This window comes from Rhizobium sp. 768_B6_N1_8 (assembly GCF_051811225.1).
Taxonomy (GTDB): Bacteria; Pseudomonadota; Alphaproteobacteria; order Rhizobiales; family Rhizobiaceae; genus Rhizobium.
In genome coordinates this window covers 449,486-506,866 of the sequence record NZ_JBPWPV010000001.1, presented here as the reverse complement: position 1 = coordinate 506,866, position 57,381 = coordinate 449,486, and the positions used below count along the sequence as shown (strand labels likewise).

The window sequence follows — 57,381 nt, the reverse complement described above, 5'->3', positions numbered from 1 at the left end:
GCCGAACAGACGCTGATAGGGGGTTGCGCCGGACAGGGCCTCGGCGGACTTGCCCTCTGCAAGGCGCGCGAGAAGCCAGTCGGTAGCCTCTGCCAGATCGGCAAGTGCTGTCTCCAGCCTGTTGGCCGTCGTGCCGAAACCGTCGAGATTTGAACTGTGGACAGCCTCGGCGATCGCCTTCAGCTCGGCAATGAAGCCCCTGACCTGCTTGCCATCAGACAAAGGCAGCTTGCGGGTGACGAGATCAATTGCCTGAATGCCGTTCGTGCCTTCATAGATCGGGGCGATGCGGGCATCACGCAAATAGCGAGCGGCACCTGTCTCCTCGATGAAGCCCATGCCACCGTGCACCTGGATGCCGAGGGAGGCGACATCGACGCCGGCATCCGTCGCGAAGGACTTGGCAATCGGCGTAAGCAGCGCAGCGCGCTCCTGCCAGTGTTCGCGTCGCTCATTGGCGCGATGCGCCATATCGATCGCATGGGCGCAAGCATAGGCGATGGCGCGTGAGCCCTGCGTCAGGGCCTTCATGGTGAGCAGCGTGCGCGTGACATCGGGATGGTCGATGATCGGGCTCATGCCGGAGCCGCTCCAGCCAGGGGCCTTGCCCTGCGTGCGCTCCTTGGCATAGGCGATCGCCTTCTGCGTCGCCGCTTCACAGATCGCCACACCCTGCATGCCGACGGCAAGTCGGGCATTGTTCATCATCGTGAACATGCAGGCGAGGCCCTTGTTCTCCTCGCCGATCAACCAGCCGATCGCACCCTTCTCTTCGCCGAACTTGCCGTCGCCATAGACCATGGTGCAGGTGGGCGAGCCGTGAATGCCGAGCTTATGTTCGAGCGAATGGCAGTGAAGATCGTTGCGGGCGCCGAGCGAGCCGTCATCATTGACAAGGAATTTCGGCACGAGGAAAAGCGAGATGCCGCGAGTGCCGGCCGGCGCATCCGGCAGGCGCGCCAACACGAGATGGATGATGTTGTCGGCCGCGTCATGCTCGCCCCAGGTGATGAAGATCTTCTGGCCGAAGATGCGGTAGCTACCATCCTCACGGCGCTCGGCGCGCGCCTTCAGTACGCCGAGATCGGAGCCGGCATGAGGTTCCGTGAGGTTCATCGTGCCGGTCCATTCACCGGACACCATGCGCGCCAGATATTTTTCCTTGAGAGCGGCACTACCATGCACGTTCAGCGCCTCGACGGCACCCATGGTGAGCGTCGGGCAGAGTGCGAAAGCCATTGAGCCGGAGTTCCACATTTCGAGGGCCGCGACATTCAGCATGTGCGGCAAAGCCTGGCCACCGAAGTCCTCCGGCGCGGTCAGGCCGTTCCAGCCGCCTGCGGCCCAATTGCGGTAGAGGTCGCGCCAGCCTTCCGGCGTCTTCACCTCACCGTCGGCAAGCCGGGTGCCCTGGCGGTCTCCGATATCGGCGAGAGGGGCGATTTCCTCCGTGGCAAATCGTCCCGCCTCGGCAAGAATGGCATCGACGAGATCCTCGCCAAGATCGCCGAGAAGACCGTCGTCGATCGCCTCAGCCATGCCGGCGACATGCTTCAGCGTGAACGCGATTTCCTCGACAGGCGCCTTATACATCTTATTTTCCTCCGCATTCAGCTCACGCACGGCAGAGCCGGCGCACAAGCGCCTCCATTCGAAGAGCTAATTGATTTTTACGTAAACGTCAATTTGGTTTCCGTCGATAACCTTGATCGAGAGCGCCTTTTCGCTTGTGCACTTGCACAAACAGACGTCATGGAGAATCTCTAAGCGTGTCGCGATCTTTTCAGATCCGCTGCCACGCTTCAGGCCTTTGTTTTGACGCATGTCGTTATCGCAAAACCGCTACACAGTTTTGCGCGACATGCTTTAGTAGGATTGATCGCTTTCGCGAGAGGATCGGCAATAATGGATACCTTGCCCGTCAACATACCCGGCCTCGTATGGGCCTACCGTTTCTCGCCGGAAAGCAAGAAGGCCGCGCGACTGCAAAACAGCGCGACGGCCGCAGAGCTGACCGTGGACGACGGTTTTTATTGGCTGCATCTCAACCTCGCCGATGCCCGCGTGCCCGCTCTGCTCGACACGCTCGGCGTGATGGATGACGCCAAGTCGGCGCTGACCACGCGCGACACGCACGCGGTCCTGACTGTCGACGAACAGATGCTCTACGGCACGCTGGTGGACTGCCAGCGCGAATTCGATCAGGACACGGCCGATCTCGGCTGGCTGCATTTCGCCATCTCCGACCGTTTCATCATCACCACGCGCCTGCAGCCGCTGAGAAGCGTGGAGCGGACACGTGTGATGATCGAGAAGAATCCCGGCAAGTTCGCCCGTCCCGTCGACCTCTTCGAACTGCTTGTGACCGAGTTCCAGCGCACGCTGATCTCCGTCGTCATGGAGCTCACCGAGGAGCTCAACCTGATCGAGGACTTCGTCTACGACAACGCGCCGCGTGACGAACGCCGCAGGCTTGCTCCCGTCCGCCGCACGATCGTGCGCCTGCATCGCCACCTGCGCACGGTCCTTGCGCTGATGCGGCGAGCGGCAGCCTCCGACGAAGACGAAATGCCCTTCGGTTTCGACGATATTGCCGGGCGACTGACGAGCCGGTTGGAGACAGTCGACCACGATGTCTACGCGCTGCAGGACCGGGCAAGGCTGCTGCACGAAGAAATCGACTCCAAGCTTTCATCGGAGACGAACCGCCACCTCTACATCCTGTCGATCATGACGGCCTTCCTATTGCCGCCGACACTGGTGACCGGCTTCTTCGGCATGAACACGGCCAACCTACCCTTTGCCGTCGGAGACTACGGTACGGAATATGCCGTGGGGCTCATCCTCGCCTCCATCGCCTTGGCCTGGTGGCTCTTGAAGCGGGTGGATATTCTCTGAACGAAAACGCCCGGCTCGATGGCCGGGCGTTCAATCTCGATCTCTGGTTTCGCCTCAGTAGTAGGGCGAGTAGCACTGCTGGCGCGGACCGTTATAGGGCTGGAACGTATTGTCGTAGGCCCTGTAGGAACGGTAGCGGTTTTCGCACCAGGCGACATGGCTCGGATTGATGCCCGAGGGAGCCGGCGCGGGCGCATAGTAGCGCGGCTGCGCCGCGATAGCGCCGCCGATGACGGCACCGGCGCCAAAGGCTGCCAGCGGATACCAGTAGCCGTCATAGTGGCGGTAGCCCGGACGATAATAGGAATAACCGCGATAGCCGCTGTACCAGCCAGAACGATATGCGGGGCGGTAGCCCGGATAGTAGCCGTGGCGGTAGCCAGGACGATAGTAACGGCGATATTGGACGTTTTCGACAGGCGAAGATTTTTCCACCTGCGGGGCGGTCGGCATCTGGATTGCCTGCGACGGCACGAAGCTCGTCACAACGACGGCGGCGGCCATAACCGCAGTCGCGACCTTCTTACTCAGCCCAAACATTGCGTGTCTCCGATCAAGAGCAAAAAAGCCTGCCGGACAACGGACAAAACGGAAAATTGTTCCCGAAAGACCCGAAAACGGCATCCACACTCCATTTTTACCGGAGGCGAAATGAACCGGACATTAACCGGTGGCGATCGCCCTCAGGCAACGACCGAGAGCTTGGCCTGATCGCCCTGCAAACGGTTGATCATGAAGTTCGAATACCATTCGAGGAACTGCATGACACCGCCCTCGTGGACCTGCGAATAAGGACCGGGCTCATAGGCCGGCGAACGGATGCCGAAGGCGTTCTCTTCGACGATGCGGCGGTCCTGATCGTTGGTCTCGGTCCAGACGTGCGTCAGCTCCTCGAGGTTATAATCGACACCTTCGACAGCATCCTTGTGAACGATCCATTTCGTCGTCACCGCCGTCTCGTTGGCGCTGAGCGGCAGTACGCGGAAGGAGATGGCGTGGTCGCCGAGCAGATGGTTCCAGGTCGTCGGGTAGTGGAAGAGCAGCATCGTGCCGATGTGGCTGATCTTCACGTCGTCGGAGAGCGGGCGCTTGACGGCGGGCCTGCCGGACATCGTGTAGCTTTCGGCATCCTCGATCAGCGGCATGCGGGCGGTGCGGAACTGTCCATCCGGCGAGATCTGGAACTTGCTCGGCAGACCGGCGGCCTCGCAGCGCGCCCAGTGGCCGGCAATCTCGGGATCGTCGGCGCCGCCATCAGTGCCGGTCACGCTCGGCGCTTCCGGATAGGTGCGGCAGAGCTCAGGATGGTTTGCGGCACAATGATAGCACTCGCGATTGTTTTCCCAGACCAGCTTCCAGTTGCCCTTCTCGATGATGGTGCTCTGGAAGGCGATCTTGGCCTCGCCGATGTGATGGGGCGCCATATAGGGCTCGACCTTGTCGCGCACGGTCTGGAAGTCCGGCGCGACATTGGCGAGGCAGATGAAGACGTAACCGGCGACGATTTCGCAATGGACCGGTTTCAGCCCGTAGCCGCTCTTGTCGAAATCATCGCCCATGTGGCGCGCGAAGGCGAGCTTGCCGTCGAGATCGTAGGTCCACTGATGATAGGGGCAGACGAGGCGTACCGACGAGCCGTGCTCCTTGGTGCAGACGCGTGAGCCGCGATGGCGACAGCTATTGTGGAAGGCGCGAATGACATTGTCGCGTCCGCGCACGATGACGACAGGATACTCGCCGATCTGGACGGTAAAGTAGGCGCCTGGCTTCGGCAGTTCGCAATCATGGCCGATGAATAGCCAGTCGCGATAGTAGATCATCTCCATATCCAGACGGAAATAATCCTCGTCAATGTAGAAGGGCTGTTCGAGACTGAAACCCTCGCGGCGGCTCTTGAGCTGGCGCAAAACGTTGCTGCGAATATCCATCTGCCTATCCTCGTGCATGTGGCTGCTACTCTTTTCGAGCACGGCAGCGGAAGCGCGCCCGCTTCCTTCTCCCTCCGGAGAACTGGTCATGGTGTTATTTAAGCACCGAGCATGCCGGTCGCTTGGTTGTAAAGCGACATCCGCTTCGAAATTGACGACAGGGAGCCGGGTGGTCCTCAGAAACATTCACTCGCCTTTGATTATCGTCAATTGCGACATTTCGTGACCCGTCAGACATAAGTAAATCCAATGTGGCTGGCGAGGCACTGTCGCATTTGCGACATACCGCTCGCAAACCCAGCTCTCGCGCCTTCTTCGCGCTATTTTAACAGCGTGTTAAGCACGAAATCCTATCCTTGCCGACGACCCACACAGCGAAGACTGCGAAAGCCATGGCCAAACTTCGATATTTCGACACGCGGGAAGAAATCAAGCCTACAGAACCACGGCTTTTCGCCAAGCACTCTGAATTCCTGCGCACCGGCCGCATCAGCCGCCGTCGCGAAGACTGGCTCCCGGACGAGCGCCGCTATCTCACCCATGAGGAAGTGGCTGAAAAGACCGCACGCAAGCTGCAGGCCGCCGGCGAAAAGACCCACCAGAACATCAATGGCTTCCACCGCGCGATCCAGTTTCCGAAGATGATCTTCCACCGGACGCTGGCGGATAGCCCGCATCTCGGCTACTGCCACGTCACGGCCGCACGCACCAAATTCGCTCGCTACGACGAAGTGGCATGGGCCTTCTACATCGCCAACTTCTATTCCGACATCGGCGACAACGACAATTTCTTCGACAATATCGCGGTGCAGAATTCCCGGATGTATTTCGCCGTGGCGATCAAGCCGGGTGAAAGCACGCCGGAGAGGATGGTGGTCGACCGCTCGGTGCGGGGCAACGGCCTGCTCTTCCGCACCAACGATCCGCAGATCGCCATCCGCAACATCCTCCTGCTCGGCGCCCGCAACGAGCAGCTTCGCCAGATCATCCGCCAACTGTAGGTTCGCCGGCAGTTGATCTGCAAGCTTCGGGCGGGATTGATCGCGCCGCAAGGAAAGCCTAATGACTGCCGCAGTAAAACCGGGCAGGACATGGCAAGAATAATCGACATCAAGGCGGACAGGCAGACGGCACTCGAAGCCGGCTGCGCGGCGCTCGGCGAAGGCTTTGCGATCGCCATTCCGACCGAGACCGTCTACGGCCTTGCCGCCGACGCCACCAATCCGGCGGCGATCACCCGCATCTATGAGACCAAGGGGCGGCCACGCTTCAATCCGCTGATCTGCCACATGGCGGATCTTGCGATGGCAGAGACCTATGCCGAATTCGATCCGATCTCCCGCGGTTTGGCAGAAGCCTTCTGGCCTGGCCCGCTGACGCTGGTACTGCCCCTGAGGACCGGCACCGCGATCCATGCGCTGGCGACCGCCGGCCTCGACAGCGTCGGCGTCCGCATACCGAAAGGTTTTACCGGCGATCTGATCCGGGCCTTCGGGCGGCCGCTTGCGGCTCCGAGCGCCAATACATCCGGCAAGGTGAGCGCCACAAGCGCTGCCCATGTCGAGGCTGATCTGGGGGCAAAGATACCTCTCATCCTTGACGCAGGCGCGAGTACCGTTGGCGTGGAATCGACGATCGTGAAGGTCGAAAACGGCGAACTGCGACTGCTGCGGCCCGGCGGACTGCCGGCCAAGGAGATCGAGCGGGTGGCAGGCAAGCGTTTGCTGCGTTCGAAGAAGGCAACCGCAGCGATCGAAGCGCCGGGCATGCTCGCTTCACATTACGCGCCGGGCGCGGCCGTCCGGCTCGAAGCCACGGCACTGGAACCCGGTGAAGCTTTGATTGCCTTCGGTCCAAACAGGGTGGCAGGCGCCGAGCAAGCGGCGATGGCGCTGAATCTCAGCCCGCGCGGCGATCTCTCGGAAGCGGCCGCCAATCTTTTCGACTACATGAAGAAGGCTGATGCCAGCGGCGCGGCCGTGATCGCCTTTTCGCCGATCCCTGACGAAGGGCTTGGAGAGGCAATCAACGACCGGCTGCGGCGAGCGGCAGCACCGCGCGAGTGAAGAAGAGGGACCGGGCTCCATGAGCAGCACAAGCATTTCTCCAGAGAACATCGAACGTTTCACCGCCATCGTCGGCGAGAAATATGCGCTGCACAGTGAAGCTGATCTCGCGCCGCACCTCATCGAAAACCGCGGTCTCTATCACGGCTCCTCCCCTCTCCTGCTGAAACCCGGTACGGTCGAGGAAGTCTCCGCAATCATGAAGCTTGCCACCGAAACCGGTACGGCCATCGTACCGCAGACCGGCAATACCGGCCTCGTCGGCGGGCAGACGCCGCGCGCGGGCAAGGCCGATGTCATCCTTTCGCTCGAACGCATGAACAAGATCCGCGATGTTGATCCGGTCGCAAACGTGCTGGTCGCCGACGGCGGCGCGATCCTGGCCGAGGTGCAGAAAGCGGCCGAGGCGCACGGCCGCCTGTTTCCGCTCTCGCTTGGCTCGGAGGGCTCCTGCCGCATCGGCGGCAACCTTTCCACCAATGCCGGCGGCACGGCGGTTCTCGCTTATGGCAACATGCGCCAGCTCTGCCTCGGCCTCGAAGTCGTGCTGCCGACCGGCGAGATCTGGGACGGACTGCGCCGCCTGAAGAAAGACAATACCGGCTATGACCTGCGCGATCTCTTCATCGGCGCGGAAGGCACGCTCGGGATCATTACCGGCGCGGTCCTGAAACTCTTCCCGCAGCCGCTCGGCCATCAGGTGGCCTTTGCTGGGCTATCCTCGGTCGAGGATGCGCTTGCCTTCTTCAACCTCGCTTCCAGCCTCTGCGGCGCCTCGCTCACCGGCTTTGAGCTGATGCCGCGCTTCGGTGTCGAGATCACCGCGCGCAATATCGATGGCGTGCGCGATCCGCTGGAGACGCCGCATGACTGGTATGTGCTGATCGACATCTCCACCTCCGATTCCGCCGAAACGGCCGAGCGGATGATGAATGCCGTTCTGGAGCAGGGTTTCGAAGCGGGACTTGTTCAGGATGCGGCAATCGCCTCCTCGGTCGCGCAGCAGAAGGCGCTCTGGCACATGCGCGAGAGCATGTCGGACGCCCAGAAGCCGGAGGGCGGCTCGATCAAGCACGATGTTTCCGTGCCGGTTTCGAAGATACCGCACTTCATGAACGAAGCTGCAGAGGCGGTGATGGCGGCAATGCCCGGCGCGCGCATCTGCGCCTTCGGCCACATGGGCGACGGCAACATCCATTACAACATCTCGCAGCCGGTTGGTGCCGACAAGGATGCCTTCATCGCCCGCTGGCACGAGATGAACCATATCGTGCACGGGCTGGTGCTTGCCAATGGCGGTTCGATTTCCGCCGAGCATGGCATCGGTCAGCTGAAGCGTGATGAGCTCGCGTCGATTCGGCCGGAAATCGAGATGGAACTGATGCGCCGCATCAAGCGCGCCTTCGATCCGGCCGACATCATGAACCCGGACAAGGTGGTGAGCCTCTAGAACCTTTCCTAGGCTCCAGGAGGCTCACACCATTATTAAAGCAACGATGACGCCTGGCCGGTGCCGCCGGTCAGTAGCTGAAGCGCCGGCGACTGCTGCGTGTTGTTCTTGATGTCGTACATGGCTGTGAAGCGCTTGACCAGCTTGTCAACCTTCTTGGGATCCTGCAGGTCCTCTAGCTTTACGAAACGGCCGAGGAGATCGACCTGCTTGGCGACATCCATCGACGAAATCTGCGCCGGCAGGCTATAGGTCGTCTGGACGACCTGATAGAGCGCCTTGTCGCCGAGGATCTGGTAGAGCGAGGTGACGTCACCGGCTTTGCGCTTGAAATAGAGTGCCAGGCGAACGCCATCATTCTTTTCGCCCTCCTGGGTTTCCAGGGTCATCTGCACATACTGCTGCTGCGTATTCGCCTCGGCCTGCTTGTCCTGGATCGTACCCATCTTGGCGCGTGTCAGGTTGCCGTCCTTGTCGAAATTGAAGGAGGCGACGATCTCCTTGAAGCGCGCGTCAGCCGTGGTGTTGAGATAGCTCTTCTTGTCATCGGGATCGGAGGTGAAGATCTTCTTCAGCGTATCCTTGTCGTATTTCTTCGGATCGAGGCCATTTGCTTTCAGCACGAGATCCGTCAGGCGCTTGTCGGCCAGGAAATCGTCGAGCGAGGTTATGCCTGGAATGGTCTTGCCGAAATAATCCACTTCCTTGGTGGCATCCTTGGAAGCGCGGTCCTTTGCGGGGCCGTCTTTCATGAGCATGGTCACGTGCGACTTATAATCGGTCGCATATTTCGCCAAGGTGGCGGCAGACAGAGCCGACAGGGGCTCGGCAGCCTTGCCATCGGAACCGAAATTGAAAGCGCGCACCATCTTGGTGATACGGTCGTCCTTGAAGGATGCGACATATCCCTTCGGATCATAGGGGTCGCTGACCAGCAGCTTGCGCATGGTGGAGCGCGACACGTCGTTCGTCGTCAGGCCGTAAGCCTGCAGCGACATCTGATAAAGATCCGGATAGGAGTCGTTGCCGAGGAGCGTATCGGCGGTGGCATTGGTTTTCATGAAATCATTGATGCTCTTTACGCCCTTGGCGTCGTCCATTCGCGACTTGTAGTTCGCGATGATGCGGTCAATGAGATCGTCGCCCTGACTGTTGACGCGAGCGCCGTAATTGTCTGACGTGTTCGTCGTCTGCTCGCCAGTCTGGGCGGTGGTCGAAGTCGGCAGCGATCCATCCGAGCCGAAATTGAAAGCGGCGTTGAGATCGCCCTGGCCGACGGAAGCAGCATGGGCCGGATCGGTGAGGATATTCTTTAGCTCGGCGTTGCTCGTGTCGTAGGCTAGGCCGTAAGCCATTTTCAGATAGTCCGTCAGGGACGAGTCAGCGAGCAGCTGATCGACATCATTGACGTCGCCCATCCGGTCCAGAACGCCTTGTTCCCGCGCGTTAGCCGCCGAATTCACAGAAGCCATCTGTGCGGAGGTCTGCGCCCAACCGGGAGTGACAGTGCCGTCCGCCGCGAAATTGAACGCCGCCTTCACATTGGCATAGGGTCCGGTGTCGCTCTGATCGGTGAGAATGTTGCGCAAATCGGTATCCGAAACGCTCGTCGGAATACTGAAGGCATAACGGATGTAGCTGTTGAGCTTCTGGTCGCCCAGCAACTGATCGACGCTGGTGATCGAAGACATAGTGCTGCCGTAATAGGTGGCAGCGTCGTCTGCCTTCTTAGTCATCGCGGCCACCTGGCCGGCGCTCTGCGACAGGGTGTTTTGGGCGACCGTGCCGTCCTGGTGGAAATTGAAGAGCTTATAGACGTCGCTATAGCCCTGGGCAGCCGCGACCGTTGGATCGGTCAGAATGCTGCGAAGCGTGGTGTCGCTGATGTCGTTGCCGATCTGCATGCTGGAGCGCAAGAAGCTCACGGCTCTGCCGTCGGCTAGGAATACGTCGACCGCCGCGGTCGCGCCGTTGTTGGAAAGGTCGCTGAGCTTGACCTGATAATACGAAGAGTTGTTCGCAACGAGCTGATTGATGCCCTGAAGCTGGAGAGTATTTTGGGCGCCGACAACACTGCCATCCGGCTGCGTCTGGAAGGTGACCGAGCCATCCGCGTTGAAATTGAAGGCATCATGGATGTTCTGATGGCCTGCGGTAGCGGCATAGGCGGAATCCGTGAGGATGTTCTTCAGTTCGGCATTGCTGAAATCCTGACCGAGACCGTAGGCATCCTTAATATAGGAGGCCAGCATCTTGTCCGAAAGTAGTTCGTCGACGTTGTCGATCGGGCTGACGCCACCCGGCGGCTTCATCATGTTCGAGAAGTAGCTCGAGACGTTCGACGCGGCATTCACTATGCCCGTCAATTGATCGTAGGACTGTGCGCGCTCGGTCGGAGAGACCGTACCGTCGGATTTGAAATTGAAGGCCTCGTAGGCATCTCCCAAATCGACCGAACGGGCATAGGCAGGATCGGTCAGGACGTTTTTCAGCTGCGTAAAGCCCGGATCCATGCCGAATGCGGCACGAACATAATCTGCAAGCCGCTTGTCGTTGACCAATTGATCGACATTGGTGATCGTGCCGATCTTGGACAGATAGTAGCTCTTGTTGAGGTCGGACATCACCTGGCTGGTATAGTACACATCGCTCGCCGTGCCGTCGCGGTCGACGATCTGCGGCGCAGTCTTGATGTTATACTGTTCGATGACGTTGTTCTTCTGCGTCGCGGTCTGGGCGGCGCCACCGACTACGGGGGCGCGGAAGGCGTATAGCTCCGCGACCGTGTCGGTCTGGCCGGAATTCTGCGCCGAACCATTGACCGAACCATCGGCGTTGAAGTTGAAATAAGAACGAAGTTCCTTGTATTTGTCGCCGACATAGTTGAGCGATGGATTGGGGTTGTTGAGTGGAGCGTCGCCGCCAAGTGTGGCCGGATCGCTTGTCAGCACCATCTTGATGAAAGCGTTATCGGCCGTTGCCGGATCGATGCCGACGGACTGCAGCGCCACCGTGCGCAGGCGCGGATCGGCTAGAAGGTCGTCGACCGACTGCACCGAACCGATATTGTTGCGGAAATACTGGGTGTCGCCGTTGTCAGGCTTGAAGTTGAATTGCTGCGCGAGCGCATAGAGCTTGTCACCGATATATGTCTTGGTCGGATCGTAAGCCGGATCGCTCGGATCAGGCGCATTGCCGCCAAGCTTGCTGATGTCAGTGGTCAGGACATTGGCGATGTAGTCCTTCGACATGTATGTCGGGTCGATGCCGACGCTCTTCAACGCGTAGTTCAGCAGGCGGGAATTGCCGACGAAGTCCTGGACGGTCTTCACGCCATCCATCTGCGCGCTGTAATATTTCGTTTCGGTGGCAGTCTGTTGTGCCGCGTCGGCAAAGGACTGCTTGTAGAGGCCGATCAGATCGTCTTCCTGCGCGTCCGTTTGAATATCCTTGGGCGGCGCATTGAAGTTGAAGGCGGCGGCGAATTCCTTGTAGCGCGTGTCGGAAAGCTTGTTGGCGAAACTGTTCGCATCCGTGAGATTGCTCTCCAGAACCTTCTTCATGAAGGCCTTGGCATAGATCATGTCATCAAGACCATAGGCTTTCATGGCGTAGCTGTAGAGCTTGTAGTCGCCAAGGAAGTCGTCGACGTCCTTCACCTTGTTGATGTTGTCGGCGTAATACTGGGCGTCTTTTTTGACCTGCGTCTGATTGGCGACGCGGTCCAGACTCTTAGGCATATCACGAGACAGAATGACGTATGCCAGGGATGCCGTGATCATAAATGCGCCCTTTTCAGCAAAGTCTTTAAAGAATGACGGACCATTGGTGCGAACATTTTGCCACGCAAAGCTTACCCGAGACTTACCTGAAGCTGTCCCGCTTTAAGACACGGGCGCGTTCACCATCCGGAAACCCTGCCATATTCAGTTTTGCTAACCATTCCGGGAGGCAGGATTTCTTTAACCGCAATTTTTAAGCTGTACGGAACGGGGGCCGCCTATTGTCAGACCACAGAGGACGAAAAGTCCCGAGGAGAAGACCGGAAACCGGCTCTCAGGTAAGACAAGGGTAGAAATGAAATGAAGAATACCGTTCTGAAGCCCGTCTGGGCTGGCACGACATTGCGTCTTGATCCGTCTCGCTTTCCGCAGCAGGTAAGCTACGCCATCCACGACCATGCCAGTGACGTCAGCATAACGATCGACGAACGCGGCGCGGTCCTGCGCAAGATTCTCCCCTCCAGCGGCCTGCCGCTCTCCATCGCCTTGCCGCGGCGCGTCTTCAAAGGCGTTGCAGCCCGCGCCATCGACCACGGCAATGGTGAAGTCACCGTGACGCTCGAGTTGCATCACGAAGATCCGGAACTCTGCATTCCGCTGCTCGTCGCCCACGATCTCGGCGATATCGCGGCCGACTGGCGCAGCTGGTCGGAAGCCTTCGGCATTCCCATGCTGATGGTGGAAGCCGACGGTGTCGCCCGCCCTCTCGAAGAACATCTTGGCGGACTGCGCACCAGCGAAATGAAGCCGCGCCGTCGTCACTCCTATTTCGCAAACCGCCGCCCGCGCTTCCTCGTGCGCCGCACGACCGGCAAGCTCGGCGTCATCATGAAGATCGAAGGCAAGGAAATCATCGCCCGCAGCTGAGCGATACGTTCTGAGCCGATTTCAAAACCCGGCCATCGTGCCGGGTTTTTCATTTCGGGGTCATTTTTCACTTCAGATCAGGGAATGGCAAAAAGCAGCGAGACGAACAGGCCGAGAAAGATGATCAATCCGACTCGGGTGTTCGATTTGAAGAGCGCGAGGCACTGGGCGCCGTCGTTGATATCGAGCGTCCTGATCTGCCAGGCGAACATTCCGGCGGCAATCAACAGACCGACAAAAGCCAGAAGGCCGACACCAGCAAGCGCAAAGGACAGGAACATCAGCACCAGCGTCAGTCCGTAGAGGCCGACAAGCGCCAGACGCGTGCGCTCGCCGAACAGGCGCGCGGTGGAGCGAACGCCGATCAGCTCGTCATCCTCCTTGTCCTGATGGGCATAAATCGTGTCGTAGCCGATCGTCCAGACGACCGAGGCTAGATAAAGCAGGAAGGCAGAGAAGGAGAGGCTGCCGAAAATCCCTGCCCAGCCCATGAGCGCGCCCCAGGAAAAGGCAAGACCGAGGAAGAATTGCGGCCAGTCGGTAAAGCGCTTGGCGAAGGGATAGAGGGCGACGACCCCGAGCGACAGCACGCCGAGAAGCACGGCAAACCAGTTGAACTGCAATAGCACGAACAGGCCGACCAGCGCCTGTAGCCCGATGAATATCTTTGCCTGCCGGCGCGTCACACGACCCGAGGGCAGTGGACGAGAGCGAGTGCGCGCCACCTGCATGTCGATCTCGTGGTCGACAAGGTCATTATAGGTGCAGCCTGCGCCGCGCATGGCGACAGAGCCGATAAAATACAGGAACAGATGGTAGAGCAGCAGGGCGCCGGAGAAGACGCGCGGCTCGATAGCCGCATTGGCGGCAAGGGTCGCCGACCAGAAGCACGGCCACATGAGGAGTTGCCAGCCGATCGGCCGGTCCCAGCGCGCAAGCTGCGCATAGGGCCACAGCCAGGGCGGCAGGATGCGATAAACCCAATTATCCGAGGGCGCATCGGCAACGCGCCCGTTGAGACCGTCAATCTGTTGCATACGGTCATCTAGCGATGGGCAGGACCCATGGTCAAGACTCCATCGCCGGCGAGCTTCGCCATCTGCGGCTCGATGGAATCCGCTTCGTCCTGCAAGGCTCCTGCTCTGAGGAACGAAGGAAGGTTCATCGGATCACCGGCCAGCCGGCGTATCTATCGCTGACGCGCGGCCAGGGCACGCCTCACATCTTCCTCGGCCCCGTCCAGCAAAGAAACCAGGGCCTTGCTCGCGCCGGCGGAATCGCGATTTGCCATACTCTCCACGACCTGCTGATGCAGCGGCAGCGAATGGCTCTGGCCCTGCGGATTGTCGTCGGAAAGCCGGAAACTGATCACCAGCGCAGTCTCGATCAGCGCCGCCAACGAACCGATCAATTCATTGCCGGACATGCGTAGGATCGCCTGATGGAAAGCAAGATCCGGCACGGCAAAACGCGCTCCGTCATCGCCCGCCCGCTCCATCTCGGCGAGCAGACCACGCAAATGCTCGATCTCTGCCGCGGTGGCGCGTTCGGCCGCCAGCGCACCGGCGGTCGGCTCGATCGCACGGCGCAACTCGAAAAGCGAACGGGCGTCCTCGGCGGTGGTCCTGCCGCCGTAGCGCCACAGGAGCACATCCGGATCGAGAAAATTCCAGTCCCTGCGCGGACGCACGCGGGTGCCGATTTTCGGACGCGATTCCACCATGCCCTTGCCGGCCAGAACCTTGATCACTTCACGCAATACGGTGCGGCTTACCCCATGCGCGGCACTCCAGTCATCCGCATTCGGCAACGGATCGCCGGGCAAAAGATCACCGCGCACGATGCTCTGGCCGATCTCATTGAGCACCCTCGTGTGAAGGCTGCTGCCGACCATCCCCTCCATGCGCAACGGCGCCGCGAGAGCCAGACGGGCTTTCGCATTCTTCCTATTCTTCATACTATTCATACTATTCATACTATTGTCATATCGCTCCCCTATTACCGCTCTCATAGAACAGTCTCTTTAGTGACGTCAACTCGCAATACATGAATAAACTTGGATAAACGTGTTTAAGTAGAATCAGAGTCCCAGAAATGGAAGATTTATGATGGATTTACTGACAAAATTTCGAGCTTAGATCCCGATTTTATTCTATATTTCTGTGTCTATATTTTCAACATTTGAAAATGACGCGATTTATAACTCGAATATCGCAAATGTATAATCGCATTTTCGATCGGTTCGACTACGCGCGCTGAACCAGCACGCACCCCACTCTCCATGAAAGCATCACGACCGACCGGCCTTCGCGGCCTGTCAGCGGATCACTGCGCTTTCATCACGCCGCCTTCACCGCCGCCGCCTGCCATCAGGTCGGCGGCCCCTCTCGGCTGCGATCAAGCAGCCTTTGCCCTACGAAAAGGAAACTTGAAATGCCATTCATGACCAGAGGTCCCTCAACCAGGGCGCCCATGGCGCAAGCGGCAAGACCGCTCGTCCTGACCGCTCTCCTCTGCGCGACGGCCATGCCTGCTTATGCCGTCGAGCCCTGGATCATGGTCGAGAAGTTTACATTCACCGACGATCCCATCACCTATCGCGGCCAGGGCGTGACGACGGACGGCAAGAACTGGTACTTTTCCGGCACGAACGCGCTGGACAAGGCGGACGGCAACTTCAACACGATAACGCGCGACAACAGCGCGATCGATCCGGCCCTGGCAAACCCGTTTGCCGGTGCGCCCAGAGGCCTCAATCATATCGGCGACATCGATTACGCCGACGGATACCTCTACATCTCGCTGGATACCAGCACCCGCGATCCGATCACTGGCGAGAAATACAACACGCCGGTCTTTGCGATCTATAACGCGAGCGACATGACCTATACGGGCAAGTATTTCGCCCTGACCCCTCCGCATGGCAAGCATGACGTCGCGAGCTGGGTGGCCGTGGATGCCAAGAAGGGCCTCCTCTATGGCATGGCCTATGACAACTCCACGGAGATCGCGGTCTACAATCTCTCCGACGGCTCCTTCAAGCAGTACATTCCCCTTTCGAGGACGATCGACCAGGCACAGGGCGGCAAGATCCTTGATGGCTGGATGTATTTCTCCACCGAAAGCGATACAAAATCGCTCTATCGCGCCAATCTGACGACAGGCGAAGTGGAAGAGATCGGCCAACTCGACACTCCCGGCGACCAGGAAGTCGAGGGCCTCTCCTTCGGCTGGACCAAGGATGGCTGGTCGCTTTATGTCATCAACCGCGAACAGCCCGATCCGCTGATCGACGAGTCCATCGGCTTCTATCGTTATCTGCGGCCCTACGGCAATGCGCTCTCCGGCGAGATCCATTCCAGCGTCAAGGGCGCCTTCATCCAGGACAGCCTCTATCTCGACGATGCGGTCGGCCAGCGCCTCCGCTCGGCGTTCAGCGCAGTGGGCACGCCCATGTCGGAGGTCACCTCCTATGACGAGAACGGTTTGACAGGCGCTATCAGCGACACCGAAGGCCTCGCCATCTGGAGCCAGGCGATCGGCGCCAAGAGCACGACCGAGGGAGCGGGCTACGCGGCCGATTTCGATCACTCGACCGGTGGCATCGTCTTCGGCGTCGATGCGGCGGTCGGGACATGGCGCTTCGGCGCAATGGCCGGCTACAGCAATACCAGTTTTGATGTCGATGCCCGCACCTCATCCGGCTCGAGCGATAACGTCCATCTCGGTATCTATGGCGGCACGCAATGGGGTGCGCTGGGCTTCCGCACCGGCGTCTTCTATACCTCGCACGATATCAGCACTAAGCGCCATGTCGTCTTCCCAGCCTTCAACGAGACCCTGTCGGCCGACTACGACGCCCGCACCACCCAGGCCTTCGCGGAACTGGCCTACCGGATGGATTTTGAAGATACCGCTTTCGAGCCCTTCGCCAACCTCGCCTATGCTCGCCTGAAGAGCGATGCCTTCTCGGAAGAAGGCGGCACGATCGCAGCGCTGTCAACCGGATCGTCCAGCATGGACACCGCTTTCACCACGTTCGGCATTCGCGCCTCCACCGATATCGATCTGCAGGATACCAAGGCGACCGTGCGCGGCATGCTTGGCTGGCGGCACGCCTATGGCGATGTCACGCCGAGCTCCAAACTCGCCTTCAATACCGGCGCAAGCTTCGATTCCGTCGGCGCCCCGATTGCCGAGAATGCACTGACCATGGAAGCCGGCCTGGATTTCAACCTGGCGAAAAACGCAACGATCGGCGCATCCTACGCCGGTCAGATTGCGGGCGATACCCAGGACCATGCGGTCAAGATCAATTTCAACGTGAGCTTCTGAACCGGGCCTGAAGTCCGCCGCAGGTCCGGGTTCTGAACACCGTTGAAAAAAGACGCCGCAGCGCTTCCGGGGTGCCTGCGGCGTCTTCCGTTTGATACAGTCGGGCGGCACGTTCGTGCGCGGCCCACCAGCCTTTACGACATTCTTTTCCGGAGTTCCCGATGAGCCGAGATGCCAGCGACAATCTTGTGACCTACGCCAGCTATCCGAGCCTCCAAGCCAGAAGCGTGTTCATCACCGGGGGTGCAAGCGGCATCGGCGAAAGCCTGGTGCGGCACTTTTGTGCCCAGGGCAGCCGGGTCGCCTTCGTCGATATCGCCGAGGAGAGCGGCCGCGAGCTTGTCGCTGCGATAGATGCCGATGGTCATGCCGCACCGCTCTTCATTCCCTGCGATCTGCGCGATATCGAGGCGCTGAAGCACGCGATCGGTGAAGCGGTTGCGCAGAACGGCCCGCTTCAGGTTCTCTGCAACAATGCCGGCAATGACGACCGGCACCAGACGGAGGACGTAACCGTCGCCTATTGGGATGACCGCATGGCGATCAACCTGCGTCATCAGTTCTTCGCCGCACAAGCCGCCCGACCCTTCATGAAGGCGCTCGGCGGCGGCTCGATCATCAATTTCGGCTCGATCACCTGGATGGTCGGCGATCCGGACTGCCCTGCCTATGTGACGGCGAAAGCGGCAATCTGGGGCATGACGCGGGCGCTCGCCCGCGAATTCGGCCCCGAGCGAATCCGTGTCAATTGCATGGTGCCCGGCTGGGTGATGACCGAACGGCAGATGAGCCTCTGGCTGAATGAGGCAGGCGAGCGGCAGATCGCCGAGCGTCAGTGCCTGCCGGACAGACTGCAGCCTTCCGACATCGCCCGCATGGCGCTGTTTCTCGCAGCCGACGACAGCGCCATGTGCACAAGTCAGCAGTTCATCGTCGACGGCGGCTGGGTGTGATTTGGACCCGTTCGGGCGGCTGGATCAGTTCAGCGTGAAATTGAACTTGTAGCTCGCAGACAAGCCGATCAGGAACTGGTTCTTCGAACCTTTCTCGCGCACAAGGCTGCTGTCAGCGGCCGGACCGGCAAGGCGCTTATATTCCGCGAAGGCGCTCGTCGACAGGTTCTCAGTCGCGTTCCAAGTGAGTGCGGTGCCGGCACCATAGGACTGGATGCCGCCCGAGGGATCATAAGGCTTCAGCCCGCTTGCGGCTGACTGCGCTTCGTTGACGCCGTAATAGGAATGGAAGTAGCCGCTCGTCGCAAAGGTGGCACGCGGGCCGCCGGAGAGCTGCAGATCGGGCGCGATATCGGTGAAGGCGTCAAGCGCCACGTCGGCCACGAGACCGTCATGGGAGCGGATACCCTGGCGGACTTCGGCGCGGGCGCGCAGCCAGTCGGTCGGATAAACCTCGGCAAAACCACCGATTTCCGCACCCCATTTGACCTTCTTCAGGCCGTGCAGATCGCTGTCGTCGTCTTGGTCACGCTCAGGCACATAGCGACCGACGATACCGGCGCGGAAGCCGCTGTTATCGACGAGCGCGAAGGATGGATTGTCGTTGCGCGAGGAAAAGCGCGGACCGGCGCCCTGACGACCGACCGAAATCAGCGGGCTGAACTTGAATTCGTTGCTTGAGGCGCCTTCGAATTTCGGCGCGGAAAAGCCTGATACGCCGACTTTCAGATACCAGTCGCCGGACCACCAATGGCCGCCTTCCTGGGCGGAGGCGGTGCCGAAAGAGGAAAGAGCAATAGCTAAAGAGATCGATACGACAGATCGATTAAACACATCCGCACTCCAGGAAACGCAATACAAGAACGGCCGCGGACGGCGGCGATCGGTACATTTATAGCGAGGGTGTTACCTCTATCTTAACCAAGGCGGAAAGATCGAAGGGATGGGAAATTACTTCTGGTTCCAGCGGCGGATGACCGGTTCGGTCAAATCGTGCTCATAGCCGAGAACGCTGATGCTCGTCGTATCCAGAATGAAACGGGAGCCGTCTTCCGGGGGCAGGCCGAGCCAGCGGGCGCCGAGCACACGCAGGAAATGCGAGCTCGAAAAGATCAGGACCGGGGCATTGGCCTGCCGCAATTCGGCAATGATGCGATCGGCACGAGCGCCGATATCGGCGGCGGCTTCACCATCCGGACAGCCGTCGCGGAAGAGCCGCCAGCCGGGACGTTTCGACAGGATTTCCTTGGTGGTGATGCCTTCGTAGGCACCGTAATCCCATTCGGCGAGATCGGGCTTGATGACGGCGCCCTCGCCGAAACCTGCGAGTGCGCATGTGTTGCGCGCCCGCTGCGAGGGGCTGGACCAGACAGCGGAGACGGAAAGACCTGCGAGCCGCGGAGCGAGCGCGCGGGCCGCAGCCTCGCCATTGGCGGTGAGCGGAATATCGCTGCGGCCAGTGTGCTGGCCGGATAGCGACCATGCCGTCTCGCCGTGGCGTACAAGAGTGATTTCGGGAAATGCGCTCATATCCGTCTCTCCAAAAAAAGAAAAAAGCGCGGGCCAGGCCGCGCTTTCAATATCAGAAGGTAAACTTTTCCAATGGCGGACGCGTCGACTCGAATTCCCTAAGCTTCGCCTCGTTCTCCGGAATATAATTCCGGTTATCGGGCGTCGCGAACTGGTTCTTGGTGATCTGGATCTGCTCGATGAAGAGTTCATCCCAGCGGAAGCCCATTTCGGAGCCGGCCAGATAGAATTCCCACATACGGAAGAACTTCTCGTCGTAAAGCGCCACGGCTTCGGCCTTGCGGGCAACGAAGCGCTCGCGCCAGTGGCGCAGCGTATAGGCGTAATGCAGCGGGAGCACTTCGACGTCGCGCGTCAGCAGTCCCGCCTTTTCGAGCGGCACCAGTGTTTCGGCGATCGAGGGAATGTAGCCCTGCGGGAAGATGTACTTCTCGATGAAGGCGTTGGTGGCGAAGCTCGGCTTCGGACGCGCGATCGAATGCAGCAGCATGATGCCGTTGTCATCCAGGAGCTCGTGCACCTTCTTGAAAAAGTTGCCGTAATTGCCGATGCCGACATGTTCGAACATGCCGACCGAGACAATGCGGTCGAACTTCCTGCCGTTCATGTAACGATAATCCTGCAGCTCGAAGCGGACGCGATCGGCAAGACCGCGTTTCTCTGCCCGTTCGCGGGAAATCTTCAGCTGCTCTTCGCTGAGCGTAATGCCAGTGACATCGAGGCCGGGCGTCGATTCCGCCAGATACATGGCCATGCCGCCCCAGCCGGAGCCGATCTCCAGCACGCGCTGGTTCGGCTGCGGCATGAGCTTTGCCGCGATGTGGCGCTTCTTGGCGACCTGCGCTTCTTCCAGACTGATACCGGGCGGATCAAAATAGGCGCAGGAATATTGCCAGTCCTCGTCGAGGAAGAGTTCGAAGAGCTTTTCGGAGAGGTCGTAATGGTGGGCGACATTACGCTTGTTGTGGTTGATCGGCATGCGGCTCTTGAGTTGCTGCATGGCAATGCGGCCGATCAGCAGGGCTGCCATCTTGAAATCGAAGATTTCGTTGGTGGTGTTCTGCTTCACCAAAGCGAGGAAGTCGTAGATGTTGCCCTGTTCGAGAATGAACCGGCCTTCCATATACATTTCGCCGAGCTTCAGCGTCGGATCGCGACGGATCGCATCCTCGGCTTCCTGATCGGCAAGACGAACGGCAACCAGTTCCCCGGTGCCGTCACCAATCGTGTGGGTCTCGCCATTGGCAAGAGTAAGGGCCAAAGAACCCTTTCGGACAATTTTTTGGACAATCGATAAGAATGCCGACGCCATGGACGCCTCGCAAATGTGACAGGATGGTCACATCAACTTAATAGCTCTCTTCTGCCTTACAAGCGCCGGATTTAGCACTCCGCAGATTCAATTGCCAAAGTGTGACATTTTTGCCATTTCGGGGCCTAAGCCCTTATTTTCGCTTCATGGCTTCGGCCAGCGCCGCACCGAAGGCGCCCTGGCTCTGCGGCTTTGCCGGCGTGGGCTTACGATCCTGCTGCGGGCGCTGGCCGGTATTGCCACGCGACTCACCACGCGGAGAGCCGGCCGGAACGCCGTCATCCTTGCGCATAGAAAGGCCGATGCGCTTACGCTTCACATCCACCTCGACAACGCGCACCTTGACGACGTCGCCGGCCTTCACAATTTCGTGAGGATCCTTGATGAAACGGTCGGCAAGCTGGGAGACGTGGACCAGACCATCCTGATGCACGCCGATATCGACGAAGGCGCCGAAGGCCGCGACATTGGTGACGGTGCCTTCCAGCACCATACCTGGCTTCAGGTCACTGATTTCATCGACGCCTTCCGCAAAAGTCGCAGTCTTGAAGCTAGGGCGCGGGTCGCGTCCGGGCTTATCCAACTCGGCGATGATATCCTTGACTGTCGGCAGGCCGAACTTCTCGTCGATGAACTTGCGCGGGTCGAGCGCCTTCAGGGTGGCGCTGTCGCCCATCAGTGAGCGCAGATCACGGCCGCAGGCGGCGACGATCTTCTTTGCCACGCCATAGGCTTCCGGATGCACGGAAGACGCATCGAGCGGCTCCTTACCGTCAGGGATGCGCAGGAAGCCCGCGGCCTGTTCGAAGGTGCGCTGGCCAAGGCGGGCAACCTTCAACAGGTCCTTGCGGCTTTCGAAAGCGCCATTCTGGTCTCGGTGCAGCACGATCGCATCGGCAATCGAACGACCAAGGCCGGACACGCGCGACAGAAGCGGCGCGGACGCCGTATTGAGATCGACGCCGACGGCATTCACGGCATCTTCCACGACCGCGTCGAGCGAGCGGGAGAGCTTCGTCTGATCGACATCGTGCTGATACTGGCCGACGCCGATCGACTTCGGCTCGATCTTGACGAGTTCGGCGAGCGGGTCCTGCAGGCGCCGCGCGATGGAGACGGCGCCGCGGAGCGAAACGTCGAGCTGCGGGAATTCGGCGGCCGCGGTTTCGGAAGCTGAATAGACGGAGGCACCGGCTTCAGAGACGATGACCTTGGTGGGCTTTGGCGCAGGAAGTGCGGCCAGCATATCGGCCACGAGCTTTTCCGTCTCGCGGCTGCCCGTGCCGTTGCCGATCGCGATCAGTTCGACATTGTGCTTGCGGATGAGGGAGGCAAGCTCTGCCTGCGTGCCGCGCACGTCATTCTTTGGCGGGAAAGGATAGACGGTCGTCGTATCGAGCAGCTTGCCGGTACCATCGGTGATCGCAACCTTGACGCCGGTGCGGATGCCCGGATCGAGGCCCATCGTGGCCCGCGAGCCGGCGGGGGCTGCCAAAAGCAGATCCTTGAGGTTGCGGGCAAAGACATGGATCGCCTCTTCTTCCGCCCTTTCGCGCAGTTCGCGCATCAGGTCGAGCGAGAGCGACATGGAGAGCTTCACGCGCCAGGTCCAGCTTACGGCATCCATCAGCCAGCGATCGCCGGGGCGGGTTGCACCGATTTCGTAGGCGGTCGCGATCATGCGCTCGACCGGCTTGTTCGGCGAGGCGACCTCGGCATCGGCCTCGATCGTCAGCGTCAGCACTTCCTCGTTCCAGCCGCGCAGCATGGCAAGCGCGCGGTGGCCGGGGGCGGTTGCCCAGCGTTCGGAATGATCGAAATAATCGGAGAACTTTTCGCCGGTCGCCTGCTTGCCGTCTACGACCTTGGCCTTCAGAAGGGCGGCATTGCGCATATGGGCGCGCAGCCTGCCGAGCAGATCGGCATTTTCGGCAAAACCTTCGGCGACGATATCGCGGGCCCCTTCGAGGGCCGTCTTCACGTCAGGCACATCGGCCGTGATATAGGCCTCCGCCAGCGCGGCCGGATCCTTGCCACGATCGGCGAGGATCGCTTCGGCAAGCGGGCCAAGGCCGCGCTCGCGGGCAATCTCGGCGCGGGTGCGGCGCTTCGGCTTGTAGGGCAGGTAGAGGTCTTCCAGCTCGGCCTTGGTGGCGGCCCTCGAGAGCTTCGCCATCAGTTCGTCACTCATCTTGCCCTGGCTGGTGACGGATTCGACGATCGTATCGCGGCGGGCTTCAAGCTCGCGCAGATAGACAAGCCGCTCGGCCAGCGTACGCAGCTGCGTATCATCCAGCCCACCCGTCACTTCCTTGCGGTAGCGGGCGATGAACGGCACCGTTGCACCCTCGTCCAGCAGCTCGATCGCCGCCTTGGCCTGATCGGGCCGGGCGTTGATTTCGGCGGAGATACTTGCTGCGAGCGAACGAAGGTCAGCGGCCATGAGATTTCCTGCAGTTTATTAGGGTTGGCGGACCATAGCGGCGAAAAGCAGCAAGGCAATGCCTACCGCCGCTTTCCACAGCGGAAGGGAACGCTCCTGTGGGTTTAAGCCATATATCTGAGGCGCAATTGAGCCTTTCGCCTCCTGTTTTTGCGGTTGTGCAGATGCGGCATTCTTTGGTAGCAGAGGCGACCATTTTTGATTGCCCCTGCCCTGCAGGCGCCAGGAAAAGAGTACCATGCCGAACCTGCTTCTCGAACTTCGCTCCGAAGAGATCCCCGCCCGCATGCAGCGCAAGGCCGCCGGTGACCTCAAGAAGCTCCTTACCGATGCCCTGGTGGAAGCAGGACTGACCTATGAGGGTGCGCGCGAATACTGGACGCCGCGTCGCCTGACGCTCGACATTCACGGGCTGACGGCCCGCTCCGCCGATATCCGCGAGGAGCGCAAGGGGCCGCGCACCGACGCCAACGAAAAGGCGATCGAGGGCTTCCTGCGCGGCGCCGGCCTTTCTTCAGTTTCCGAGGCACAGGTCGTCAGCGATCCGAAGAAGGGCGATTTCTACGTCGCCGTCATCTCCAAGCCCGGCCGTGGCGCCGAGGAGATCATCGCCGAAGTGATGCCCGGCATTATCAAGGATTTCCCCTGGCCGAAGTCGATGCGCTGGGGCAAGGCCTCCTCGCAGCCTGGCTCGCTGCGCTGGGTTCGTCCGCTGCAGTCGATCGTTTGCACCTTCGGGACCGAGCATGAAGAAACGGTCGTCATCCCCTTCGAGATCGACGGCCTCGTTGCCTCCAACGTGACCTACGGCCATCGCTTCCACGCGCCCGAGGCCATCACCGTCAAGCGCTTCGACGATTACGTCGCGAGCCTCGAAAAGGCGAAGGTCATTCTCGATGCTGAGCGGCGCAAGGACATCATCCTGCATGATGCCCGCGACATCGCCTTTGCGAGCGGGCTGGAACTGGTCGAGGACGAGGGCCTGCTGGAAGAAGTCTCCGGTCTCGTCGAATGGCCGCAGGTGCTGATGGGTTCCTTTGAGGAGGACTACCTTTCGATCCCCTCCGAGATCATCCGCCTGACCATCAAGACCAACCAGAAATGCTTCGTCACCCGCAAACAGGGTGAAGAGACGCTTTCGAACAAGTTCATTCTCGTGTCTAACATCCAGGCGAAGGATGGCGGCAAGGAAATCGTTCACGGCAACGGCAAGGTCGTACGTGCGCGCCTGTCGGACGCGCTGCATTTCTGGAAGCGCGATCAGGGCAACCTGCCGGACCTCGAGACGCTGGAAGCTTCCGCAAAGAAATTCGGCCTCGACCTCGCCAAGCCGCTCGACCAGCGCATGGCCAAGCTCGATGCTCTCAACGTGACCTTCCATGCCAAGCTCGGCACGCAGGGCGATCGCGTCGAACGCATCCGGGCGATGGCCGCCAAAATCGCCATGCCCGTCGGCGCCGATTACAAGGTGGTGGACCGCGCCGCGGTTCTCTGCAAGGCGGACCTGCGTACCGAAGCCGTTGGCGAATTCCCGGAACTGCAGGGCGTCATGGGCCGAAAATATGCGGCACTGCAGGGCGAAGACGCCTCCGTTTCGACCGCGATCGAAGACCATTACAAGCCGCAGGGTCCGTCTGACCGTGTGCCCGACGACAAGGTGGCGATCACGGTGGCGCTTGCCGACAAGCTCGATACGCTCATCGGTTTCTGGGCAATAGACGAGAAGCCGACCGGCTCGAAGGATCCATTTGCGCTTCGCCGTGCGGCACTCGGCATCATCCGCATCCTGCTCGAAAAGCGCGCCCGCGTGACGCTCTTGCCGCGCATCACCTCGCATATGCAGCGCATCGATACGGATATTGGCGCCAGCGTCGATACCGACGACCTAACGCGGCAGTTCGATCTGCTCTCCTTCTTCCACGACCGCCTGAAGGTCTATCTGCGCGAACAGGGTGCTCGACACGACCTCATCGATGCCGTGCTGACACCTGAATCCGACGACCTCTTGATGGTCGCCCGCCGCGTCGAGGCGCTGACGGCCTTCATCACCTCGGAAGACGGCATCAACCTGCTTGCCGGCACCAAGCGCGCCACGCAACTTCTGGCCGCCGAGGAAAAGAAGGGCACGGTTGTCGCCGACGGCGTTTCCGAGGCATTGCTGAAGCTTGATGCCGAGAAAGAACTGTTTGCCGCCATCACCAAGGCTTCGTCGGAAGCTGCCGGCGCGGTTGCGCATGAAGACTTTCGCTCGGCGATGGAAGCGCTGTCGAAGCTGCGGGCTCCCGTTGACCGCTTCTTCACCGATGTGCTGGTCAATGACGAGGATGCCGCGATCCGCGCCAACCGCCTCGCGTTGCTGCGGATGATCCGCGCGGCGACGGGGACAGTCGCGGACTTTTCGAAGATCACCGGCTAAACGGCCGACAAGTGAAAATGGGGCCGAATGGCCCCATTTTGCTTTTCTGCCTCATCGTCCCTTTTGCATCTTGGCGATGGTAAGCGTTTCGCCTGCGCGGCCATAACCGCCGTCGATGACCTCATCGACGAGGACCATGGTATAGGGGCGAACGCCCTCCCCGAAAAAGTCGACGAACATGGCCGTCGTTCTGAGGATGATGTCCTCCTTCTGCTCTGCGGTCAGAATACCCTGGGGAAACTTGTAGTTTGCGAATGGCATGATGTGCTTCTGCCTGGTTTACGTTGTGACCCGGCAAGCCTAGCGGCATCGGCAACATGCTTGAAATTGATATGAAGTATATGCATTCATCCACGCAATGGATTTGCATGGTATCGATCTCAACCTGCTCGTTGCCTTCGACGCGCTCATGAAGGAACGGAGCGTGACGAAGGCCGGCATTCGCATCGGCCGCACGCAACCTGCCGTGAGCGCTGCTCTGGCGCGGTTGCGCAGCCTTCTCAAGGATGAGCTTTTGGTGCGGGGACCGCAGGGCCTGCAGCCGACACCAAGAGCGCTTGATCTCGCCGAGCCATTGTCGCGTGCTCTTGCCGATATCCAGCGCACACTCGATTTCACCCAGGCATTCGATCCTGCGACCTGCCGCCTTCACGATCGGCCTCTCCGACCATCCGACTTTCGCGCTGCTGCCGCAACTCGTTGCGCATCTTGTCAAGGCGGCTCCGGATGCGACATTGCAGGTCCGGAATTTCAGCGCCCGCGACGACGCCATCGATCTCTTGGATGCCGGAGAGGTCGATGTGACGGTTGGGGTGCCGGCAACGAAAACGGGACGTATTCTGACCCAGCCTCTGTTTGAGGAGCGTTTCGTCTGCATCGTCAGGAAGGATCATCCAGCTACACGACGCACGCTCGATCTCGACGCCTTTCTGGCTCTCCCGCACCTGCTCGTCTCGCCGGAAAACGAGCGTTTCGGCCATGTCGACGCGGCGCTGGCAAAGACAGGGCTTCAGCGGCGGCTCGCGCTCACGCTTCCCAATATGTATGCCGCGCCGCTCTTGATTGCCCGTTCCGACATGATCGCCACCTTGATGGCCGGCGTCGTGGAGGCCTCCGGCCATGCGGACGAACTTGCCCTGTTGGAGCCGCCGCCGCTCATGCTGGAGCCCATCCCCTTCGTCATGTCCTGGCATCGGCGCAACGATGCACATCCGGCGCAGCGCTGGTTCCGGAATTGCATTGCCGAGGTTGCACCTGATGTCAGGCGATGACGTCCGCATGAATCTCCATTAAACCTCATCCCATGGTGTCCAAGATCCTCGTCAGTGCCTGTCTCATGGGCCACGCCGTCCGATATGACGGACGCGCGAAGCAGCTCGTCCATCCGGCAATCGAGCGCTGGATGCAGGAAGGCCTGATCGTGACGATCTGTCCGGAAATGTCGGCCGGCATGCCGGTGCCACGGCCACCCGCCGAAATCGGCGATGCGGCTGATGGCGAGGATGTGCTGGCAGGAACTGCCCGCGTCGTGGAGTTGACCGGTGGCGACGTGACCGATGAATTCCTACGGGCGGCGGAAAATGCCGTGCGGCTTGCGACCGATAACGGCTGCCGTTATGCGCTGCTGATAGACGGCAGTCCGTCCTGCGGTTCCGGCTTCATCTATGACGGCTCCTTCTCGGGCAACCGGCGGGCCGGCAACGGCGTTACCGCGGCAGCGCTGAAACAGGCAGGCATCGAAGTCTTTTCCGACCACGAGATCGATCGGCTCATCCAACGCATCGGCCCCAACAGCACGGCCGCCGGGAGTACCGGCGGCCGCTAATTTCCTTCGTGATGAAATTGCTTTTAGTCACCCCGGCTTATGCGGCGCGGCGACCCTGATGCATGGCAGGAGCTGCGGCAGCATTGCCGACGCGGAAGCCACGGATGAGACCGAGCAGTTCATCGGTGTCGGCAGCCAGCGTTTCGGCCGATGCCGTGGTCTCTTCGGCCATGGCGGCGTTCTGCTGGGTGGCGGCGTCGAGCTGGTTCATCGAGGACGAGATCGAACGCAGCGTCGTATCCTGTTCGGAGGCGCTGTGGGCGATCTTGGCGACGATCTCGTTGGCAGCCTTGATCTGGTCGGAGATGCGCTTCAGCGCTTCGCCTGCCTCGCCGACGAGGCGGACACCATGGTCGACCTGGCTGGAGGAGCGGGCGATCTGATCCTTGATCTCCTTGGCGGCAGCAGCCGAGCGCTGGGCCAGTTCACGCACTTCCTGGGCGACGACGGCAAAACCCTTGCCGCTTTCGCCGGCACGGGCTGCCTCGACACCGGCGTTGAGCGCCAGCAGGTTCGTCTGGAAGGCGATCTCGTCGATGACGCCGATGATCTTGGTGATCTCCGACGAGGACTTTTCGATGCCGCTCATGGCTTCGATCGCCTGGGTGACGATCGCATCGCTATGGGTGGCTTCGGTCGAGACCGAGTGAACCCGCTTGCTGGCTTCATGGGCACCATCGGCCGTCTGGCGGACGGCAACGGTCAGCTCATCGAGAGCAGCCGAGGTTTCTTCCAGGCTTGCGGCCTGACGCTCGGTGCGCTGCGAAAGCTCGTTGGAGGCGCGACGGATCTCTTCCTTGGCGACACCGATATCACCGCCCTTGGCGCTGACCTGGGCCATCGCGGCCTCGAGATGCGAGAGCGCATCGTTGAAGTTGTCGCGCAGGGCCGCATATTTCTGGCCGATGTCGGCGCAACGCACCGTCAGGTCGCCGTGGGCGATCTGCTCCAGCGCCTGACCGATGGTGCTGACGACACGGGCCTGCAGCGAGGCTTCATCCTGCTGATGGCGCAGGTTGCTTTCGCGCTCGCTTTCGAGAGCCAGCTGCTGGGCAGCCTCGCGATCGGACATCGCGTGACGTTCCCTGATCTTTTCCTGCAGCGACTGCGTCGCCTTCGCCATCATGCCGACTTCGTTGTTCATGCCGGTATGCGGGATCTTCAGGGAAACATCTTCCTCGGCAACCGCCTGCAGAGCGTTGTGCACGTCCTTCAGAGGGTTCGAAATACCGCGGATGACCAGATAGGCGGCGACAATGGCAAAGAAGAACAGGACGATGCTGCCAGACAGCGCGGACAGAATCTTGTCGTTCACCTGAGCATCGAGATCGTCCATGTAGACGCCGGTGACGACGACGACCTTCCAAGGATCGAAGGCCAGTGCATAGGCCGTCTTGCGATAATCGCCAACGGGCTGGCCCGGTTTGGCTGTGGAATAATATTCGACGAGACCACCGCCCTGCTGCCCGACCTTGACCAGCTCTTCGCGATAGAGCTTGCCCTTGCTGTCCGGTTGCCCCTTGTTGGTCTGGCCGATTTTCGAGGCGTCATAGTGGAACATCATCTGGATGTCGTAGCTATAGCCGAAGAAATAACCATCAGGGTCGTATTTCATGGCGTTGAGCGTGGTGTAGGCCTGCTTCTGGGCGTCTTCCAGCTTCATTTCGCCTGAAGTCACCTTTGCCTGATAGAGCTTGAGAACGGAGACCGCAGACTGGACCTCCGAACGCAGCATGTCATAGCGTTCCTTGTAGATCGCATTGACCGAGGAGCGGACCTGAAGGGTGGTTGCGATCGCAAACGCTACCATCAGGCCGATGACCAGCAAGATAAGCTGCTTCGATATTTTCAAATTTTTCATGATGCCTCGCAACGGGAATGAGTGGCTGCATTCCGGTGCGGTTTTCTACCGCCTGTGCGAGCGCGCCAGATAAAGGCAACGCATCTACCGCTGCTAAAGGAACATGCTGCGACCGGTTAGTTACGATTGGCATTCATCCTATAATAAAGCTTTAATTTTATTAGATTTTGGACAAAATTTCCCTACAAATCTGGGGGGCACCGAAAGCAAAACCGCCGGATCTTCATCCGGCGGCCGCTAATATTTTGGTGATGAAATTGCTTTTAGTCACCCCGGCTTATGCGGCGCGGCGACCCTGATGCATGGCAGGAGCTGCGGCAGCATTGCCGACGCGGAAGCCACGGATGAGACCGAGCAGTTCATCGGTGTCGGCAGCCAGCGTTTCGGCCGATGCCGTGGTCTCTTCGGCCATGGCGGCGTTCTGCTGGGTGGCGGCGTCGAGCTGGTTCATCGAGGACGAGATCGAACGCAGCGTCGTATCCTGTTCGGAGGCGCTGTGGGCGATCTTGGCGACGATCTCGTTGGCAGCCTTGATCTGGTCGGAGATGCGCTTCAGCGCTTCGCCTGCCTCGCCGACGAGGCGGACACCATGGTCGACCTGGCTGGAGGAGCGGGCGATCTGATCCTTGATCTCCTTGGCGGCAGCAGCCGAGCGCTGGGCCAGTTCACGCACTTCCTGGGCGACGACGGCAAAACCCTTGCCGCTTTCGCCGGCACGGGCTGCCTCGACACCGGCGTTGAGCGCCAGCAGGTTCGTCTGGAAGGCGATCTCGTCGATGACGCCGATGATCTTGGTGATCTCCGACGAGGACTTTTCGATGCCGCTCATGGCTTCGATCGCCTGGGTGACGATCGCATCGCTATGGGTGGCTTCGGTCGAGACCGAGTGAACCCGCTTGCTGGCTTCATGGGCACCATCGGCCGTCTGGCGGACGGCAACGGTCAGCTCATCGAGAGCAGCCGAGGTTTCTTCCAGGCTTGCGGCCTGACGCTCGGTGCGCTGCGAAAGCTCGTTGGAGGCGCGACGGATCTCTTCCTTGGCGACACCGATATCACCGCCCTTGGCGCTGACCTGGGCCATCGCGGCCTCGAGATGCGAGAGCGCATCGTTGAAGTTGTCGCGCAGGGCCGCATATTTCTGGCCGATGTCGGCGCAACGCACCGTCAGGTCGCCGTGGGCGATCTGCTCCAGCGCCTGACCGATGGTGCTGACGACACGGGCCTGCAGCGAGGCTTCATCCTGCTGATGGCGCAGGTTGCTTTCGCGCTCGCTTTCGAGAGCCAGCTGCTGGGCAGCCTCGCGATCGGACATCGCGTGACGTTCCCTGATCTTTTCCTGCAGCGACTGCGTCGCCTTCGCCATCATGCCGACTTCGTTGTTCATGCCGGTATGCGGGATCTTCAGGGAAACATCTTCCTCGGCAACCGCCTGCAGAGCGTTGTGCACGTCCTTCAGAGGGCTGGAGATGCCACGGATGAAATAGGCCGCAACGGCGATGCCGCCGACAAAGACGATCAGCGAGGCGGTTAGCGCCTTCCAGATCGTCGCATTGACCTTCTGCTGGAGGTCATCGAGATAGACGCCGGTACCGACGACGATCTTCCAGGGTTCGAAGGCCTTGGAATAGGCGCCCTTGAGGAAGACCTGGTCTTCCGGCTGGCCGGGCTTGCCCCAGTAGTAGAAGGTGCGGCCGCCGCCGGCCTTGCCGTGGTCGACCAGCGCCTGGCTGAATTTCGTGCCCGCCTTGTCGACCTGACCGCTCATGTCCTTACCGATATTGGTCGGATTCGGATGGAAGAGCTGGACGACGTTGTAGTCCATGCCGAAGAGATATCCTGATGGCTGGAAGGTCACGCGCTTCAGGATGTCGAAGGCTTCGGCCTGGGCAGCCTCATGCGTCATCTGGCCGGCCTTCTCGCGTTCGTAGAAGGTGTTGAGGACGGAGATGCCTGATTCGACCTGCGTGCGCAGCATGTCGAAACGCTCATCATAGATCGCCTGCTCGGATGTACGGATTTCAAAATAGGTTGCGACTGCAAATGCAGCCATCAAAACACCGACCAGCGCAAAAAGCTGATGAGCAATCTTGAGTTTCTTCATGATTGGCCTCACAGAAAAGGTGAAATGCAGTATCCCGGATCGGTCAACTCCCGACCTGCGCGCGAGAAATCGCGCGCTCAGCTAGCGCAATCATGCGTCCTCCGGCCCTCGTAAGTAAAATTAATGTGAATGATTAAATTATCTTTTAACAAAGGCAGGACTTCTACTCGGGCGGACTAGTAAAATTGATGGGTGTCTTCTTGCAGACTTGTATAGGTTGCGGCCCACTCATGAATACAATCAGGTAAATTAGAATATACTTATCTTGAATAGACAAAACGCACCCTGCTTCTCTTCAGAGTGCGTTCGCGACGATCGAAACTTTGATCCGAGTGGCAAAGAGATCCGATTAGAAACGGAGCTCAAACGCGGCCACGTCGAGAGATGTGGTTCCACCCATGCCAGCCGCTACCGGCTTCGCCTCACCGCCGACCACGGCTGCCGTCGCCTCATTGTCGATACCCTCGCTGGGCACCGGTGGAGCCAGCGCAAGCATCTGCTCGGGTGTTGCCTTGCTCACGAAGAGGACGGGGGAACCACCCATCCAGTTTTCGGTGCGATAGATCTTTTTTTCTCCATCGACATCACGGACCTCGGCATGCTGGAAAGCGCCGGGACGCAGTTCCGGCACCAAATAATCCTTTTTGGAAGCTTCCGTCTGCAGCGGCGGGCAATGGTCGCAGGTCTCGGTGATGATGCTGCCGGTTTCCCTCGGCTTGCTCGGCCCGACCACTTCGATCGAGGCGGCCATGGCGGAACCAGCCGCCAGCAGAAATACTGCACTGAGGAAAATCTGACGCATCAACACCACTCCGTCTCACATTAGGAGCCAGATTAGCGCAGCTTTGTTTCCATCCCGTCAGAAGAAAGGGTAAAAATTTAGCGAAACGGGCCGTTGTCTGCCCGGTACTTATGCTTTCTCGCGTTCCACCGCACGCCAGCCGATATCGCGGCGGCAGAAGCCGTTTTCCCATTTCACGCCGTCGAGCAGGGCATAGGCGCGGTCCTTTGCCTCACCGACCGTGCGGCCCGTCGCCGTCACGTTCAGGACGCGGCCGCCGGTTGCCACCAGAGCACCATCCTTCAGCGATGTGCCGGCATGAAACACCTTCTCACCCTCGCCGGCCGCCGGCAGCGCAAGGATCGGGGTATTCTTCTCATAGGAGCCGGGATAGCCTTTCGAGGCCATGACGACGGTCAGCGCAGGGTCGTCGGTCCATTCAGCCTCGACCTGGTCCAGCGTGCCATGGGCACAGGCAAGCAGCAGCGGCAGGAGATCGCTCTTAAGCCGCATCATCAGCACCTGGCATTCCGGATCACCGAAGCGGACATTGTATTCGATGAGTTCCGGCCCCTTGGCGGTCATCATCAGGCCTGCGAAGAAGACACCGCTGAAGGGATGACCACTTTCGGCCATGCCGTGAATGGTCGGCTCGATGATCTCCTTCATCGTACGCTCGATCATCTCGGCCGTCATGACGGGTGCGGGCGAATAGGCACCCATGCCGCCGGTATTGGGACCGATATCGCCCTCGCCGACACGCTTGTGGTCCTGCGCGGTTGCGAGAGGAAGGGCGGTCTTTCCATCGCAGAGGCAGAAGAAGCTTGCTTCCTCGCCATCGAGATAGGCTTCGACGACGACTTCGGCTCCGGCCTCGCCGAACGCGCCTTCGAAACAATCGTCCACCGCGGCCAGTGCCTCGTCCAGTGTCATGGCAACCGTGACACCCTTGCCGGCAGCAAGACCATCGGCCTTCACGACGATCGGCGCGCCCTGCTCACGGATATAGGCTTTGGCCTTCGGAGCGTTGTTGAAACGCTGATAGGCGCCGGTCGGGATGTTGTAGCGTGCGCAGATATCCTTGGTGAAACCCTTGGAACCCTCGAGTTGGGCCGCCGCCGCAGACGGGCCGAAGACCGCATAGCCTGCGGCACGCAGCGCATCGGCGATGCCGGCAACCAACGGGGCTTCCGGTCCGACGACGATGAAATCGATCGCCTTTTGCCGGCAGAAGGCGACGACCGCATCGTGGTCGTCGACATCAAGCGCGGCCAGTGTCGCATGTTCTGCGATGCCGGGATTGCCAGGCGCGGCATAGAATTCCGTCATCAGCGGCGATTGCGCCAGTTTCCAGGCGAGTGCGTGTTCGCGTCCGCCCGATCCGATCAACAGAACCTTCATGCCTGATCCCTTTCCTGCTGGTCTGGCCTGTGGGCCTGGCCTTTTGTGTCTGGCGGTTAAGCGGGAAGGCCCGAAAGGTCAAGCGCGAAAGCTCACCAGCCCCCGCCTCCGCCGCCTCCGCCACCTCCGCCGGACGAGCCGCCGCCGGAGAAACCCGAGGACGAACTGGAGGGCGGCGGTGAAGGAATAGTGGACGCGAGGGTCGAGGCCATCGACGACGAGAAGCCGCCGATACGATCGGAAAAGCTGCCGCTGTTGAAATTGCCGGAATACCAAGCGGGGCTATAGGCAGCCGCGGCGGCTCCGGCTGCAGCAGCCGCCAGCCAAGTTTCGAACGTGCGCGACCATGGCTTTTCGACACCGAGCGCCACGGCATAGGGCAACAGGGTCTCGAAATGTTGCGGCGACATTTGCGGCGCGCCGGCCATGTTCATCCGGTCCTTTTCGGCGAGCGTCAGATATTGCCGCAGGCCATCAACGCCGGCGGTCATCTTGGCACCGAGCGGCGTCGGTGCCCCCATGATGAAGAAATAGAGGATGTTGAAGAGCACGATGCCGCCAACCGCAAAGAGCATGGGCGTTTCGTGGAATTCCATCAGCGAAGAGCCGAGCGCCAGCACGACGGCAGAGAGAATGCTCAAGCCCACAAAAACGGCGATGGCGATGGCGATGACTGCGAAAATCTTGCCGACGAGCGAACGGCCACGATGCAGCGCCTTCGCAAAACCTGCCACAAAGACAGACAGGAAGACGGAAATGCCGATGGGGATGATCATCAGCGCGATCGTATCCGGCTCCAGCGAGCCGAAGACGAAGAGCGCCACCAGCGCCGCAGCGCTTAAAATCACGCCGCCGGTGATATAACCGGCATTGGAATTGTAATATTTGCCGCGGTGTTCCCGTTCGATCGACGAGCGGAAGCTCTGGCCGACCGATTTGACCTTTTCGCCGTTGGCCTTGTCGATGGTGAGCGTATCACCGGCTCTGCCGACCGCCTTCAGGAGCTCGGCCTCGCCGGCCTGGAGCTTCTCCTTGCCGAGCGGCTTGTCGGCGCGACGGATGACGATCGAGTCCTTGAGATCTTCCAGCGTAACATAGCCGCGCACGGCAAGATCGAGCGCGGTTGCCGAAAGCGCCGTCCAGCCCTGGCCGGAAAAGCCTCTATTGTCGATGTAATTGACAAGCGCAGGCGAAATGCCAGCAGGCGGATCCCAGCGCGGCACAACGATCTCTTGCGCCGGATCACGGCCAACCTTCAGCCAGGAGCGCGTGTAATAGAGGAAGACGAGGATGAGGCCGCCGAAGCCGATGAAATAGTCACGGTTATCGCTGAACCACCAACTGCTCTCCTGATCGGCGCTCGGCGGATCGATCGCACCCTTCGGCAGTTTCGCGGCAAAGGTCAGCCCCTCCTCCGCGCCGAGCGGCGCGGTGGTCGCGACGATCAGTCGGCCGTCGTCTACGTTCGCTCGAGCATCCTTGCCGGTGGCACCGACGGGGCCAGTGAAGACGGCGAGATCTTCGGGCACAACGCCCCGCGGAAAGGTGACCGTCGCTACCGCCGAGCGGATCGGAAATATCCAGCCGTTGCCGGTAACGTTCCAATAGAGCTCGTCATGATCGTCGAAGTAACGGATCTGACGGTTCGTTTTGTAGGTGAAGACATATTGATGACGGCCGGGAGAGATCGTCACGTCTTCGGAGCCCGCATAGATGCGGATGCCGCCAGTGACGGATTCCGTATGCCAGGGCTCGTCCCTGCCGTCGCGCTTGACCGAGACGACGCTGAAATCGACGCTGCGGCGTCGGCCGCCCGCATCCCTGAAGGTCAGCGGAAAATCGCGGAAGATGCCCCGCCGGATGCGGTCGCCTTCGGCATTGACAGTGATCGTTTCCGCCACTGTCATCGCCCCGCTCTTTTCCAGCTGGATGGCGGAATCGAAGGAAGCGATGAATTCCTCAGCCGTTGCTGCTCGTGCCGATAGCACCAGCAGCAACGCGAAACAAATGCCGAAAAACCGCCGGATCATGTCCCCTCCCCGATTGCGGTTCAGCCTGAAGCGTGTCGCGATGTTTCGAGTCGCCGCGCTTTAGGTGTTTGTTTTATGCGTGTCGTGATCGCAAAACCGCTGCACAATTCTGTGCAACAGTTCCAGGCCCGACTCAGGCTTGGTCCTTGTAGGCAACCCCCAGCTCTGCAAGCGTGCGCCAGTAAGCCGGGAAGGTCTTGCCGACGCAGTCAGGGTCGAGAATGGTGATGCCGTTGATCTTCAGGCCGGCAAGCGCAAAGCTCATGGCGATGCGGTGATCGGCAAAGGTATCGATATCGGCCGGCAGCGTCTGGCCGGCGAGATCAGGATCGGAATGGACGATCAGATCGTCGCCTTCCTCGACCGCCAGGCCTTCGCGAATGTTGTTGAGCCCCGTGGACAGAGCGCGGATGCGATCGCATTCCTTCACCCGCAGGTTGGCGATGCCGACGAAGCGGACCGGCGTCTCGTTGAAAGCGGCGAGAACGGCGATCGTCGGGATGGCATCCTGCATCTGCGAGCCGTCGATTTCAGCCGGCAGGTGCGGGAACTTGGCGATCGTTTCATAGGCCTTGGCGTCCGGCTGGGTGAAGGCATCGTTCGCCACGCCAAGATCGATCTTACCGCCGCTCAGCACTTCAGCGGCCCAGAGGTATGTCGCCGCCGACGCATCCGGCTCGATGACGAAATCGGCTGCGGTATAACCGGTCGGCTCGACGCGCCAGGTCGCGGCGTCGAGCTGCTCCACCTTGGCGCCGAAGGCCTCCATGGCGGCGAGTGTGAGATCGACATAACCGCGGGCACCGATATCGGTACCGGCAAGCGCAATCGTCACAGGCGCGTTGGCGCCCTGCTTGGCGAGCGGTGCTGCCATCAGAAGGGCCGACACATATTGGCTGGACAGACCGGCATCGATTTCGACACGGCCGGACGCGAAATGTCCGTTGCCGCGCACCGTCACCGGCGGGCAGCCGGTTGGCGCCTCGGCGTTCAGTCCCAGCGACTTCAGGGCTGCAACGAGCGGGCCGATCGGCCGCTTGCGCATATGCTCATCGCCGTCCACCACGACCGTGCCCTCGACGGAAGCAACCACAGCCGTCAGGAAGCGCGTCGCCGTGCCGGCATTGCCGAGGAAGAGCGGAGCTTTCGGCTGATGAAGCTTGCCGCTGCCGGTCACCACAAAGGTCGTCTCGTCGGGCTCGTCGATCTGTACGCCCATGGCCCGCAGCGCCTCGGCCATATATTTCGTGTCGTCGCTCTTCAGCGCGCCGGTCAGCCGGCTCGTGCCCTTGGCAAGACCGGCCAGCAGCAAGGCACGGTTGGTGATCGACTTGGAGCCCGGCGGCACGGCACGACCGGCCAGCGGCTTGCCCGGCGGGATGATGGTGAGCTTGGCTTTACTCATTGCGCTTGTCTCTTCTGTCCATTGCAGCGGCCGCGAGCGGCCTTGTCGGACTGCTCATAGCAGTTTTTGTGCAAAGACAAAGGTCAGAACTTGACGGTCGGCACAGTGCGATCGGCCTCGTTGGCAATTTCGAAATATTCGCGTTTGGAGAATCCGAACTGGCCGGCAACGAGGTTCGAGGGGAAGCTCTCGACCTTGACGTTCAGATCGCGGGCAGCGCCATTGTAATAGCGCCGCGCCATCTGGATTTCGCTTTCCATCGTTTCCAGCGAGGCCTGAAGCTCGGAGAAATTCTGGTTGGCCTTGAGATCGGGATAGGCTTCGGCGAGCGCCATCACCCGGCCGAGCGCCTGCCCGAGCAGACCTTCCGCCTGCGCCCTGCCGGCTACATCGCCAGCGGGAACGGCCTGCGCCTTGTTGCGAAGCTCGACGACCTCTTCGAGCGTGGTCTTTTCATGGGCGGCATAGCCCTTGACGGTCTCGATCAGGTTCGGGATCAGATCGGCGCGCCGCTTCAGCTGCACATCGATGCCAGACCAGGCCTCCTCGGCCATCTGCCGGGAACGGACGAGGCCGTTGTAGATGAAGACGACGTAGAGTGCGATTAGAACGATGACGCCAAGAGCGATATACATCGCGAATCCCCCCGAAAAGCCAATGTGGCGGGAGACTACGCGGGTTTCGTAGAGATCGTCAAACGGGGAAGGCGGCGCAAGTGCTCCTCGCGCCGCAGCAGGATCAGGCGGCTGCGTTTACGAGGTCAAAACCGCCCGCATCCGTCAGCAAAAACGCTTCGCCGCAGGCTTTGGCGAGCGTGCGCACGCGCAGGATGTAGCTCTGGCGTTCGGTGACGGAGATCACGCCGCGGGCGTCGAGCAGGTTGAAGACGTGGCTAGCCTTGATGCACTGATCGTAGGCGGGGAAGACGCATTTGTGCAGGCGCTGGTTGGCGTTATTACCAGGTGCGCCGGCGGCGAGCAGCGCCTGGCATTCCTTCTCGGCATCGATGAAGTGGCGATGCAGCATTTCGGTATTGGCGAATTCGAAGTTGTGGCGGGAATACTCCTGCTCGGCCTGCAGGAAGACATCGCCGTAGCTGATCTTCTCGTCGCCTTCGCGGCCGTTGAAGTTCAGGTCGTAGACGTTATCGACGCCCTGCACATACATGGCGAGGCGCTCCAGGCCATAGGTCAGCTCGCCGGCAACCGGCGAGCATTCAATGCCGCAGATCTGCTGGAAATAGGTGAATTGCGAGACTTCCATGCCGTCGCACCAGCATTCCCAGCCGAGGCCCCAGGCGCCGAGCGTCGGGCTTTCCCAGTCATCCTCGACGAAGCGGATATCGTGCAGCAAAGGATCGAGGCCGATGGCAGCGAGCGAGCCGAGGTAAAGTTCCTGCAGGTTCGGCGGGTTGGGCTTCAGGATGACCTGATACTGGTAATAATGCTGCAGGCGGTTCGGGTTTTCGCCGTAACGGCCGTCGGAGGGGCGGCGGGACGGTTGCACATAGGCGGCCTTCCACGGCTTGGGCCCAAGCGCGCGCAGCGTGGTGGCCGGATGGAAGGTACCCGCACCCACTTCCATGTCATAGGGCTGCAGAACCGCACAACCCTTGTCCGCCCAGTAGTTATGCAGGGTCAGGATCAGCGCCTGGAAAGAGCGCTTCGGGTTCATATGGTCAGGAATGGCAGCAGACATGGAAGGGCACCGATTGCTTGGAATATGAGCGCGACAGGTGCCACGCAGCGCCGCAGGGGTCAAGACTTTTGCACCGCGTCCCGACAAACCTCACAAACGGCCAGCCGGTCAGCGATCTCGATCGCCGATCGGCAACGCTCAACACACACGCTTCGGCCTATTCGTCTTCCCGTTTCAGGCGATATTCACCCGTCGCCGGATCCTTCACCAGTGTACCGATGGCCCCCGTCTGGCGCTCCTTCTCGGCGCGGCGGGATTTTTCAGCAAGCCTCTGCGCATCGGAAACAAAGCGACGGTAGAGCCACCAGCCCGCGCAGACGAGGATCAATAACGTGATAAGCTGTGCCATGTCCCCTCCTACCTCCCATCAAAGCCCGTAGCGGCTCCACAATGCCCTCTCCTCTGCCGCTTCGACAAGCCCCGACGCAAGACCGGACGCCGCACCATCAAGCGAGACCGGTGAGACACCGGGAATGCGGCGGCCGAGCAGCCCGCGGGTGGCCGTGACGAGCTGCAGCTTCGTTTTCTGGCCGTAGCGTTTCTTCAGTTCCTGGCGCATGTCGCCGAGCCCGTCAATCAGGCCGAGCTCCAGGCCGCGCGTGCCGCTCCAGAAGAGACCGGAGAAAACAGCCGCATCGTCCGTCAGCTTGCCGGCACGGCGCTCGCGCACCATCGAGATGAAGACCTGATGGATCTCCAACTGCAGGCTCTTCAGATATTCGATGTCCTTTTCCTTCTCGGGCTGGAAGGGATCGAGGATCACCTTGTTTTCGCCTGCCGTATAGACGCGACGCTCGACACCGATCTTCTTCAGGAGTTCCGGAAAACCGAAACCACCCGAGACGACGCCGATCGAACCGACGATGGATGTCGGGTCGGCGATGATTTCATCGCCCGCCAGCGCGATCATGTAGCCGCCGGAGGCTGCCACATCCTCCACGAAGATCAGCACCTTCTTCTGCTTTTCACGCGCAAGCTCGCGGATACGCGTGAAGATAAGGCGGGACTGGACGGGCGAGCCGCCCGGCGAATTGATAGAGATGGCAACAGCCGGTGTATCCTTCATGGAGAAGGCCTTTTCCAGCACCGGCGCAACATTGGCGAGATTGAGGGTCGGGCGGAACTGACCGCCGCCGCTGATGATCGCGCCCTGCAGCCTGACGACGGGGATGACGAGCCCATCCTTACGAAACCGCTTCGGCATCAGCTTTCTCAAAAATCCAGCCATTTCTCTTCCTCAACATGATCGGCGGCGCCAGCATGCATGTGCACATTACAAGGGCATTGCATGTATGCGCTGCAACGACAAACGCAATGGCTACGTTCCCAAAACATAGCCCTCCATTTTCTTGTTGCGAATGACTTGCATTATCATTCTAATCAGGCATAGTGCCGGCATGGGTAATCAGGTGAAAGTGGCATGGACATCATAAATCCGAATGCAAAGGGCGGCTGGCGGACCGAGCGCGGCGAAGCTTCGCTCTCCGACGTCTACCGTACAGTTGGTACGGGGCGGCACAGCTCCACGTGGCGGCGGGCGGCAGCCTTCCTCGGCCCCGGCTACATGGTGGCGGTCGGCTACATGGACCCTGGCAACTGGGCGACCTCGCTCGCCGGCGGATCGAAGTTCGGCTATGCGCTGCTGACCGTCGCACTGCTTTCGAACATCATGGCAATCGTGCTGCAATCGCTTTGCGCGCGTCTTGCGATCGGCTCCGGCCGCGACCTGGCGCAGGCCTGTCGCGATGCCTATCCGAGCTATGTCGCAGTGCCGCTCTGGGCCTTTGCGGAAATCGCCATCATCGCCACCGATATTGCCGAGGTGATCGGCACGGCGATTGGCCTCAATCTGCTTTTCGGAATTCCTCTCGAAATCGGCGTGCTGATCACCGCGCTCGACGTCTTCGTCATCCTTCTGCTGCAGAGGCTCGGCTTCCGCTGGATGGAGGCTTTCATCATCACGCTGCTCGGCGTCATTGCGATCTGCTTTTCGATCCAGATCTTCCTTGCCGACCCGCAATGGGGCGCCGTCATCAGGGGCTTCCTGCCTACGCCTGAGGTCGTCACCAACCCCGAAATGCTCTACCTGGCGCTCGGTATTCTCGGCGCGACCGTGATGCCGCACAATCTCTACCTTCATTCCGGCATCGTGCAGACGCGCTCCTACGGCCATACCGTGCCGGAGAAAAAGGAGGCGCTGACCTTTGCGACCCTCGACTCCACCGTGGCGCTCTGCTTCGCGCTCCTGATCAACGCCTCGATCCTGATCCTTGCCGCGGCTGCCTTCAATGCCAACGGCAAGACCGATGTGGTGGAACTTGGTGAGGCGCATTCGCTGCTGTCGCCGCTGCTCGGCCTTGCCATTGCGCCTACGCTCTTCGGCATTGCGCTGCTCTGCTGCGGCCTGAATTCGACGGTCACCGCCACGCTTGCCGGGCAGATCGTCATGGAAGGCTTCCTGAAAATCAAGCTGAAGCCCTGGGTACGCCGCCTGATCACCCGCGCCATCGCCATCGTTCCCGCGGCTTTCGTGACGATCTGGTACGGCGATCAGGGCACGGCGGAGCTGCTGATCTTGACCCAGGTGGTGCTCAGCCTGCAGCTTTCCTTTGCCGTCTTCCCGCTCGTGATGTTCACGGCCAGCAAGGCGAAGATGGGCGAGCTGGTGGCACCGAAGTGGCTGAGCGCCATCGCCTATGTGGTCGCTATCGTGATCGCCGGCCTGAACGTCAAGCTGCTCTTCGACTTCATGACCGGAGGCTAGAATTTGTTCTCAGGCAATTCCGGAATTGATTTTTCTCGCAATTCCAATCGGAAAACCGCTGCAAGCTTTCCTGGAATTGCTTCAGAGCCTGCCATAAGCCGCACGGCCATTGTTGAAATCATCGACGAGAGGGGAGAACTTATGGCTCCCCTCTTCGTGCATGATGAGGGGCGCACGCAGCGATAGCCGCGCGCGCGAACCCTTGATCGCCGTCACGAGGATGCGGACGGCGTTTTCCCCCTCACGCGGATGAATGGGGGTGATCTCGATGCCGCCGAAGCGCCTGCTGCAACCATCAATGATCTCGGCGATCGATTGCGGCCTCGCGATCAGCGACAACTGTCCGCCCGGTATCATGATGGCGCCGGCCGTACGGATCCAGCTCTCGAAAAGGCCATCGGTCATGGCATGCGCCTCCGCCTTCAGCGCATCCGGCGTCCTGCGGTCGCCGGCGTCATTGAAAGGCGGGTTCATAATAACGTGATCGAAGCTTTCATCAATCAAGCCTGCGTCATTGCGTGCCTTGGCGGTCAGCGTGACATCGGCCTCAACGACCGAGACGCGGCCGGCCATATGGGAATTATCAGGCAGTTCGATGCTGCGGCGGGCGTAGTTGGCCATTTCCGCCGAGCGCTCGAAGAGCACGACCTCGGCCCTCGAAAGACGGGAGGCGACAGCAAGGCCGGCTGCACCCGCTCCGGCCCCGAGATCGGCCACTCTTATGGGGCGATCATCGGCAACAAGGGCCGCCAGCAGCATGGCATCCATGCCGGCACGATGCCCCCTGCCCTTAGGCTGGACGATATGGAAGAGGCCGCGATGAAAGGCGTCTATGGTGTCCGTCACCGCCTGCGTCATCTTTTCACTTCCGCTCGCGCAATTCGCCGCCGAGACCCGCATCGATAAGGATGCGACGGGCTTGAACGGCCATCGCCTCATCGACCAACAGGCGGCGCGGCAGCATGCCGAGCGAGCCCTCCAGCACGCTCATCCCCTGGTCGGCGATGAAGCACGAAATTCCCGCATCCTTCATGAGGCTCTCGGCAAAAGAGAGCAGAACGGGGTCGTTTGCGCGGATAAGCTCATGCATTTGCCGTCATTTTCCCTTCCGAATTTGCTGGCAGCGACAATTCACCCCTTGCCGCCTCCATCGCCCCTTTCTATTGTCAAAGGCAACGAATGAACAGGAGTCCGGGTCGTTGGGCGTGGTAATACCGCTTGAAGAAAACAAAAACAAACTGGCTTCCATCAAGCCGCTGGTGGACCTCACCAAGGCTGACATGGAGCGGGTGAACCAGCTTATCCTTTCCAAGGCCGGCTCCGATGTCCAGATGATCCCGGAGGTGGCGAACCATCTCATCTCCTCCGGCGGCAAGCGCCTGCGGCCGATGCTGACGCTCGCTGCGGCCTCGCTCTTTAACTACAGGGGCGAAAACCACATCAAGCTCGCCACATCAGTCGAGTTCATGCATACGGCAACGCTGTTGCATGACGACGTGGTGGATGAAAGCGACCTGCGCCGCGGCAAGTCGACCGCGCGGACGATCTGGGGCAACCAGGCGAGCGTTCTCGTCGGCGACTTCCTGCTCGGCCAGGCCTTCCGCATGATGGTCGAAGTCGGCTCGCTGGAGGCGCTCGACGTGCTTTCCTCTGCCGCTTGCGTCATCGCCGAGGGCGAGGTGCTGCAGCTTTCCGTCGCCAAGAACATGGAAACGACCGAGGACGATTACCTCTCTGTCATCCGCGCCAAGACGGCCGCTCTCTTTGCCGCTGCTGCAGAAGTCGGACCCATCGTTGCCGAGACCAGCAAATCCAACCGCAACGCGCTGAAATCCTACGGCATGAATCTCGGCCTCGCTTTCCAGCTCGTCGACGACGCGCTCGATTACGGCGGCAAGGCTGCCGATCTCGGCAAGAATGTCGGCGACGACTTCCGCGAAGGCAAGATCACCCTTCCGGTCATCCTGGCCTATCGCCGTGGTACGCAGGACGAGCGCGCTTTCTGGCGCGATGCGATCGAAGGCGGTAACAGCAGCGATGCCAATCTGGAAAAGGCGCTCGGCCTGATCACCAAATACGGCACGCTGAACGACACGATCCAGCGGGCCGTCCACTACGGCACGATCGCCCGGGATGCGCTGGCGCCTCTGCCGGACAGCCCCTGGAAATCGGCCCTGATAGAAGTCATCGATTTCTGCATCGAGCGCGTGAACTGAAGCTTGCCTTCGTGTGACGCATGTCGTTGCCGCAAAGCCGCCGCACGCTTTTGCGCGGCGGCGCTTTAATCAAGCGTCCTTGAACGTGGGCTGAATTTCTTGCAGGGCCGCTTCAAAAAAGCCATCCTGTTGTGAATCAGTGTTTGCAACTGATTTTGCGGCCGGCGCATTGAGTCGGCCGTCCCTGAAGAAAGGTTTTCTAATGCGGCAGAGATTTGTCACCCGTCTCCTTTCGAGCGCAGCCCTGGCGGCGGTGCTTTCGCTCGGCGGGATCGGCGGTGTGAACGCCGAAGACGCGGCCAAGGCGGATGATGCCAACAAGACCGTGACTTTCGATCCGGACAGCGTATCCACCTTCTCGGGCGCGTTTCTCGCTGCCCGCACGGCCGATGTGGATCACGATTATCCGACGGCGATCGAGCTCTACAAGAAAGCCTTGCAGATCGAGCCGGGCAATCCGGAAATCCGCCAACGCCTGATGATCTCGCTGCTGCTCAACGGCGACATCAAGGACGGCGTGAAATATGCCAACGACCTCAAGGGCGACCCGACCGTCGAGCGTATCACCACGATCGTGCGCGGCATGGACGCGATGCGCCGCGGCGAGTTCAAGACGGCTGAATCGATCCTGAAATATGACGGGCCGAACGATCTCGACCGCATGATGAACGACCTTCTGCTGGCCTGGGCACGTGTCGGCGCCGGCCGCGGCAAGGAGGGGCTAACCATGGTCGAGAAGATGAAGGGACCGGATTGGGTCCGCATCTTCCAGAACTACAATGCCGGTGCGATCGCGATCGTCAACGGCGACGTCAAATCTGCCCGCCAGCATCTCAACGATGCCGTGCTGGACAAGGAAGGCGGCGCAACTGCACCTGATACCTTCATGCGCGCCATCATGGCGCTCGCCCGCCTCGAAGCCTCGCAGGGCAACAAGCAGAAGGCGCTCGACGCCGTTTCCGTCGGCGACAATCTGCTGCCGAACTACACGCCGCTGAACGCGCTGCGCGACAGCATCGAAAAGGGCGAGAAGCAGGAACAGCAGGTCAAGAGCGCCGAAGAGGGTGCGGCTGGCGTGCTCTTCTCGGTCGGCGGCGCGCTGAACCGCGATGGCGCCGAGGACATTGTCTCGCTCTATCTGCAAACGGCCAATGCACTCGATCCGAATAGTGCCGACACGCTGGTGCTGCTTGGCGGCATTGCGGAAAAGCAGAACCAGATGGATCGCGCCATCGCGCTTTACCAGAAGGTGCCGGCGAATTCGCCGATGCGTCGCATCTCCGAACTGCAGTTGGGCCTCGCGCTCGCGCAGGGCGGCAAGGTGGACGAAGCCCGCAAGCACCTGCAGTCGCTGATCGCTTCCGACCCGACCGATATCAGAAGCTACCTCGCCTATGGCAGCGTGCTTTCCGACGCCAAGGATTATCAGGCGATGGCCGATAATTACGACAAGGCTGTCGAAGTGATCGGGCCGCTGCCGGGCCGCTCGGACTGGAGCGTCTTCTTCCAGCGCGGCATCGCCTATGAGCGGCTGAAGAAGTGGGACCAGGCGGAGCCTAACTTCCGCAAGGCGCTCGACCTCAATCCGGACCAGCCGCAGGTTCTGAATTATCTCGGTTATTCCTGGATCGACATGAACCGCAACCTCGACGAAGGCCTTGGGATGATCAAGAAGGCCGTCGAGCTGCGTCCTGACGACGGTTATATCATCGACTCGCTCGGCTGGGCCTATTTCCGCCTCAACCGTTACAACGATGCTGTCGATGAGCTGGAACGCGCGGCGCAGATCAAGGCCGGCGACGCGACGATCAACGACCATCTCGGCGATGCCTACTGGCGGGTCGGCCGCAAGCTGGAAGCCGTCTATCAGTGGAACCGGGCGCTCGCCTCCGAACCCGAGGAAACCCAGATCCCGAAGATAAAGGAAAAAGTCGCCAACGGCCTGCCTGCGCAGGACGACGACTCCAAGACCGTCGACAAGAAGCAGCCGGACCCGCAGCCGGTGACGCCGCCGCCGCCGGTCGACAAGAAATCCTGAGGCCGCATGCCTGACGGGCTCGGCGATTTCGCGGTCACCGAAGATGCGTGCGCAAAAATCAATCTGGCCCTGCATGTGACGGGCCAGAGGCCTGACGGTTACCACCTTCTTGAAATGCTGGTGACATTTGCTCGCCACTGCGACCGGCTGGGCTTTGCGCCTGCCGATGCGGATGATTTCACGCTTTCCGGCCAATTCGCCGATGTGCTTGCCGATGACCCCGGCACCAATCTGGTGCTGAAGGCGCGTGACCTGCTGCGGGAAGCGGCAGGCGGCGCTCCGCCCGTGCGCATCCATCTGGAAAAGAATCTGCCGGTCGCTTCCGGAATCGGCGGCGGCTCTGCCGATGCGGCAGCGACGCTGCGCGGGCTGATGCGTCTATGGGACGTGACGCTTCCCACTGAGACCGTTGCCGCCCTCGCACTGAAGCTTGGGGCCGACGTGCCGATGTGCCTGAAAAGCACGCCGCTGATCGCACGCGGTATCGGCGAAAAGATAGAGACGGCCGATGCCCTGCCCTCCTTCGCCATGGTGCTCGCCAATCCGCTGAAAGGCGTTTCCACGCCCGAGATCTTCCAGCGGCTTGTCACCAAGAATAATCCTTCATTGGTCCTGAAGAAGACTCCGCACTGGATGGAAGCCATACGGGCGACACGCAATGATCTTGAGATGCCGGCGCGGGAACTGGTTCCCGAAATCGCCGAGATTTCAGGCATGCTCGCGGCAGAAGGCGCGCTTTTCACGCGCATGTCCGGCTCTGGCGCGACCTGCTTCGGCATCTTCGAGACACCCGTTGCTGCGCTGCGCGCCGCTGAGCGTCTTCACGCGGCCCGCCCGGACTGGTATTTCCAGTCGACGGAGACTTTCGCAGGAGGTGCATGATGGCAGGCCTGGACGAAAAACGAGCTTTTATCCCCCTCGGCATTGCGGTTCTGACCGTTTCGGATACACGCACGCTGGCGGATGACAAATCCGGCGATACGCTGGTGGCACGGATTGTGGAAGCCGGCCATCATCTGGTCGACCGCGACATCGTGCCTGACGACCGCGAGAGGATCACCGCGCGCGTGCGCGCCTGGACAGAAGCCAAGGAGATCGACGTCGTCATCACCACGGGCGGGACCGGCTTCACCGGCCGCGACGTGACGCCCGACGCACTGGAACCGCTCTTCGAAAAGAGGATGGACGGGTTTTCGGCCGTGTTCCACCGCATTTCCTACGACAAGATCGGCACCTCGACGATCCAGTCGCGCGCTACGGCAGGTGTTGCCAACGCCACCTTCATCTTCGTGCTGCCGGGCTCGCCCGGCGCCTGCAAGGATGCCTGGGACGGCATCTTGAAGGCGCAGCTCGACTATCGCCATATGCCCTGCAATTTCGTGGAGATCATGCCGCGGCTGGACGAACACCTCAAGCGCGGCGCGACGAAATAGACTGGTTACAACAGCAGCATCGCTATGTCGCGAGGCCCGGCAGGGCGGGCATCGTTTCCCAGCTATCACCGGACAGCAGCACGCAGCTTATCCCGTGAACGTCCGTGACGACGAGCGTCCATGTGCCGCTTTCGGCGGCATAGACTTCGAGAATGGCGTTCTGGTTAATCAGTCCGACTGCAGTGAGCTTTTCGCCAAAGTTGCTGTCCAGGAAATTGACGATCTCGGATCGGCCTGCGCAACTGCGCATCATCTGCGATGCTGCCGGATGCGGATGCGCGATCACCAATGTCGTCAATATGACGGCCAGCAGGCCGTGGACCATATTGCGTAGCATGACGCACCTCCTTTCGCCGGAAACCCGGCAGAAGAGGAGATTTTCGCTGACCTGTTCTGCCGTTCACCGGCATTCCATGGCCATCCGTTACGAAGCGAGGCGCTTCGGCGGCGCCATAGCCGAATTATAGCGCGAAATCCTATTGGGCGCCATCTTTTCGCAATGTCGAGGAGTGCAGCTATCGCGCGGCGCGGGCGACCCAGGAGGGAATCAATTCGCTGGAGAGTTGGCGCGGCTTCTGTGCCTTGACGAATTCGGTAAGGCGCATGCCGCTCTTTGCAGCTGAAATGGCGAGTTTCTTCGGCATGAGCAGGCCGAGTTCCAGCGGCGGCCTGGCACGGCCGACGCGCTGGAAAAAGGGGCGCCGATAGCCGCGCGAGGCGGTGAAACGCGCAGGCACCTTATTCAAGGCTACGTATTCCGCGACTTCGTCGATCCAGCCCGCCTGCGGTCTTGCGCCCGGTTCGACGAAAAGCAGCCATTCGCCGCGAGCGGAACGGATGATGTCCTTGATATCCCACTGCGAATGGAAACGGCAGCCGGCGGCATCCGCCACCCGCGAGGTGCCGTCGCGGGAGCCGTGATCGAGCACGACCACGTCGCTGACGAGGCCTTCCACAGCGCCCGCCACCAATACCGATAGAGTCTGGGCCAGCTCAGGTTCCTGATCCTGGCATTCAAGAACGACAGTCAACATTGCCTGTTTATAGAGCGCCGCACAAAATTTTGCCAGCACCACTTTCCCCATTTTGTTCTTGCATTGTTCTCTTTTTGCGGATAGGAATATAATCATCAAAACGAGCGGGATCGAGCGTTTCCGCCGCTGGAGAATCCGATGAGACCACAGTCCCTTGCAGGGCAGGCCGCATTTGCGCCTGCCAATACGGCAGATATTGCCGACGCGATGATCGCGGCCTCGGGGCTGCGCATCGAGGTTGACCGGCGGCGTGGCCGCGGCGCGGGGCTTAATCCCAGCGGCCGCTTCGAGCCAACACAGCGCGAGACCTTCGATGATGGCTGGCAGACGCTCGAGGAACTGCCGCCCTTCAAGACGGATGTGCAGATCGAGAAGCCGCGCACGGCGATCACCCGCAACGAGTCCCCCGACCTTTCCTTCGATCGGTCGATCAATCCCTATCGCGGCTGCGAGCATGGCTGCATCTATTGTTTCGCCCGGCCGACGCATGCCTATATGGGCCTCTCGGCGGGACTGGATTTCGAAAGCAAGCTGTTTGCCAAGCCGGACGCGCCGAAGCTTCTGGAGCGCGAGCTCGCCAAGCCTGGCTACAAGGTCCGCGTCATCGCGATCGGCACCAACACCGATCCCTACCAGCCGATCGAGAAGGAGTGGCGCATCATGCGGCAGATCCTCGAAGTGCTGAACAAGGCGAACCACCCCGTTGCGATCGTCACCAAGTCGGCGATGATCCTGCGCGATCTCGATATCCTCACGGAGATGGCGGCGAAGAACCTCGTCCGCGTCGGCATTTCGGTCACGACGCTTGACCGCAAGCTTGCGCGCCTGATGGAACCACGCGCCTCGACGCCGACGCGCAGGCTGGAGGCGGTCCGCGGGCTTTCCGAGGCCGGTGTGCGCACGTCAGTGATGGCGGCGCCGATCATCCCGGCGCTCAACGATCACGAGCTGGAGCGCATTCTGGATGCCGCAAAGGCGGCAGGCGCAGAAGAGGCAAGTTATGTGCTGCTGCGGCTGCCGCTGGAGGTGAGCCCGCTGTTCCGCGACTGGCTGCTGCAGAACTATCCTGACCGTTATCGCCACGTCATGTCGCTGGTGCGCTCAATGCGCGGCGGTAAGGATTATGATGCCGAGTTCGGCAAGCGCATGAAGGGCGCCGGGCCTTACGCCTGGCAGATCGCCCGCCGCTTCGAGATGGCAGCAAAGCGGTTAGGGCTAACTAGGCGAAGCCTTGCCCTGCGCGACGATCTCTTCGTACCGCCAAATGGCAGCGGCGTGCAGCTTTCGTTGCTCTGACTGGTTGTTTTACGCAATTCCGGACGCAAAGCCGCTGCGCACTTTTGCTGGAATTGCTTTTGTTAACGAGCTTGCGTGAGGCGTGAAGAAGACCTGCCCTGCGTCTTCTGTCTTGCGCAATTCCTGCGGATGGCCCTGACCGCACCATCCGCCGGACCGCCCCCCGGCCGTCGCCGCCCTGATCCGGGGGCTTGCAGGAAATCGGGTTGGCGTGCGAGTTTCAACCGCATGAAACGTCGCACGTCACCCGATTCTCCTCTGCTCTTTGAAGAGGCCCCCCTCATGCCGGATTTCCGGCTGGAGCTGAAAGCCCGCAAGGCTGGCCACTGGCCTGTCGCGGGCGCCGACGAGGCTGGGCGCGGGCCGCTTGCAGGCCCCGTCGTGGCTGCAGCCGTGATCCTCGATCCCAAGCGTATTCCAGAGGGCCTTAACGATTCCAAGCAGCTTTCGGCGCAGAAACGCGAGGAACTGTTCGTCCAAATTCTTGCGACCGCAACAGTCTCCATCGCCTCATCCAGTTCCACACGCATCGATGAAACCGATATCCGCAAAGCAAGCCTTGACGCCATGCGCCGCGCGATCTGCGGCCTTGCCGTACCAGCAAGCTATGTGCTGACGGACGGACTGGACGTGCCTGTTGGCCTCGACTGCCCCGGGCAGGCCGTGGTGAAGGGTGACGCGCGATCCGTTTCTATCGCCGCCGCCTCCATAGTGGCGAAGGTGACGCGCGACCGAATGATGGCGCGCGCGCATCTGGTGTTTCCCGAATATGGTTTTGCCGCTCATGTCGGATATGGTACAGCACAGCATCGCTCCGGCATCGAGAAGCACGGGCCGTGCTCGCTGCACCGGATGAGCTTCCGGCCACTCCGCAAGGACGGCGTCGTGGAAGAGCTGAATGGGGAGATGCTGGAGGAGTAAGCTCCAGCGCGGGATCCGCTCCGTTTCCCTGCAAGCCCTGGGGATGGGGAAGTGTCAGAGACACTCGATTGCTGTACCGGCATCGAGGGTTTCTGCAGGAGCTTCCGAAAAGGGTGATCCGTTGTTTTCGGCGCAGCCCATCACAGTTTCAGACATCACACTAAGCACAACAGCATCCGCCGAAAACGGAAAAGCCCCGCTGAGGCAGGGCTTTTCTAATCCTAAAGAGCAGCAGCTCAGTTCAGGCGGGTCTTCACTTCGCCGACGGCCTGGCCGAAAAGTTCGGACTGGACCTTGGCATCCGCCTGCTTGCCGATGACGGCTTCGGCGGCTGCGATGGCGAGATCGACGGCAGCAGAGCGAACAGCCTTTATCGCGTCGGCTTCGGCCTGCTTAATCTTCTGCTCGGAAAGAGCCGTGCGGTTAGAGACGAATTCTTCCGTCTTCTTCTTCGCCTCGGCGGTCAGCATTTCAGCTTCGCGCTCGGCAGCGGCCACGATGTGCGCTGCTTCAGCTTCAGCTTCCTTGCGCTTGCGCTGATATTCCGCGAGCAGGTGCTGGGCTTCCTCGCGCAGGCGCTTGGCTTCCGCCAGCTCGTTGCGGATCTGGTCGGCGCGGTCGTCAAGCGACTTCGCCATCATGCCCGGAACCTTCAGGTAGACGATCAGCGCCAAGAAGAGAACGAGGCCAACGAAGGCGAAGAAAGTTGCATCAAAAGCAAATTCCATCGATCAAGCCTCCTTTTTGGCGGCTGCAACGGCAGCGGCGACATCAGACTGGGCAGTGGAGCCGCCGATGAGCTGTTCGACAACAGCTGCTGCGGTTTCCTCGGCGATGGCACCCACATCGGCAAAAGCCTTTGCCTTCACATCGGCGATACGGGCCTCGGCAGCCTTCAGCTTTTCGTTGAGGCTAGCCTCGACTGCGCGACGATCACCCTCGGCCTTTACCTTGGCAGCATCGCGAGCGGCAGTGCCGATCGAGTTTGCCTTGGCACGGGCAGCGGCGAGTTCGCCTTCGTAAGTTGTGACGGCGGCATCGGCCTCAGCCTTCAGGCGGCCAGCTTCTTCGACATCCTGCGAGATGCGGTTGTGACGCTGCTCGAGGATCGCGCCGATGCGCGGTGCGATGACCTTTTGCATGAGCAGGTAGAAAATGACGAACGTAATCACCAGCCAGAGAAGCTGGGATGCGTAGGTCGACGAATCGAAAGGCGGGAAAGGCCCACGCGCGTGGCCGCCTTCGGCAACGCCGGTCTCGGTATGGACCTCGCCGGCAGCCGGAGCGGCATGCGCATCCGTCGCGGTTCCCGCCGGTGCCTCTTCAGCGTAGGCCGGGGTCACAAAGTACATGCTCACCTCCAGGTGTACTGCAAATGCAAAGGATCACGGCTCGCTGTTCGCAGGCCGTGATCCATCAATCCACCGATATTAAACGGCGAAGAGGAGGAGAAGAGCGACGAGCAGCGAGAAGATGCCCAGAGCTTCCGTAACGGCGAAGCCGAATACCAGACGGCCGAACTGGCTGTCAGCAGCAGACGGATTGCGCAGAGCGCCGGAGAGGTAGCTGCCGAAGATATTGCCGAGGCCGAGAGCCGTACCGGCCATACCAAAGCAAGCCAGACCTGCACCGATGAACTTTGCTGCTTCCGCTTCCATGTTGAACTCCTTTGAAATGGTTGTTGCGGCGAATGACTGACGCCCTTTGACGTCGATGTCGTTATCCTTAGTGCCCGCCCGGATGGATCGCGTCATTGAGGTACATGCAAGTCAGCACCGCAAAGACGTAAGCCTGGAGGAAGGCAACGAGGAACTCGAGACCGGTCAGGGCGACGGTCATGATGAGAGGAAGAACGGCTCCGCCGACACCGACAGCACCGAGGGCTCCAAGCGAGGCGACGAAGCCTGCGAACACCTTCAGCGTGATGTGACCAGCGAGCATGTTTGCGAAAAGACGAACCGACAATGAAATCGGACGAGACAGGAAGGAAATGATCTCGATCGAGACAACCAGCGGCAACAGAATGCCCGGCACGCCCGAGGGCACGAAGACATTAAAGAAGTGGAAGCCGTGCTTATAGAAGCCGTAGACCAGAACCGTGCCGATGACGAGGATCGCCAGCGCGAAGGTGACGATGATCTGGCTGGTAATCGTGAAGAAATACGGGAACATGCCGAGCAGGTTTGCCGTCAGCACGAACATGAAGAGCGAGAAGACCAGCGGGAAGAACTGCATTCCCTTGGTGCCCGCACCTTCCTTCAGCATGCCGGCAATGAACTCGTAGGACATTTCGGCGAGTGACTGCGAACGGCCCGGAACAATGGCGCGATTCGTGGTCGAGAAATAAAGGAAGCCAGCAGCGACGGCAGCCGAAGCCACCATGAAGAGAGATGCGTTGGTGAACGAGAAATCAATCCCGCCGATCTCGATCGGCACAATCTTGAAGATCTGGAACTGATGGGTCGGATCGTTTGACACCGGTTGCTCTCTCTCTTTGGCCCGCCCAAAAGGCGGAAATTGCACTGGGCCAGACGGCCCTATTTATCAGCGTTTTGGCGATCCAGGGGTTGGGCGACCTTCCCCGCAGCGCGCAAAACATTCAAAACGCCGGCACAGAATCCAAGAAGCAGAAGAACAATCAACCCCCAAGGCGTCGTGCCAACAAAATGGTCGAAGAGCCAGCCGAGTACAGCACCGACGACGATGGCGGAAATGAATTCGCTCGAGAGCTTCATCGCCTGGGCATAACCTTTACGGCTCTGCTCGGCACTGGCCTCTCGCGCCTCTTCCTTCCTGTCATCGACATGTCTGGAGGCTAGTTCCGCTTCCAGCTGCCGACGGCGCTGCTCAAGACTTTCTTCGCGGTCATCCGCCATCGTGCTCTCCTCCGCTCCCGTCGCCCGCAATCCCGCTACCCCGGTTTTCCGAACCACGGACGCAAAGGTTAAAGAACCCTCCGGCCCGTTCTGAAGTCGCGCGCAACATAGTTTTAGGGATTAGCATAGTCAAGGCGTAGAGAGCTTGTGTCCAGCCATAAAATAACCGCAAAAAATCAAAGATTTAAGCGGAATTTAGCCACTCGCACCCGATTTCATCGAAAGAATCCGTCGTCGAACGGCGCCGGGCAGCGAAAAATCGGCAATCGGCCGCCCTTTTGCCTCAGCTCCAGCCACCACCATAAGTGCGGTAGAAGACATGCATGCCGATACGGCCGACCTTTTCCATGGTCCTGGCCCAATTCGGCCGGACGTAGACGGCATGGTAATGCGTGGCCGACCCCACTTGCGGCAGCCAGATCTTGCCGGCGGTCACGGCCATGGCAACATCGCGGGCGACGCGCCAATGATATTGCGAATTCACACGGTCTCTGATGTTGTCGCAGGCGAAGGAAAACTGGCAGCGATTGCGCCAGTCTTCGTTCTGGTAGACGACGCCGCAAATGGTCTTGGGATAGGCTGGATTGCGGACGCGGTTGAGGATGACTTGCGCGACGGCCGCCTGCCCCTTCACGGATTCGCCGCGCGCCTCAAAATAGATACCTGAAGCCAGGCACTGCTGCTCGCCGGCGGAAAAGACACTTGGCGGCAGGATACTGGCCGCCCAAGCATGGTCCTTCGGGCCGATCTGCGGCACGAAACGGCCTTCATCCCTGTCGGTCAGGATCGAATCGAAAGGCGACTGGCGCGAATAATCCGGTGCTGCAGGTGCATAGGCCGTCGCCAGCACATCCGCCTTATTGCTGGTCACGAGGCTTGCCAGCATTGCCGGTACGGCGTTGTTTTGCTGTGGCACCGGCTGCGTCTTGTAGAAGGCCGTGGCGATCTCGATCTCCTTGCCCTTGATCGTCGGCTTCACGAAGGCAGACTTGTCCTTGAGATCGAAGACCGGGCGGAAGAGGAGCCTGGTGCGCTCAAGGATGGAGCCTGCGGAGAAATCCTTCGGCGGCTGCACCCTTTCGACGGCAACGACGCGGCCCTTCTTCGCATTGCGATTGACGCGATCCTCGTCCGGGATGCCGTCATTGCCCTTCTCACCAGAGACGAAAGCAACCTTGCGGCCGTCGGGCAGCACCATGCCCCCACCGGCGGCGATCGAGCCGGTAGCAGCGGGATCGGCAAAGGCGAGTTCTACCTGGTGGATGGAGCCTGCGGGCGAATTGGTCAGAACCATGCGCCAGCTTTCGCGATCATTGTCGAGACCGGCGAGCATGGTGGCAAGATCGGCATGGGAGGCGACGCTCGGGAAGATCAGCCATCCGGCCACGCCGAAGATCGCGGGAGAGACCCAATTCTGGGGCAAGAGACGCAGCTTGCTGCGGAAGCGGCCATTTCGACGCAACGCGGACTCCGGGCATGGGACGCGGGAACAGTCCCAAGAAAATCTCGCATTAACCTTGATAGCTGGTTAACGACCTGTCCCGGAATATGCCCATGAGGATTTCTGCATATTCCAATGCGGCTGACATTTTCGTGAGATGGAGCCTCTCGCCCCGTTCATTCCCGGCCGGTCACAGAAATGGGAGAGGACGAGATGGCGCCCTCTCCTTGCTTCCCGTCAAATGATGACGTGCGAACCCAATTCCACCACGCGGTTGGCCGGCAGGCGGAAGTAGTCGGAGGGGTTGGCGGCCGCATTGGCGAGCGCGATGTAGAGGCGGTCCTGCCAGTAGGGCATGCCGGACTTGGCATCAGGCACCAGCTTGCGGCGGCCGAGATAAAAGGAGGTCGTCATGATGTCGAACTTCAGGCCGGTCTTGCGCAGCGCCGCCAGCGCCTGCGAGACGTTCTGCGATTCCATGAAGCCGAAGAGCAGTTCCACGCGCGAGAAGCGTTCGGAGATCTGCTCAACCTTGTAGCGTTCCTGCGGCGAGACGCGCGGCTTGTTGACCGTGCGGATTGTCAGAATGACGTTGCGATCATGGAGCACGTGATTGTGCTTGAGATTGTGCAACAGTGCGGCGGGTGCCGAATCCGGATCGCTGGTCAGGAAGATCGCGGTACCCGGAACATGGGCCGGCGAATGCTCGCTCTTGCGCTCGATTGAGCTCACGAACGAGGCAAGCGGAATATCCGTATGACGGGTCTTTTCCGTCAGGATCGCCGTGCCGCGACGCCAGGTCCACATGATGACGGTGAAGGCCGTCGCAATCAGGATCGGGATATAGCCGCCGTCATGGATCTTCAGGAGGTTGGCGCCCAAGAAGATCAGTTCGAGAAGGACCAGCGGCAGCAGCGCAATGATGGCAACCGGAAGCGACCAGTTCCAACGGACGCGGACGAATTCGAAGGCCATGATCGAGGTGACGACCATCGCGCCGGTGACCGAGATGCCGTAGGCGGTCGCCAGCGAATCCGAGGTCTTGAAGCCGAGCACGAGGAAGATGACGCCGAAGAACAGCACCGCGTTGACCGAAGGCACAAAGATCTGCCCGGTATTGGTCTCTGACGTGAAGAGAATTTCCATGCGCGGCAGGAAGCCGAGGTTGATTCCCTGGCGTACGAGCGAGAAGGCGCCCGTAATGACGGCCTGGCTGGCGATGATCGTGGCGCAGGTCGCGAGGATAACGACCGGCAACAGCGCCCACTGCGGATACATGAGATAGAAGGGGTCGGACATCGTTGCCGGATTGCCGAGAACGAGCGCGCCCTGCCCCAGATAGTTCAGCGTGAGCGACGGGAAGACCAGCGCGAACCATGCCCACTGGATCGGGCGGCGGCCGAAATGGCCGAGGTCTGCGTAGAGGGCTTCCGCGCCTGTCACCGTCAGGAAGACAGCGCCGAGAACGACGACGCCATAGAAACCCTCGTGCAGCAGGAAGCTGATGGCATAATAGGGGTTGAAGGCGGCGAGGATGCCGTAGTCATCGGAAATATGAGCGATGCCGGCGGCGGCCATGACGAGGAACCAAAGCGCCGTGATGGGGCCGAAGAATCGTGCGACCGCCCCCGTGCCATGCGACTGCACGACGAAGAGCAGTGCCAGAATTGCCACCGATATGGGCACGATATATTCCGACAGCTGCGGCGTGACGAGCTTGATACCTTCGACCGCTGACAGAACCGAGAGCGCCGGGGTGATCATCGCGTCGCCGAGGAAGAGTGCCGCGCCCATCAGGCCGAGCAGCATCAAAAGCGCTGTGTGGCCATTGGCGGTCTTCATCAGGAGGGCAAGCAGCGACAGCGTGCCACCTTCGCCGTCGTTGTCGGCGCGCAGCAGAAAGAGCACGTATTTGATGGTGACGATGATCGTCAGCGCCCAGATCATCAGGGAAATGAGGCTGATGACCTCGAAACGGGTGAGACCATCATGGGCGACCGGCTTCAGCGCTTCGCGGAACGCATAAAGCGGGCTCGTGCCGATATCCCCGTAAACGACACCTACGGAGCCTAGCGCAAGATAAAAGAGCTTGCGCGGCGTAAGGTTGCGTTCTTGAGAATGGCTTTCTTCAGACATGAAGTAATTACAGGCTCCTCAGAGCCAGCCTTTCCAGCGGAAAAAGAAGAAGGGAATGACGGCGGAGATCACCATGAGGCCCAGCGAGTAGGGATAACCCGCGGCCAGGTGCAACTCCGGCATGAACTCGAAATTCATGCCATA

50 protein-coding genes and 1 pseudogene (2 of these 51 only partly in view) are annotated in these 57,381 nt (G+C 60.4%); 18 read left to right on the top strand and 33 right to left on the bottom strand.

Annotated elements, in window-relative coordinates; genetic code table 11:
- A protein-coding gene (locus AB8B33_RS02455; protein ID WP_439014236.1) for an acyl-CoA dehydrogenase crosses the window boundary here: on the bottom strand, positions 1-1,593 show its 5' portion. The gene continues 186 nt to the left of window position 1, outside the view; only the first 1,593 of its 1,779 coding nucleotides appear in the window; it begins with the start codon at positions 1,591-1,593; its stop codon lies off the left edge, out of view.
- Between the two features lie 312 nt (positions 1,594-1,905).
- Between AB8B33_RS02455 and AB8B33_RS02450 the strand changes: the two genes are divergently transcribed.
- The gene (locus AB8B33_RS02450; protein WP_439014235.1) at positions 1,906-2,898 is read left to right on the top strand and encodes a transporter; all 993 of its coding nucleotides are present in this window, start codon (positions 1,906-1,908) and stop codon (positions 2,896-2,898) included.
- A 54-nt stretch (positions 2,899-2,952) separates the two neighbouring features.
- Here AB8B33_RS02450 and AB8B33_RS02445 read toward each other — a convergent pair whose 3' ends face one another.
- Together AB8B33_RS02445 and AB8B33_RS02440 are read right to left on the bottom strand one after the other, a co-directional pair.
- Positions 2,953-3,438 carry a BA14K family protein gene (locus tag AB8B33_RS02445; RefSeq protein WP_439014233.1) on the bottom strand — a complete coding sequence of 162 codons (486 nt, stop codon included), beginning with the start codon at positions 3,436-3,438 and terminating at the stop codon, positions 2,953-2,955.
- Between the two features lie 143 nt (positions 3,439-3,581).
- Complete coding sequence (locus tag AB8B33_RS02440; protein ID WP_439014232.1) at positions 3,582-4,826, bottom strand: aromatic ring-hydroxylating oxygenase subunit alpha; 1,245 nt, start codon at positions 4,824-4,826, stop codon at positions 3,582-3,584.
- A gap of 392 nt (positions 4,827-5,218) precedes the next feature.
- On the opposite strand from AB8B33_RS02440, the gene AB8B33_RS02435 reads away from it, so the two are divergent.
- The 3 genes from AB8B33_RS02435 (at position 5,219) to AB8B33_RS02425 (ending at position 8,342) form a co-directional block, all read left to right on the top strand.
- The gene (locus AB8B33_RS02435) at positions 5,219-5,827 is read left to right on the top strand and encodes a DUF6656 family protein (RefSeq protein ID WP_113323041.1); all 609 of its coding nucleotides are present in this window, start codon (positions 5,219-5,221) and stop codon (positions 5,825-5,827) included.
- Between the two features lie 90 nt (positions 5,828-5,917).
- Positions 5,918-6,892: an L-threonylcarbamoyladenylate synthase gene (locus AB8B33_RS02430; protein WP_439014231.1), complete on the top strand. Its 975-nt coding sequence runs from the start codon at positions 5,918-5,920 to the stop codon at positions 6,890-6,892.
- 19 nt (positions 6,893-6,911) lie between these two features.
- Entirely contained in the window at positions 6,912-8,342 is a 1,431-nt protein-coding gene (locus tag AB8B33_RS02425; RefSeq protein WP_439014230.1) for an FAD-binding oxidoreductase, read from the top strand.
- A 35-nt stretch (positions 8,343-8,377) separates the two neighbouring features.
- On the opposite strand, the gene AB8B33_RS02420 is transcribed toward AB8B33_RS02425, so the two are convergent.
- Entirely contained in the window at positions 8,378-12,124 is a 3,747-nt protein-coding gene (locus tag AB8B33_RS02420; RefSeq protein ID WP_439014229.1) for a DUF1217 domain-containing protein, read from the bottom strand.
- Positions 12,125-12,424: 300 nt separating this feature from the next.
- On the opposite strand from AB8B33_RS02420, the gene AB8B33_RS02415 reads away from it, so the two are divergent.
- Positions 12,425-12,991, top strand: coding sequence for a DUF6101 family protein (locus tag AB8B33_RS02415; protein ID WP_007817899.1), 567 nt, complete (start codon positions 12,425-12,427; stop codon positions 12,989-12,991).
- 77 nt (positions 12,992-13,068) lie between these two features.
- Here the strand turns inward: AB8B33_RS02415 and ubiA are convergent, their stop codons facing one another.
- Both ubiA and AB8B33_RS02405 read right to left on the bottom strand, forming a co-directional pair.
- Positions 13,069-14,028, bottom strand: a complete 960-nt coding sequence (gene ubiA, locus AB8B33_RS02410) for a 4-hydroxybenzoate octaprenyltransferase (RefSeq protein ID WP_113322438.1) — start codon at positions 14,026-14,028, stop codon at positions 13,069-13,071.
- Positions 14,029-14,180: 152 nt separating this feature from the next.
- Entirely contained in the window at positions 14,181-14,858 is a 678-nt protein-coding gene (locus AB8B33_RS02405) for a FadR/GntR family transcriptional regulator (RefSeq protein ID WP_439014227.1), read from the bottom strand.
- A 566-nt stretch (positions 14,859-15,424) separates the two neighbouring features.
- Between AB8B33_RS02405 and AB8B33_RS02400 the strand changes: the two genes are divergently transcribed.
- Positions 15,425-17,326, top strand: a complete 1,902-nt coding sequence (locus tag AB8B33_RS02400) for an autotransporter outer membrane beta-barrel domain-containing protein (RefSeq protein WP_439014226.1) — start codon at positions 15,425-15,427, stop codon at positions 17,324-17,326.
- A gap of 161 nt (positions 17,327-17,487) precedes the next feature.
- A complete protein-coding gene (locus AB8B33_RS02395; protein ID WP_439014225.1) occupies positions 17,488-18,279 on the top strand; it encodes an SDR family NAD(P)-dependent oxidoreductase in 792 nt (263 codons plus the stop codon).
- A 24-nt stretch (positions 18,280-18,303) separates the two neighbouring features.
- Here AB8B33_RS02395 and AB8B33_RS02390 read toward each other — a convergent pair whose 3' ends face one another.
- The 4 genes from AB8B33_RS02390 to AB8B33_RS02375 all read right to left on the bottom strand — a co-directional run bounded on the left by AB8B33_RS02390 (position 18,304) and on the right by AB8B33_RS02375 (position 23,564).
- The gene (locus tag AB8B33_RS02390; RefSeq protein ID WP_310378487.1) at positions 18,304-19,113 is read right to left on the bottom strand and encodes a MipA/OmpV family protein; all 810 of its coding nucleotides are present in this window, start codon (positions 19,111-19,113) and stop codon (positions 18,304-18,306) included.
- A gap of 117 nt (positions 19,114-19,230) precedes the next feature.
- Positions 19,231-19,809, bottom strand: a complete 579-nt coding sequence (locus tag AB8B33_RS02385) for a histidine phosphatase family protein (protein ID WP_439014224.1) — start codon at positions 19,807-19,809, stop codon at positions 19,231-19,233.
- Between the two features lie 52 nt (positions 19,810-19,861).
- Positions 19,862-21,121: a class I SAM-dependent methyltransferase gene (locus AB8B33_RS02380; RefSeq protein WP_439014223.1), complete on the bottom strand. Its 1,260-nt coding sequence runs from the start codon at positions 21,119-21,121 to the stop codon at positions 19,862-19,864.
- 133 nt (positions 21,122-21,254) lie between these two features.
- On the bottom strand, positions 21,255-23,564 hold the full coding sequence (locus AB8B33_RS02375) for a Tex family protein (protein ID WP_439014221.1): 2,310 nt from the start codon (positions 23,562-23,564) through the stop codon (positions 21,255-21,257).
- 238 nt (positions 23,565-23,802) lie between these two features.
- Here AB8B33_RS02375 and glyS point away from each other — a divergent pair, with 238 nt between their 5' ends.
- Positions 23,803-25,980: a glycine--tRNA ligase subunit beta gene (gene glyS / locus AB8B33_RS02370; protein WP_439014220.1), complete on the top strand. Its 2,178-nt coding sequence runs from the start codon at positions 23,803-23,805 to the stop codon at positions 25,978-25,980.
- A gap of 51 nt (positions 25,981-26,031) precedes the next feature.
- Here the strand turns inward: glyS and AB8B33_RS02365 are convergent, their stop codons facing one another.
- The gene (locus AB8B33_RS02365) at positions 26,032-26,241 is read right to left on the bottom strand and encodes a tautomerase family protein (protein WP_439014219.1); all 210 of its coding nucleotides are present in this window, start codon (positions 26,239-26,241) and stop codon (positions 26,032-26,034) included.
- A gap of 97 nt (positions 26,242-26,338) precedes the next feature.
- On the opposite strand from AB8B33_RS02365, the pseudogene AB8B33_RS02360 reads away from it, so the two are divergent.
- The 3 genes and pseudogenes from AB8B33_RS02360 to AB8B33_RS02350 form a co-directional block, all read left to right on the top strand.
- Positions 26,339-26,476: pseudogene (locus AB8B33_RS02360) on the top strand (LysR family transcriptional regulator); the annotation flags it as partial.
- A gap of 85 nt (positions 26,477-26,561) precedes the next feature.
- Positions 26,562-27,251 carry a LysR substrate-binding domain-containing protein gene (locus tag AB8B33_RS02355; protein WP_439014218.1) on the top strand — a complete coding sequence of 230 codons (690 nt, stop codon included), beginning with the start codon at positions 26,562-26,564 and terminating at the stop codon, positions 27,249-27,251.
- A gap of 32 nt (positions 27,252-27,283) precedes the next feature.
- Entirely contained in the window at positions 27,284-27,805 is a 522-nt protein-coding gene (locus AB8B33_RS02350) for a DUF523 domain-containing protein (RefSeq protein WP_113322447.1), read from the top strand.
- A gap of 37 nt (positions 27,806-27,842) precedes the next feature.
- Here the strand turns inward: AB8B33_RS02350 and AB8B33_RS02345 are convergent, their stop codons facing one another.
- The 10 genes from AB8B33_RS02345 to AB8B33_RS02300 all read right to left on the bottom strand — a co-directional run bounded on the left by AB8B33_RS02345 (position 27,843) and on the right by AB8B33_RS02300 (position 40,310).
- Positions 27,843-29,666 (bottom strand): methyl-accepting chemotaxis protein, encoded by a 1,824-nt coding sequence (locus AB8B33_RS02345; RefSeq protein WP_439014217.1) that lies wholly within the window; start codon positions 29,664-29,666, stop codon positions 27,843-27,845.
- A 277-nt stretch (positions 29,667-29,943) separates the two neighbouring features.
- On the bottom strand, positions 29,944-31,767 hold the full coding sequence (locus tag AB8B33_RS02340; RefSeq protein ID WP_439014216.1) for a methyl-accepting chemotaxis protein: 1,824 nt from the start codon (positions 31,765-31,767) through the stop codon (positions 29,944-29,946).
- Between the two features lie 349 nt (positions 31,768-32,116).
- Positions 32,117-32,569, bottom strand: a complete 453-nt coding sequence (locus tag AB8B33_RS02335) for a plant virulence effector HPE1-like domain-containing protein (RefSeq protein ID WP_439014215.1) — start codon at positions 32,567-32,569, stop codon at positions 32,117-32,119.
- Positions 32,570-32,677: 108 nt separating this feature from the next.
- Positions 32,678-33,949, bottom strand: coding sequence for a phosphoribosylamine--glycine ligase (gene purD / locus AB8B33_RS02330; RefSeq protein WP_439014214.1), 1,272 nt, complete (start codon positions 33,947-33,949; stop codon positions 32,678-32,680).
- Between the two features lie 92 nt (positions 33,950-34,041).
- Positions 34,042-35,979, bottom strand: a complete 1,938-nt coding sequence (locus AB8B33_RS02325; protein ID WP_439014213.1) for a DUF2207 domain-containing protein — start codon at positions 35,977-35,979, stop codon at positions 34,042-34,044.
- A gap of 133 nt (positions 35,980-36,112) precedes the next feature.
- A complete protein-coding gene (aroA, locus tag AB8B33_RS02320) occupies positions 36,113-37,384 on the bottom strand; it encodes a 3-phosphoshikimate 1-carboxyvinyltransferase (protein ID WP_439014211.1) in 1,272 nt (423 codons plus the stop codon).
- 83 nt (positions 37,385-37,467) lie between these two features.
- Positions 37,468-38,019, bottom strand: a complete 552-nt coding sequence (locus AB8B33_RS02315) for a LemA family protein (RefSeq protein WP_439014210.1) — start codon at positions 38,017-38,019, stop codon at positions 37,468-37,470.
- Between the two features lie 103 nt (positions 38,020-38,122).
- Positions 38,123-39,082 (bottom strand): glycine--tRNA ligase subunit alpha, encoded by a 960-nt coding sequence (locus AB8B33_RS02310; protein WP_439014209.1) that lies wholly within the window; start codon positions 39,080-39,082, stop codon positions 38,123-38,125.
- Positions 39,083-39,239: 157 nt separating this feature from the next.
- Complete coding sequence (locus AB8B33_RS02305) at positions 39,240-39,431, bottom strand: hypothetical protein (RefSeq protein ID WP_113321850.1); 192 nt, start codon at positions 39,429-39,431, stop codon at positions 39,240-39,242.
- A gap of 18 nt (positions 39,432-39,449) precedes the next feature.
- Positions 39,450-40,310: a S49 family peptidase gene (locus tag AB8B33_RS02300; RefSeq protein ID WP_113321851.1), complete on the bottom strand. Its 861-nt coding sequence runs from the start codon at positions 40,308-40,310 to the stop codon at positions 39,450-39,452.
- Between the two features lie 192 nt (positions 40,311-40,502).
- Between AB8B33_RS02300 and AB8B33_RS02295 the strand changes: the two genes are divergently transcribed.
- The gene (locus AB8B33_RS02295) at positions 40,503-41,846 is read left to right on the top strand and encodes an Nramp family divalent metal transporter (RefSeq protein WP_439014208.1); all 1,344 of its coding nucleotides are present in this window, start codon (positions 40,503-40,505) and stop codon (positions 41,844-41,846) included.
- 81 nt (positions 41,847-41,927) lie between these two features.
- Here the strand turns inward: AB8B33_RS02295 and AB8B33_RS02290 are convergent, their stop codons facing one another.
- On the bottom strand, positions 41,928-42,704 hold the full coding sequence (locus AB8B33_RS02290) for a tRNA1(Val) (adenine(37)-N6)-methyltransferase (RefSeq protein WP_439014207.1): 777 nt from the start codon (positions 42,702-42,704) through the stop codon (positions 41,928-41,930).
- 4 nt (positions 42,705-42,708) lie between these two features.
- Positions 42,709-42,936 carry a putative signal transducing protein gene (locus AB8B33_RS02285; protein ID WP_439014206.1) on the bottom strand — a complete coding sequence of 76 codons (228 nt, stop codon included), beginning with the start codon at positions 42,934-42,936 and terminating at the stop codon, positions 42,709-42,711.
- A 109-nt stretch (positions 42,937-43,045) separates the two neighbouring features.
- On the opposite strand from AB8B33_RS02285, the gene AB8B33_RS02280 reads away from it, so the two are divergent.
- From AB8B33_RS02280 to moaB, 4 genes are all read left to right on the top strand, one after another.
- A complete protein-coding gene (locus AB8B33_RS02280; protein WP_439014205.1) occupies positions 43,046-44,062 on the top strand; it encodes a polyprenyl synthetase family protein in 1,017 nt (338 codons plus the stop codon).
- A 202-nt stretch (positions 44,063-44,264) separates the two neighbouring features.
- Entirely contained in the window at positions 44,265-46,100 is a 1,836-nt protein-coding gene (locus AB8B33_RS02275; protein ID WP_439014204.1) for a tetratricopeptide repeat protein, read from the top strand.
- Between the two features lie 6 nt (positions 46,101-46,106).
- A complete protein-coding gene (locus AB8B33_RS02270) occupies positions 46,107-46,982 on the top strand; it encodes a 4-(cytidine 5'-diphospho)-2-C-methyl-D-erythritol kinase (protein ID WP_439014203.1) in 876 nt (291 codons plus the stop codon).
- The gene (gene moaB / locus AB8B33_RS02265; RefSeq protein WP_439014202.1) at positions 46,982-47,533 is read left to right on the top strand and encodes a molybdenum cofactor biosynthesis protein B; all 552 of its coding nucleotides are present in this window, start codon (positions 46,982-46,984) and stop codon (positions 47,531-47,533) included. The genes AB8B33_RS02270 and moaB overlap by 1 nt, the downstream gene beginning before the upstream one ends.
- A gap of 22 nt (positions 47,534-47,555) precedes the next feature.
- Here moaB and AB8B33_RS02260 read toward each other — a convergent pair whose 3' ends face one another.
- Both AB8B33_RS02260 and AB8B33_RS02255 read right to left on the bottom strand, forming a co-directional pair.
- Positions 47,556-47,870, bottom strand: coding sequence for a hypothetical protein (locus AB8B33_RS02260; protein ID WP_113321858.1), 315 nt, complete (start codon positions 47,868-47,870; stop codon positions 47,556-47,558).
- Between the two features lie 178 nt (positions 47,871-48,048).
- Positions 48,049-48,567 carry a glycosyltransferase family 2 protein gene (locus AB8B33_RS02255; RefSeq protein ID WP_113321887.1) on the bottom strand — a complete coding sequence of 173 codons (519 nt, stop codon included), beginning with the start codon at positions 48,565-48,567 and terminating at the stop codon, positions 48,049-48,051.
- Between the two features lie 138 nt (positions 48,568-48,705).
- On the opposite strand from AB8B33_RS02255, the gene AB8B33_RS02250 reads away from it, so the two are divergent.
- Complete coding sequence (locus AB8B33_RS02250; RefSeq protein ID WP_113321859.1) at positions 48,706-49,863, top strand: PA0069 family radical SAM protein; 1,158 nt, start codon at positions 48,706-48,708, stop codon at positions 49,861-49,863.
- Between the two features lie 228 nt (positions 49,864-50,091).
- Positions 50,092-50,784, top strand: coding sequence for a ribonuclease HII (locus AB8B33_RS02245; RefSeq protein ID WP_113321860.1), 693 nt, complete (start codon positions 50,092-50,094; stop codon positions 50,782-50,784).
- A 236-nt stretch (positions 50,785-51,020) separates the two neighbouring features.
- Here the strand turns inward: AB8B33_RS02245 and AB8B33_RS02240 are convergent, their stop codons facing one another.
- The 8 genes from AB8B33_RS02240 to AB8B33_RS02205 form a co-directional block, all read right to left on the bottom strand.
- On the bottom strand, positions 51,021-51,512 hold the full coding sequence (locus AB8B33_RS02240) for a F0F1 ATP synthase subunit B (protein ID WP_113321861.1): 492 nt from the start codon (positions 51,510-51,512) through the stop codon (positions 51,021-51,023).
- A 3-nt stretch (positions 51,513-51,515) separates the two neighbouring features.
- Positions 51,516-52,136 carry a F0F1 ATP synthase subunit B gene (locus AB8B33_RS02235; RefSeq protein WP_310378538.1) on the bottom strand — a complete coding sequence of 207 codons (621 nt, stop codon included), beginning with the start codon at positions 52,134-52,136 and terminating at the stop codon, positions 51,516-51,518.
- A gap of 78 nt (positions 52,137-52,214) precedes the next feature.
- Positions 52,215-52,442, bottom strand: a complete 228-nt coding sequence (locus tag AB8B33_RS02230; RefSeq protein ID WP_003588243.1) for a F0F1 ATP synthase subunit C — start codon at positions 52,440-52,442, stop codon at positions 52,215-52,217.
- Between the two features lie 67 nt (positions 52,443-52,509).
- Complete coding sequence (locus tag AB8B33_RS02225) at positions 52,510-53,262, bottom strand: F0F1 ATP synthase subunit A (RefSeq protein ID WP_037105789.1); 753 nt, start codon at positions 53,260-53,262, stop codon at positions 52,510-52,512.
- A gap of 59 nt (positions 53,263-53,321) precedes the next feature.
- Positions 53,322-53,660 carry an AtpZ/AtpI family protein gene (locus AB8B33_RS02220; RefSeq protein WP_113321863.1) on the bottom strand — a complete coding sequence of 113 codons (339 nt, stop codon included), beginning with the start codon at positions 53,658-53,660 and terminating at the stop codon, positions 53,322-53,324.
- 283 nt (positions 53,661-53,943) lie between these two features.
- Positions 53,944-55,122, bottom strand: coding sequence for a cell wall hydrolase (locus AB8B33_RS02215; protein WP_439014201.1), 1,179 nt, complete (start codon positions 55,120-55,122; stop codon positions 53,944-53,946).
- Between the two features lie 216 nt (positions 55,123-55,338).
- The gene (locus AB8B33_RS02210; RefSeq protein ID WP_113321865.1) at positions 55,339-57,237 is read right to left on the bottom strand and encodes a potassium transporter Kup; all 1,899 of its coding nucleotides are present in this window, start codon (positions 57,235-57,237) and stop codon (positions 55,339-55,341) included.
- Between the two features lie 18 nt (positions 57,238-57,255).
- A protein-coding gene (locus AB8B33_RS02205) for a magnesium transporter CorA family protein (RefSeq protein ID WP_113321888.1) crosses the window boundary here: on the bottom strand, positions 57,256-57,381 show its end. The gene runs 852 nt beyond the window's last position; only the last 126 of its 978 coding nucleotides appear in the window; its start codon lies off the right edge, out of view; its stop codon occupies positions 57,256-57,258.

Excerpts from the sequence above, each read along its gene's own strand:
- AB8B33_RS02450 (WP_439014235.1), top strand. The coding sequence starts at position 1,906 with ATGGATACCTTGCCCGTCAACATACCCGGCCTCGTATGGGCCTACCGT.
- AB8B33_RS02445 (WP_439014233.1), bottom strand. The coding sequence starts at position 3,438 with ATGTTTGGGCTGAGTAAGAAGGTCGCGACTGCGGTTATGGCCGCCGCC.
- AB8B33_RS02440 (WP_439014232.1), bottom strand. The coding sequence starts at position 4,826 with ATGGATATTCGCAGCAACGTTTTGCGCCAGCTCAAGAGCCGCCGCGAG.
- AB8B33_RS02435 (WP_113323041.1), top strand. The coding sequence starts at position 5,219 with ATGGCCAAACTTCGATATTTCGACACGCGGGAAGAAATCAAGCCTACA.
- AB8B33_RS02430 (WP_439014231.1), top strand. The coding sequence starts at position 5,918 with ATGGCAAGAATAATCGACATCAAGGCGGACAGGCAGACGGCACTCGAA.
- AB8B33_RS02425 (WP_439014230.1), top strand. The coding sequence starts at position 6,912 with ATGAGCAGCACAAGCATTTCTCCAGAGAACATCGAACGTTTCACCGCC.
- AB8B33_RS02420 (WP_439014229.1), bottom strand. The coding sequence starts at position 12,124 with ATGATCACGGCATCCCTGGCATACGTCATTCTGTCTCGTGATATGCCT.
- AB8B33_RS02415 (WP_007817899.1), top strand. The coding sequence starts at position 12,425 with ATGAAGAATACCGTTCTGAAGCCCGTCTGGGCTGGCACGACATTGCGT.
- ubiA (WP_113322438.1), bottom strand. The coding sequence starts at position 14,028 with ATGCAACAGATTGACGGTCTCAACGGGCGCGTTGCCGATGCGCCCTCG.
- AB8B33_RS02400 (WP_439014226.1), top strand. The coding sequence starts at position 15,425 with ATGCCATTCATGACCAGAGGTCCCTCAACCAGGGCGCCCATGGCGCAA.
- AB8B33_RS02395 (WP_439014225.1), top strand. The coding sequence starts at position 17,488 with ATGAGCCGAGATGCCAGCGACAATCTTGTGACCTACGCCAGCTATCCG.
- AB8B33_RS02385 (WP_439014224.1), bottom strand. The coding sequence starts at position 19,809 with ATGAGCGCATTTCCCGAAATCACTCTTGTACGCCACGGCGAGACGGCA.
- AB8B33_RS02380 (WP_439014223.1), bottom strand. The coding sequence starts at position 21,121 with ATGGCGTCGGCATTCTTATCGATTGTCCAAAAAATTGTCCGAAAGGGT.
- AB8B33_RS02375 (WP_439014221.1), bottom strand. The coding sequence starts at position 23,564 with ATGGCCGCTGACCTTCGTTCGCTCGCAGCAAGTATCTCCGCCGAAATC.
- glyS (WP_439014220.1), top strand. The coding sequence starts at position 23,803 with ATGCCGAACCTGCTTCTCGAACTTCGCTCCGAAGAGATCCCCGCCCGC.
- AB8B33_RS02365 (WP_439014219.1), bottom strand. The coding sequence starts at position 26,241 with ATGCCATTCGCAAACTACAAGTTTCCCCAGGGTATTCTGACCGCAGAG.
- AB8B33_RS02350 (WP_113322447.1), top strand. The coding sequence starts at position 27,284 with ATGGTGTCCAAGATCCTCGTCAGTGCCTGTCTCATGGGCCACGCCGTC.
- AB8B33_RS02345 (WP_439014217.1), bottom strand. The coding sequence starts at position 29,666 with ATGAAAAATTTGAAAATATCGAAGCAGCTTATCTTGCTGGTCATCGGC.
- AB8B33_RS02340 (WP_439014216.1), bottom strand. The coding sequence starts at position 31,767 with ATGAAGAAACTCAAGATTGCTCATCAGCTTTTTGCGCTGGTCGGTGTT.
- AB8B33_RS02335 (WP_439014215.1), bottom strand. The coding sequence starts at position 32,569 with ATGCGTCAGATTTTCCTCAGTGCAGTATTTCTGCTGGCGGCTGGTTCC.
- purD (WP_439014214.1), bottom strand. The coding sequence starts at position 33,949 with ATGAAGGTTCTGTTGATCGGATCGGGCGGACGCGAACACGCACTCGCC.
- AB8B33_RS02325 (WP_439014213.1), bottom strand. The coding sequence starts at position 35,979 with ATGATCCGGCGGTTTTTCGGCATTTGTTTCGCGTTGCTGCTGGTGCTA.
- aroA (WP_439014211.1), bottom strand. The coding sequence starts at position 37,384 with ATGAGTAAAGCCAAGCTCACCATCATCCCGCCGGGCAAGCCGCTGGCC.
- AB8B33_RS02315 (WP_439014210.1), bottom strand. The coding sequence starts at position 38,019 with ATGTATATCGCTCTTGGCGTCATCGTTCTAATCGCACTCTACGTCGTC.
- AB8B33_RS02310 (WP_439014209.1), bottom strand. The coding sequence starts at position 39,082 with ATGTCTGCTGCCATTCCTGACCATATGAACCCGAAGCGCTCTTTCCAG.
- AB8B33_RS02305 (WP_113321850.1), bottom strand. The coding sequence starts at position 39,431 with ATGGCACAGCTTATCACGTTATTGATCCTCGTCTGCGCGGGCTGGTGG.
- AB8B33_RS02300 (WP_113321851.1), bottom strand. The coding sequence starts at position 40,310 with ATGGCTGGATTTTTGAGAAAGCTGATGCCGAAGCGGTTTCGTAAGGAT.
- AB8B33_RS02295 (WP_439014208.1), top strand. The coding sequence starts at position 40,503 with ATGGACATCATAAATCCGAATGCAAAGGGCGGCTGGCGGACCGAGCGC.
- AB8B33_RS02290 (WP_439014207.1), bottom strand. The coding sequence starts at position 42,704 with ATGACGCAGGCGGTGACGGACACCATAGACGCCTTTCATCGCGGCCTC.
- AB8B33_RS02285 (WP_439014206.1), bottom strand. The coding sequence starts at position 42,936 with ATGCATGAGCTTATCCGCGCAAACGACCCCGTTCTGCTCTCTTTTGCC.
- AB8B33_RS02275 (WP_439014204.1), top strand. The coding sequence starts at position 44,265 with ATGCGGCAGAGATTTGTCACCCGTCTCCTTTCGAGCGCAGCCCTGGCG.
- AB8B33_RS02270 (WP_439014203.1), top strand. The coding sequence starts at position 46,107 with ATGCCTGACGGGCTCGGCGATTTCGCGGTCACCGAAGATGCGTGCGCA.
- moaB (WP_439014202.1), top strand. The coding sequence starts at position 46,982 with ATGGCAGGCCTGGACGAAAAACGAGCTTTTATCCCCCTCGGCATTGCG.
- AB8B33_RS02260 (WP_113321858.1), bottom strand. The coding sequence starts at position 47,870 with ATGCTACGCAATATGGTCCACGGCCTGCTGGCCGTCATATTGACGACA.
- AB8B33_RS02255 (WP_113321887.1), bottom strand. The coding sequence starts at position 48,567 with ATGTTGACTGTCGTTCTTGAATGCCAGGATCAGGAACCTGAGCTGGCC.
- AB8B33_RS02250 (WP_113321859.1), top strand. The coding sequence starts at position 48,706 with ATGAGACCACAGTCCCTTGCAGGGCAGGCCGCATTTGCGCCTGCCAAT.
- AB8B33_RS02245 (WP_113321860.1), top strand. The coding sequence starts at position 50,092 with ATGAAACGTCGCACGTCACCCGATTCTCCTCTGCTCTTTGAAGAGGCC.
- AB8B33_RS02240 (WP_113321861.1), bottom strand. The coding sequence starts at position 51,512 with ATGGAATTTGCTTTTGATGCAACTTTCTTCGCCTTCGTTGGCCTCGTT.
- AB8B33_RS02235 (WP_310378538.1), bottom strand. The coding sequence starts at position 52,136 with ATGTACTTTGTGACCCCGGCCTACGCTGAAGAGGCACCGGCGGGAACC.
- AB8B33_RS02230 (WP_003588243.1), bottom strand. The coding sequence starts at position 52,442 with ATGGAAGCGGAAGCAGCAAAGTTCATCGGTGCAGGTCTGGCTTGCTTT.
- AB8B33_RS02220 (WP_113321863.1), bottom strand. The coding sequence starts at position 53,660 with ATGGCGGATGACCGCGAAGAAAGTCTTGAGCAGCGCCGTCGGCAGCTG.
- AB8B33_RS02210 (WP_113321865.1), bottom strand. The coding sequence starts at position 57,237 with ATGTCTGAAGAAAGCCATTCTCAAGAACGCAACCTTACGCCGCGCAAG.